A 56,587-nucleotide genomic window follows, 5' to 3' on the forward strand; every position below is an offset into this window, starting at 1 on the left:
TGCAACTTGAATTTGAAAATGTAAATAAAAAAGGTTTAACTAATCAAGAGGCTAAAAAGAGGCTACAGAGGTTTGGTTATAATGAAATTGTATTGAGTAAAAAGACTTCAAAACTTAAGATATTTTTATCTCAATTTAATGATTTTATAGTATGGGTATTAATAGCAGCAACAGTTATTTCAGGATTAATGGGTGAAAAGGCTGATGCAATAACAATTATTGCAATTATATTATTAGATGCAGTATTGGGTTTTATTCAGGAATATAGAACAGAAAAATCATTAGAGGCGTTAAAAAAATTATCTGCACCTACTGCCAAGGTTATAAGAGATGATAAAGTGATTGTTATAAATGCGAATGAAGTAGTAATTGGAGATATAATAATAGTTGAATCGGGGGATAGAATACCTGCAGATTCATTAATATTAGAAAGTGAGTCTTTAAAAAGTGATGAAGCAATTTTAACTGGTGAATCTATATCTGTTGAAAAGAAGAGTTATAATAATAAAACTGCTACAAGGGATAACTATCTATATATGGGGTGTACAGTAACTAATGGAAAGGCCGTAGCTAAGGTTGTTGCAACAGGTATGAACACTGAAATGGGGAAAATTGCAAATATGCTCCAGAGCATTGAAGATGTACGTACTCCACTGCAGGAAAGGTTAGATAAATTAGGTCAATATTTAGTATATGCTTGCTTAATTGTATGCGGTGTTGTAACAGTTGCGGGTGTTTTACGTGGGGAAAACATTTATGATATGTTTTTAATTGGAGTAAGTTTAGCAGTTGCAGCAATACCAGAGGGATTGCCTGCAATAGTTACAGTATCATTAGCACTTGGTGTTCAAAGAATGGTTAGAAAAAATGCATTAGTAAAAAGATTACCTGCTGTTGAGACGCTTGGTTGCACTAATGTTATTTGCTCAGATAAAACGGGAACACTAACTCAAAACAAGATGACAGTAAAAAGATTGTTTTGCTTAACAAAGAAATTGATATAACAGGGGATGGGTATGATTTTAAGGGAGAATTTATAATAAATGGTAGCAAAAAGAATGTAGATTCTATAATGGATAACAGCCTACATAAACTATTAGATGCTTGTGTATTATGTAATAACTCTGATTATAATATTGACAGGAAAAGAATACATTTCTTTGGAGATCCGACAGAAATTGCATTATTGGTTTTAGCAGAAAAGGCAAATAGAAGTAAAGATAAACTGAATAAAAATTTTAAGAGAATAAAGGAAATACCGTTTGATTCTGATAGAAAGATGATGTCTGTAGTTGTTTCAGATGGAAAAAACAAAATTATGTATACTAAAGGAGCAGTTGAAAGTGTAATTAACTCTTGTAGGTTTATCGAAATAGACAACAAAATTATTCCTTTGGATGTTAATTTCAAAAGAAAAATAGTTGAATTAAATGAAAATATGGCTAAAAATGCATTAAGAGTTATAGCCTTTGCATATAAAAAGGAGGATATAAATTATCAAGAAAATAATTTAATCTTTATAGGACTTGTGGGGATGATTGATCCTCCACGAAGAGAAGTTATATATTCTGTTCAAGAGTGTAGGGCGGCAGGAATAAAACCAGTTATGATAACTGGAGATCATAAATTGACAGCTCAGGCAATTGCTAAGGAGATAAAAATTATAAACTCAAACGAATTAGTTATAACAGGAGAGGAATTAGATAAATTAACCGATGAGAAGCTTGTACAAAATATTGATAAAATAGCTGTATTTGCAAGGGTAAGACCAGAACACAAGTACAGGATAGTCAAGGCCTATAAAAGCAAGGGATACATTGTTGCTATGACTGGTGATGGTGTTAATGATGCACCAGCTATAAAAGAAGCAGATATAGGTATAGCAATGGGAATACAAGGAACTGATGTAACAAAGGAAGCAGCTGCAATGATTTTAATGGACGATAACTTTTCAACTATTGTTGAAGCAGTAAGAGAAGGAAGAGTAATTTATGATAATATTAGAAAATTTATAAGATATCTTTTATCCTGCAACATAGGAGAAATATTGACTATGTTTTTAGCTACTATATTAAAATTGCCAGTACCTCTTGTACCAATTCAAATTTTGTTAGTAAATTTAGCTACTGATGGGCTTCCTGCTATGGCCCTTAGTCTTGAACAAGCAGAAAATGATGTGATGACAAGAAGACCAAGAAATAGAAAAGAGAGTATTTTTCTGATGGATTATTATTTAAAATATTAAATAGAGGTGCTTTAATCGGCATTTGTACCATACTATCCTTTGTTTATACACTTGTTAAATATAATTCAGATTTAGTTTTAGCTCGAACTGTTGCTTTAAGTACACTAATTATGTCCCAGCTTTTCCACGTTTTTGAGTGTAGGAGTGAAAGGCAATCTATATTTAACATAGGTATATTTACAAACATATATCTTGTTTGGGCAGTATTAACTTCGTTTATTATGTTGCTAATAGTAATTTATATACCTATGTTTCAAGTTATATTTAAAACTAAAGCACTTAATCTATGGCATTGGGTTATTGTTATTATCTGTTCTGGTTTAATTTCAATAATTTCAAGTACTATAAATTATAAAAGGCGATAAAATTCCGTAGGTATTTATAAGGTTGTGATAAGATTAGCCCCTTGAAGGATTTCTTTGCATTAGCTTATTGTTGAAATCCTTCAAGGGGTATTTTAAGAATATACCTTCTTTTAGTTTGTTAATAATCTAAAGAGGGTAAAGGTTAATTTTTATAAGTCTAATTTGTTTATTATATCCTTCATTATATTTGCAGAGTCTTTTAACTTTATTTTTTCTTGTTCAGATAAAGGTAATTCTAAAATTTCTTCTATGCCATTTTTACCTACTATTGTTGGTACACTTAATGCCACCTCTGAAATTCCATATTTGTTTTCTAAATAAGAAGATACAGTAAGTATACTCTTTTCATCTCTTGCTATACATTCTACTATTCTTTTTACTGCTACTGCAACTGCATAGTAGGTAGCTCCTTTTTATTTATTATAGTATAGGCAGAATTTTTAACTTCATTTAAAATATCCTCCTTAAATTGACCATTGCAGGGATGGTTGCATATACTGCAGAAATAATCAATTGGTGTACCAGCTATATTTGTTAAGCTCCAGGCTGCTATTTCAGAATCGCCGTGTTCTCCTATTATGTAACCGTGTATGTTTCTTGGATCAATTCCGTAATGTCTACTTAAAAGATATTTGTATCTTGAGCTATCAAGAACAGTACCAGAACCAATTACTTTGTTTTGGTAATCCAGAAATTTTTAGAGTAACATAGGTTAAAATATCAACAGGATTGGTTACAATTAAATAAATAGCATCTTTATTATAACTAACAAGCTTAGGTATCATATCCTTAAAAATAGCAACATTTTTCTTAACTAAATCAAGTCGAGTTTCTCCTGGTTTTTGGTTTGCTCCAGCAGTAATTATTATAATATCAGAATCCTTAACATCACTAAAATCACCTGAATATACTTCAACAGGCGACATCAATGGAACGCTATGGCTGATATCAAGTGCATCTCCAAAGGCTTTGTCTTTATTAATATCGATTATAACTATTTCCTCACTAAGGCCACTCATAGCAAGAGTAAAGGCAGTAGTTGAACCAACAAAACCAGAACCTATTATAGAAATTTTTTCATATTAATCACCTCAATAATAATAATTGTTATAAGAAAATATTAATATTATTAATAATGGCTGTCAATTGAAATTTTTAAAAATAAAAAGCATATGGTTGTCCACATGCTTTATTTTATAAATTGTCTTTGTTGTACTCTTTGTATTTTTTGATCTATTGGAATTAAATCAACTTTTGTTGTAAGATTTCTTACATTAAGTATTTGAATTACTTCTGAAGCTTCTTTACCCTTCTTTGGTTTTAATCCTTGAATAATTACACTATGACCTTGTCTAATATCAATAAAGGAAGGCATCTTAAACCATTTTTTGCTTTATATCTACATTTTATTACTGCTTTGCTTCTTTCAGGTTTTATAACGAGATCAACTGTAAGAATGTTAAATATCCATAGTATTGTCTTTGTGGTAGTTTTTATGCTTAGAACGTGACCACTGAATTGGGTAAGCCTGTCACCATACTTTTTATAGTATGTTTCAGCATATTTTTTGCAAGTGTCTCTCTAAAACTCATAATGACTCCCTTTTCTATAAAAATTTATTATTGCAATTATCTATTATATCATATTTTATTTTTCCCAAATAGATGAAATTAATAAATTTATTTGTTTGAATTAAATGATTTTTGTATTATAATAATAACAGAATGATTAAATAATTGCAATAGGTGTCAAGAAGTATTGATAATACAGAATTAAACTGTTATAGTATAGTTTGGAGATTGTTAAATATTTGATTAGATGGGTGATAGATTTGAAAAGAGCAAAAATAAATGTAAATGGCATAGTTCAGGGCGTTGGATTCAGACCTTTTATCCATAAATTGATTACAGAATATGATTTAAAAGGTTGGGTTAAGAATACATCAAATGGAGTTGAAATTGAAATTGAGGGAAAAAATCAAAATATTAAAAATTTTATTGAAGATATAGATAAAAAGAAACCAAAACTATCCCTTATAGAAAGTTTAGAATATGATTTGTTTGATGATTTGAAAGGATACAAGGATTTTACAATAATAAAAAGTACTGATAATGCGGCAAAATTTACCTTAATTTCTCCAGATGTAGCAACCTGTGAAGATTGCCTAAGAGAATTAAAGGATAAAAATGACAGGCGTTATGGATTCCCTTTTATAAATTGTACAAATTGTGGTCCAAGATTTACAATTATAAAGGATGTACCCTATGATAGAGAAAAACAACTATGCACCAATTTAAAATGTGTGATAGCTGTCAAGAGGAATACCAAGATATAGAGGATAGGAGATATCACGCACAACCTAATTGTTGCTATGATTGTGGTCCAACATTGTACTATGTAGATTCACATAACAAAACTATAACAGACAATGTTATAGATTATGTTAAAAGAGAGTTAAAATTAGGGAAAATTCTTGCAATTAAAGGAATAGGCGGATTTCATTTAGCCTGTGACGCTAAAAATAAAGAGGCGGTTGAGAGGCTAAGAATTAGAAAAAACAGGGAAGAAAAACCCTTTGCAATAATGTGTAAGGATTTAAATACAGCATATAATATATGCAACATTTCTGCGGATGAAGAAAAATATTTAACCAGCTTTAGAAGACCAATTGTTCTATTAGAGAAGAAAAATAATAAATTTGATTATATATCAATAGATAACAATTATTTAGGCGTGATGCTTCCCTATACACCAGTTCACTATCTTTTGTTTGATGATGAATTGGATGTACTTGTAATGACAAGTGCAAATATTAAGGATTGTCCTATAATAAAGGACAATGAAGAGGCAATAAAAGGTTTAATGGAAATTGCAGATGGCTTTTTACTAAATAATCGAGATATACATATAAGATGTGATGATTCACTCATATATGTATTTGAGGGAAGTGAATATTTTATACGACGTTCAAGGGGATATACCCCCTTCCCTATAAAGGTGAATTTTGAATTTGAAGATCTATTATCCTGTGGAGCAGAACAAAAGGCATCCTTCTGTTTATTAAAACAAAACTATGTTTTTTAAGCCAACATATTGGAGATTTAAAAAACATAGAGACCTATGAACACTATTCTCAGCAGATTAAGCATTTTAGAAGGTTGTTTAATATTAATCCTAAAAAGTTGTTTGCGACTATCATCCAGATTATATGTCTACAGAATATGCTTTTAGTTTTGCTAAAGAGCATAATTGCGATATATATATGGTACAACATCATCACGCACATATGGCGGCCTGTATGGCAGATAATAATTTAAATTGCAATGTGATTGCGTTAACGTGGGATGGAACAGGATTAGGCCTTGATAATACATTGTGGGGTGGAGAGATCTTATATGGAAATTATAAAGAATTTGAAAGATGGGGAACAATAAAGAACATAAATCTTGCAGGAGGAGATACTGCAACTAAAGAGATTTATCGAATTGGTTATGATTTAATCTATCAATCAACTGGAAATTTTGATAGTTTTACTATTAATAATAAAAATAGCAACATTATAAAAAGATGTTGGAGAATAATATTAATACCTATAAGACCTCAAGTATAGGGAGATTGTTTGATGGCGTCTCTGCTATTTTAGGATTAAAGTCAATAGTTTCCTATGAAGGGCAAGGTGCAATTTTGATTGAAAAATATGCAGATGTTAATGAAGAGAGTAGTTATAACTATAAATTAGTTAATAATAATTTAATAGAATTTGACTGGACACCTATGATAAATGAGATACTAAATGATTTAGAGAATGGAGAAGACAAGGCAAAGATATGTGCAAAATTTATGAATACTTTAATTTGTTTTGCAAGTACAGTTACTGAACAAATAAGACAAGAGACAGGTTGTAATGTTGTTGTTTTATCTGGTGGAGTATTCCAAAATATGTATTTGCTAAATAAGATGAAAACTAAATTAAATAAAATGGGATTTAGTGTGTATACACATAAAAGAGTTTCAACTAATGATGAAGGTATTTCATTAGGACAAACAGCAGTTGTGGCAAACGGAGGAGGGATAAAATGTGTTTAGCTGTTCCTTTAAAGGTTGTAAGTATAGAAGGTAATACAGCACAAGCTGAAATCGAGGGTGTTAAAAGAACTATTAGGATAGATTTTATTAAAGATGTCAATGTAGGTGATTATGTTATTGTTCACGCAGGTTTTGCAATAGAAAAATTAAAGGAAGAGGATGCAATAGAAAATTTGCGTTTAATTAAGGAGGTAACAGATGCGCTTAAATGAGTTTAAAAAACCTCGCGATATTGATGCTGTAATAAATTATTTAAAAAAATAGATAAAAACATAAAAATTATGGAGGTATGTGGTACACATACAATGGCTATAGCGAAGTCAGGTATTAAAAGCATTCTACCACCTAATATAAAGTTAATATCTGGTCCTGGCTGCCCTGTATGCGTAACACCATCGGAGGAAATTGATTCTATATTAGAACTTTGTAAGCATAATAGAGATCTAATAATAACAACTTATGGAGATATGATAAAGGTACCAGGTACAAATGCTTATGAAAGCTTAGAAAAACTAAAAGCACAAGGACACGATATTAGGATAGTTTATTCAGCATTAGATGCTTTAGATATAGCTAAGGAAAACAAAGAAAAAGATGTAGTTTTTGGGGATAGGTTTTGAAACTACTACACCAGGTACTATTTTAGCCTTAGAGGAGGCAATAAATCAAAATATAGACAATTTTTATATTTACTCTATGCATAAACTGGTTGAACCAGCCTTAAGAGCACTACTTGAACAGCCGGATTTTGATATAGATGGTTTTTTATGTCCAGGTCACGTAGGTGCTGTAATTGGTGAAGAAGGATTTGAATTTTTGGTTAAGGATTATAATAAACCATCTGTAATATGTGGCTTTGAAGCAGGAGACATATTGATAGGTATATACAAGATCGTAAATCAACTTTTAAATAATAGAGCAGAGTTAGAAAATGAATATAAAAGAGTTGTAAAAAAGAAGGAAATAAGATAATATCTGAAAAGGTAAGTACTTATTTTTGTGTAACCGACAATATATGGAGAGGCATAGGGCTAATAAAAGACAGTGGATTAAAATTAAAAGATGAGTTTAAAGTCTACGATGCAACTCAAAAATTTAATATAATATTAAAACAGACAACAAAGGCTAATGCTTGTAAATGCGGTGACGTAATAAAAGGTAAAATAGAACCAACTAATTGTCCGCTTTTTGCAAATGTATGCACTCCAGAAAATCCAGTAGGACCTTGTATGGTATCAAGTGAGGGTGCCTGTGCAGCTTACTACAAATATTTATAGATATGAGCATAATTAAATAAAAAATAAAACAACAAAAGTTAAATTATTACAATTTTTATTAAGCGTAGCTTAACTATCAAAAACGGAACTTAAATTGAAATGAAAGAAACAAAAAAGGGTAGACTATCCCCTTGGTGAAATTGATGCTTAAAAATTTTGATATAACTTAGTTTAAGCTGTCCTTTTAATCCCGATAGGGATTTGTATTTATCAACACAGCCAGATTTTATAGCAGCAATTGCAATAGTTAAAAGACAAATATGTCCGATTGTATTTAGATTAGCAACAGAGTTAATATTTTTAACATAAGCTTGCTCAGTATTTAGATTCTTCCATCTAGAATTGTATCTTTCAGACTCAGTTCTAAGACTGTATATTTTCTTGAAAAATATAGAATCACGATTTATGGAAGATCTATAATCAGTGCCAATACTTATGTATTTTACACAACCTCTGTTTTTCTTACCGTTAAAGAATTTTTCGTGGTTACATGGACATAAAGAATCATCTTTAGAAGTTCTAAAAGGACAGCAAAACTTTTGTTTAATATAGGAATCAAAATATTGTTTGCCATCTTTATGCATTGCTAATCCAGCATCGCATATTACATTACCTGTGGATGTTAAGTCTTTAGGCTTTCTTCCACGTTTATTTAATGCAATGAAAGCATGACCTTTAAGGGTATTACGAATAAAGTCATGATTTTGCTTTGAATCATAGCCTTTATCAGCAATAATATAACTACCTTTGAGTGGGAACCACTCATTTGTATCAGATAGGATTTCTGTAAAGTTAGAAATTTCATTGACATCAGCGGTTGTAGTAAATTCAGCAATGGGAAGACCAGAGATAGCATCACAAATAACATGATTTTTGTATCCCCAGTAGAATTCATATTTTTTCTTTGAATTATTGGGTTTATCTTCTGAAACTTGAACATTCATAGAGTTATTAGCAGTATGAACACCTAATTTACAATCTTTATCAGAAGAAGGCGGGTTATTTTTAGAAAACTTGTTATTTGCGAAGCATTTAGGATTATTAAATTTAGTGTTAGCTTTAACAGGCGTTGCATCAACTGATATAAAGTTGTTGTCAATAAATCCTAGTTCTTTAAGAATATTAACTTGATTTTTCATAGATTTCCTTAAGATAAGAGTTAGATAAATTTTTAATAAATCTCTGAAAAACTGAGTATGAAGGCAAAGGCTTAAGAATATTAAAACCACAAAGCTGAGCAATGATTAGATTATTTTCTAGAAAATCTTTTAGGTCAGTAATTTTGCTGAACTTCTCACATTTCATAACAATAAAGGCTCTAAAAGAGCATGGCGAGAATAGCCATTAGGACCATATTTAGAAGGAATCCTATCGGGTAATATAGATAAATCAAGGTTATCAAAGATTTTGGTATAAAAATTGATAAGTTTTTGAGAAGTAAAAAGTTCAATTATATTAAATATTTCTTGACGTTGGTACATAGAGATTTCCTCCTTATTGTTTTTGTATTATGTGTGGTTATATAGTATAATTCGACAAAAAGAGAGGAAATCCTATGACATAAATTTGAGTGATAAAAAATTTGGCTCTATCGGGCTAGTAAAATCAAGGTCTTTGAGTTATGCTCAAGGCTACAAATATTTAGTATTTTGAGGTGATTAAATGGATGAAATAATTACTTTATCATATGGAAGTGGAGGTAAAAAAACTTCAAATTTAATTGAACAAATTATACTTCCTGCACTATCCTGTGATGAATTAAATAAGTTATCAGATGGAGCAGAATTAGAACTTTCATCAAATAAAGTTGTTTTTTCTACAGATAGCTTTGTAGTAAGTCCTTATTTTTCCCAGGAGGAGATATAGGAAAGCTTGCAGTATGTGGAACTGTAAATGATTTGGCTGTAAGTGGTGCAAAGCCAGAGTATTTAAGTTTAAGTTTAATTTTAGAAGAAGGTTTTAGAATAGAAGACCTAAAAAGATTATTAATTCAATAGAGAAAACTGCAAAGGAATGTAATGTTAAAATTGTAACTGGAGATACTAAAGTTGTTGAAAGAGGAAAAGGCGATGGAATATATATAAATACATCAGGTATAGGGGTATTAAGGTACAATTTTTGGGAAAAGATAAAATATCAGAAGGCGATGTAGTGCTAATAACTGGTTGCATAGGTGACCACGGAGCTGCAATTATGGCGTCGCGAAATAACTTAGTAGATGAGTTTAATGTCAAATCCGACTGTGCTCCAATTTATGAATTAGCAGAATGTATATTACAATATGGTGATAAAGTAAAGATAATGCGTGACCCTACAAGAGGTGGAGTAGCAACAACATTAAATGAATTTGTTGAGAATACAGAATTTTCAATAGAAATACAAGAAGAAAAAATACCGTTAAACATTGAAACAAATAATTTATGCGAAATCTTAGGAATAGATCCACTTTATTCTGCAAATGAAGGTAAGATTTTAGCAATAGTAGATAGTAGTGTTGCAGAAAATATTGTTAACGAATTAAGAAAATTAGAATTAGGCAGAGATTCTGCTATAATAGGAAGGGTTACAAAAACTTTCCATCTAAAGTTTTTTACATACAAATCTTGGAGGAAAAAGAGTTCTTTCAAAATTGACAGGAGCTCAATTGCCAAGAATATGCTAATGATACATAGGAGGTGCGTTTATGCAGGAATTTAAGTCATTTGAAATCAAAAAGAGGACATTGTTCCTATAGCCAAAAAATGAAAGAAAATGGCAACAGGTTAGTTATGATTCACGGTTTTGTTGATAAGGAAGGTAAACACGTTGTCAATTACAAATATGAAGTAGGTAACTGTATTGAATCATATACAGTTAAAGGTGAGGATACTTTACCTTCAATATCAGACATTTATGATGTTTCAGCTTCTTGGCCAGAGGAAGAGCTTTATGAATTAATGGGTGTTAATTTTGAAGGATTAAATATGAGGGGAAGATTATTCTTACCTGATACAATGTTAGAGGGACAAGGACATATTTTAGTAACTCCATTGGATGAATTAAGAAAGAAGACACTTAAGGAGGGAGAATAATGGGTTATACTATACCAATAGGACCATATCATCCATCATTAGAAGAACCAATCCACGCAAAGCTTTACACTGAAGGAGAAGTAATAAAGGACGCTGAAGTATTTATTGGTTATAACCATAGAGGTATTGAAAAGCTTGCTACAGAGAGAAATTTTATTCAAACATTAACATTAGTTGAAAGAGTTTGTGGTATTTGTTCACATTCACATCCATTTACTTATGCAATGGCAATAGAAAATATTGCACAGATGGAAGTTCCTAAAAGAGGTCAATATATAAGAGTAATTATGGCAGAATTAGAAAGATTACACTCACACTATCTATGGATAGGACTTGCGTGCCATCTAATTGGTTATGACTCACTATTTATGTATGTATGGGACGCAAGAGAAAGAATAATGGATATACTTGAAGAAATTTCAGGAAATAGAGTTAACTATGGAATGGTTATAATAGGTGGTTCAAGAAGAGATATAGATGATGAAAAAGAAAGAAAATATTAAATATGTTAGATGATTTAATTGAACCACACAATAGAATAAAGGATATATTTCTAAATGACAAAACAGCAGCACTTAGAACAAAGGGAGTAGGGGTATTGCCTAAGGATGTTGCAGAAAGAATGGGAACAATAGGACCTCACGCAAGAGCGTCAGGTGTGAACGTAGATGTTAGAAAAGATGCACCATACTCCTGCTATGATGAATTTGATTTTAATGTTCCTGTTCTAAATGAAGGGGATGTTTGGGCAAGAGTAGTTGTTAGAGTTTTAGAAATTGAAGAAAGTATAAAGATAATTAAACAAGCACTTGAAAATCTTCCAGAAGGACCAATTAACTTAGGTAATAAACTACCTAAGGTACCAGCTGGAGAGTTTACTGCAAGACACGAAGCACCAAGAGGTCAAGTAGTTTATTATGTTGTTACTGATGGAGGACAAACAAACTATAGAATTAGTATACACGTTCCAACCTTTAAAACTGCTCCTACAGTACCTTATATGTTAAAAAATAATACTATAGCTGATGCTGGGTTAATTATAGCTTCAATAGATCCTTGTTTCTCTTGCTTGGATAGGTAGTGATAAAATGCACGAACTGGCAATTACAGAAGGAATTATTAAAATTGTTGAGAAGGAAGCAAAAATCATAATTTTAAAAGGTAAATGCAATCAAAATAGTAGTTGGGGAATTATCGGGAGTTTTCCCCAACTGATTCAGGATTATTTTGATATTGCAAGCAAAGGAACAATTGCTGATGGAGCAGAACTTGTAATAAGAAGAGTTGAAGCTAAATTAAAGTGTAATGAATGTGGAAGTGAAGGAAAAGTTGAAAATCATAGGCTAAGATGTAAGAGTTGTGGAAGTTTAAATGTTACAATAACTTCTGGAAAAGAATTTTATGTAGATAGCTTGGAGGTAGATTAACTTGGAAATTAAGGTGGTAAAACAGATTCTTGAATGGAATGAAGATTGCAGTAACGAAATTAAAAATACATTTGAGGATAAGAATATATTTATGATAAATGTAATGGGTTCTCCTGGAGCAGGAAAAACCAGTTTAATTGTAAACTTAATAAATGAACTTAGAAAAGATTATAAAATAGCAGTGATTGAGGGAGATATTGCTGGCCAAATAGATGCAGAAAAAATAAAACAGATGGATATTCCAGTTGTACAATTAAATACCGATGGTGCTTGTCATATTGAAGCTATGTCAATAAAACATATATTAGGATATTTTAATTTAGATGAAGTAGATGTAATTATCGTAGAAAATATAGGTAATTTGGTTTGCCCAGCAGAATTTAATATTGGAGAGGATATAAGAATAGCTATTTTAAGTATTCCTGAGGGAGACGACAAAGTAGAAAAATATCCTCTGATGTTTTCAACCTCTGAAATATTAGTTTTAAATAAATATGATATGAAGGAACATTTTGATTTTGATGATAAAAAGTTGAATCTATAGCAAAGGAAATGAATCCTGATATAACTGTTTTTAGAGTTTCAAATAAAACAAAAGCAGGTTTAAATGAGTTAGTTGATACATTGAAAAATGTAATCAATAAAAAATTAAAAAGTAAGGGGGCTTTAATTGAAACCTACAAAGCTTAGTTCAGTTCTTTCAACCTTTATATTTTGTTATCTGTTCTGGATACTGTTTACTTGGACATTTACATCACAAGAACTAATAGCAGGAGCAGTTGTAAGTCTTCTTGTAGCAGTATTAACAGCAAGATTTTTTATTCACGAAAATGCTTTTTACCTATTTAATCCAGTTAAATTTATTAATTTAGTGCTTTATATTTTTATATTTCTAAAGGAACTTTGGAAAGCAAATGTTGATGTTGCAAGAAGATCACTAAATCCAAACTTACCTGTAAACCCTGGAATAGTAAAGGTACCAGTAAGTTTAGAATCTGAATATGGAATGTCAATGCTTGCAAATTCGATAACACTAACTCCTGGGACAATCACAATGGATATTACTGAAGAAAACGGAAAGCACTATTATTATATTCATTGGATTGATGTATCAGAAAAAGATAGAGAAAAGGCTGGAGAAGCTATTAAGGGTACTTTAGAAAGCTGGATAAGGAGGATTTGGAAGTGAATAGTTTAATATTTGTTTCAATCATCTATATTATGTTAGCATTAGCTCTTTGCTACAGACTATTTAAGGGGCCAAGTGCTGTAGATAGAGTAGTGGCTGCAGACAGTATAGATTTATTAACTGTAGTTGCTCTTGTTCTATTCGCTGTATACAGTAAACGAGCTATCTATTTAGATATAGCTTTAACTCTTGCAATTCTTGGTTTTATAGGTACATTACTAATTTCAAAGTATCTGGAGGGAAAACTATGATATATGTAGCTTATCTATTTATGTTTTTAGGATGCTTTTTGCCTTTGCAGGTACTATTGGTGTTTTAAGAATGCCTGATGCATACTGCAGAATGCAATCAAGTACAAATATTGCAACATTAGGTACCTTAGGGGCACTTGTTGGAGGATTTATTTTAGCACTAACGTTAGGAAATACAGTTATGGCTTTAAAAATAATATTTATTGCTGTTTTTATAATAATTACAAATCCAGTGGCTGGACATGCTATTTGTAAAGCTGCATACAAATCAGGTGTTAAAGCTGAAAAATTGATATGTGATGATTATGGGAGGGATTTTCCTAATGAATAATATTGTTTTATTAAATGTTTTAATTTTAATAGGCATACTTGTTTCAGCTATTTTAACTGTTTATTTTGACGATCTATTATCATCTATTGTTGCATTAGGTGCTGTAGGCTCATTTGTTGCATTGGAATTTATATTGTTGCACGCACCTGATGTGGCTATTGCGGAGGCTGCAGTAGGTGTTGTATTACAACCGGTAATCTTTATTGTAGCCCTTAGAAAAGTAAGGGGGTTAGAAAATGAAGAAGTTTTTAGCTTATTTTTCTTTAACAGTATTTTTAATAATTGGTTGTTATACAGCTTTTGAAATGTCTAAATTATCACCAACCTTTGATGGAGAAAAAGTAAATGTTGTTGAATTATATAATGATCCAAAAATTATGATTTTAATGATGCAGACGGAGTTGCAAATCTAATGGTTAAGCAAACAATTGAAAAAACACACGCTTTAAATGCTGTAACAGCAATTGTTTTTGACTTCAGAGGTTACGATACTCTTGGTGAATCATTTGTATTATTTACTGCCATTTCGGGCACTGTTGTTATTTTAAGAAATGCTATGAAAGGAAGGGCAGATTAATATGAAGAAAAACAACATAAAAGTTAAAGATTATATTATTAAATCTGCTGCAGACTTTTTACACCAATAGGATTAGTTTTAGGTCTTTATATAATCTTACACGGACATTTAAGCCCAGGTGGTGGATTCCAAGGCGGTGTAATAGTTGCTTCAGCAGTTGTTTTAATCTATTTAGGATATGGATATGAAATTTCAACAAAGACATTTAATCAAAATTTATTAAAGAAGAGTGAAGCAATAGGTGCATTGATGTATTCCTTTTTGCATTGCTTGGTATATTTTATGCTACTAACTTCTGCAGAAATGTATTTTTTAATGTAGGAAATCCGGGAGATCTATTTAGTTCAGGTACAATATTTTTAATGAATGCAGCAGTTGGTTATAAAGTTCTAACAGGTGTAGGATTTTTAATATTATTAATGTTCGGTCTTTTAGCAAACAAAGATGCATAGATAGGGGTGATTAAATGTTATTACTGAATTATATAACTTGTATAATTCTTATAGTATTAGGTTTATATACAATTGTTACTAAAAAGAATTTTATGAAGATAGTTATAGGAATGGGATTGCTGGATTATGGTATAAATCTTTTGCTTATAAGTGTTGGATTTAAGGCAGGGGGAACAGCTCCTATATTTACTATAAATGAGCTTGATAGGAGTTCCTTCTTTGTTGATCCTGTACCACAGGCTTTAACACTTACATCAATAGTTATAGGTGCCTGTGTAACAGCACTTGCTCTGGCACTTGTAATTATGATTAACAAACATTATGGTACTCTTGATACCGATAAGGTAAGGAGGTTAAAAGGATGACACAACATTTACCTATTTTATCTATAATTACTTTATTTATAGGAGCTTTTATTGTTGCTTTGATAAAAGAAAAAAATGAAATGCTTAGAAATTCAATAGTATTAATAGTAACATTTTTATCCTTTATTTTTACATTGATGATGTATGGTCCAATTATTGGTAAAGGTGAAATAATTACTTATTGGATGGGTAACTGGAGTCCTATTAAAGATTGGGCTATAGGAATAGGATTAGAGGTTGACCAATTAAGTTTATTCTTTGGTTTATTTATATCCCTATCAATTGTGATTTCAGCACTTTATTCCTTTAGATATATTGAAAAGGAAACTGGAAAAGATAAATATTATGTTTTGTTCTTAATGATGTCAGCAAGTGTAATGGGCTTTATATTTACTGGAGACCTTTTTAATATGTATGTAATGATAGAAATTATGACCTTTGCATCAGTTGCATTAACTGCATTTAGAAATGATAGACCAGAAGCAGTTGAAGCAGGTTTTAAATATATTGCGATTGGTTCAATTGGTTCATCTTTAATACTTTTAGCTACTGTAATTATTTATGCACAGTTCCATACTTTAAATTTAGCTCAGCTTGCAGGTGAGTTATATAATAAATATACTCCAATAACTTTATTTGCACTTGCATTGATGATAGTAGGTTATGCTGTTAAGGTATTTGCTGTTCCTACACATTTTGTAGCCCCAGATGCTTATATGGTGGCTCCTTCATCAATATCAATGTTATTCTCAGGAATAGTAAATAAAGCAGCTGTTTATGGTATTTTAAGAATAATTTATGTAGTATATCAAAGTATGAATTTACCTTCAATGCAATTTTTACTAATTTTCTGGGGAACAGTAACAATGTTTATTGGTGTAACTATGGCTCTTGCACAACACGATTTCAAGAGACTCTTAGCATTCCATAGTATTTCACAAATAGGTTATGTAATAACAGGTATTGGATTAACAACAGCTCTTGGTATAACAGGTGGATTATACCATGCACTTAACCATACATTATTTAAGGGATTATTATTCCTTTGTGCAGGGGCAGTATTTTATGCAACTGGAACTACAGATTTAGATAAACTTGGTGGACTTGCAAAAAGAATGCCTCAAACAGCACTAATATTTTTAATAGGTGCCTTTTCAATAAGTGGTATACCACCTTTTAATGGTTTTGTGTCAAAATGGATAATTTACCAAGCATCCTATGAAGCAGGTTATGCTCCTGTTACTATAATTGCTTTAATTGTTAGTGTTATGACATTAGCTTCTTTTATAAAGGTGGCACAATCAGCATTCTTTGGACAATTACCAAAGGAATTTAAAAATGTAGAAGAAGTACCACTTTCAATGAGAATCCCAATGTGGATTATGGCAGTTTTATGTATTATAGGCGGTATAGTACCTTCAGCAGTGACAAAATATTTAATTACACCAGCTGCAAATGCTGTTATGAATTCAGCAAAATATGTAGAAGTAATGATGGGAAAGGATTTTGCAGCAAAATTTTATAAAAATATAGGTACTGCACCAATTATCGATTATAAATTAGCTGGATATTGGCAACCAATAGCTTGGTTGATACTATTTGGAATTCTATTACTTGCATTTACTATGGTTGCAGTCCTTGGAGGATTTAATCCAAAGAAATTTAGCTATGCAGATGAAGAAGATGCAAAATACGATGTATTCTATAGTGGAGAATCAGCTGAGTTTTCACACGTAGGTGGAAGTGATTTGTTCTGGGGCTTAAAATATCAATTTAGACACTACTTTGATTTTATGCATAGAATTCATAGTGGATTGGTTAATGACTATGCCCTCTCTGTTGTAATAACTGCAGCAGTTATATTACTATATGTTTTCACTTTTGTTAGATAAGGAGGGACTGTAAGGTGGAATTACTAAAAAGAGTTCTATATATTTTACTTTATCCAGGTTTAATTTATTGTGTTATAGGAGGACTAATTTTAGCAGGAATAGATAGAAAGCTTCTTGCAAGAATGCAAAAAGAATAGGACCTCCAATATTACAGCCTTTTTATGATTTCTTTAAATTACTTGGAAAAGAAACAATAGTACCAAGAAATGCCGCAAAAAGCATTTTTAGCTGCACCAGTAATAGGTTTAATTAGTTTAATTACAGTTTCGCTATTTATTCCAGTTTTTAAGTTTAGTCCATTTAGCACATATGCTGATTTAATAGTTGTAATATACTTGTTAACAATACCTGCAGTAGCATTAATCGTTGGTGGTTCGGCATCAGGTTCACCTTATGCAGGAGTTGGAATCTCAAGAGAAATGGTTGCTATAATATCCTATGAATTACCAATGGTTGTATCTTTACTTGCAGTTGCTAAAAAGTAGGTTTAGCTTTAAATAATGGTGTAATGACATTTTCACTATCACAAATAGTTGAATATCAAGCTCAATATGGTCCGCTATTTACCAAGTTGAGTATAATACCAGCATTTATTGCAATGCTTCTTGTAATACCTTGTAAGGTTGGAAGTTTACCCTTTGATATAGCAGAGGCAGAAATAGAAATTTGTGAAGGACCTCTTGTTGAATATAGTGGAGCACCACTTGCGATTTTTAAATTAAACCACGCAATTAAAATGCTTGTTATGACTTCACTATTTGTTACACTTTTCTTAAGTGGATCAGGAACAGGAATATTAGCTGTTGATGCGATAATACAATTTGTCTTAATGTTTATTGTAATGTTCTTCTCTATAACACTCTTAAAGGCTATAACAGCAAGATTAAGAGTAGAACAAACTTTAAAATTTTATTGGACTTACCCTACAGCCCTTGCAATATTAAGTTTAATACTTGTTTATTTTGGGTTGTAATTTAGGAGGTGTTTAAATGTTTGAAAAGCTAATTGAAAAGGGATTAGAAAAATCTGCTTGGTTATATCATTTAAATACAGGATCTTGTAATGGATGTGATATTGAACTTGTTTCAGTAATAACTCCAAGATATGATGCTGAAAGATTTGGTTTTAAAATTGCAGGTTCTCCAAGACACGCAGATATAATTGTAGTTTCAGGGCCTATAACATCACAATCCAAAGACAGACTTATAAGAACTTTAGCACAGGTACCAGATCCAAAGGTTGTGGTATCATTAGGTTCTTGCCCAAGGTCCTGTAATGTATTCAGTGGAAGTTACTGTGTTGAAGGACCATTAGATAAATACGCACCAATTGATGTATCAATTGCTGGTTGTCCTCCAAAACCAGAAGCTATAATGGCGGGATTAGTAAGAGCTGTTGAGATATTAAAAGAAAAAAGGAGGGCAATGAAATGAAATTTCCTTATTTAAAAGAAGCAGTAAAATCTTTGTTTTCAAAGCCTTCAACTGAAAATTTTCCAAAGGAAGTAAAAGAAGCACCTGAAGGTTATAGAGGTAAAATTGCCTTTTATCCAGAAAAATGTGTAAACTGCGGTATGTGTATTAGAGTTTGTGCACCAGGTGCAATAACAAGAACTATTGAAAAGGTTGAAGAAGGCGATAAGATTACTTTCCAATTCTATATGGGACAATGTACCTTCTGTCAGCTTTGTCAAGATTTCTGTGCAAGAAAGGCTATTGAATTAACTAAAGATTATCTAATGATAGCTGAAGATGAAGAGGAATTAATGGTTAGAGGTACTTTTATTAAAAAGCACCACCTAAACCACCTGTACCACCTGCAAAGCCAGCTACTGCTCCTATAAACAATAATGAGACTAAAAAGAAGAGGCAAAGGCAGAATAGTTTTTAGAGCTGTTGACGCATTTATGTCAACAGCTCTTTACATAGATGTGAATAAAAATGATTAATATAAAGTATTTGAAAATTTCATTATTTTAAGTTAAAATATATATTGCAACTTTGAAAGGAGGAATAGTATGATTACAAAAGAATATGTAGCATCAATTATTGATCACACTATACTAAAGGTTGAAACAACACCAGAGGATGTAAAGAAGGTTTGTAAAGAAGCTAAGGAAAACAATTTTGCATCAGTTTGTATTAATCCTTGTTATGTCAAATTGGCAGCAGATGAACTAAAGGGAACAAATGTTAAGGTTTGTACAGTTATTGGTTTCCCTTTAGGAGCTAATTCATATGATGTAAAGGCCTATGAGACAAAAAAGCCATTGAAGATGGTGCACAAGAAGTTGATATGGTTATTAATATTGGAATGTTAAAGGCAAAAGAATATGACTATGTAAAAAGGATATAGAAGCTGTTGTTAATGCAGCAAAGGGTAAAGCTTTGGTAAAAGTTATAATTGAAACTTGTCTTTTAACTGATGAAGAAAAAGAAATTGCTTGCAAGTTATCCATTGAAGCAGGAGCGGATTTTGTTAAAACATCTACTGGTTTTAGCAAATGGGGAGCTAAAGAAGAGGATGTAAGATTGATGAGAAGAGTTGTTGGTAGTGAAAAGGGTGTAAAGGCTTCAGGCGGAGTACATAGTTTTGAAGATGCAGTTAAAATGATAGAAGCTGGGGCAAATAGAATAGGTGCAAGTTCTTCTTTGAAAATAATTGGAAAATCAAATGAAGAAAAGGCTTATTAATAATTAGACATAGTGTCTTTTAGAAAACTTGAACTTTTAAAAGTCCTCTAATAAAAATTAGAGGACTTTTAATTTTGGCTCTTTGTCAATAGTTGGGGCGGGCATTAGATTAGAATGCCTGTCCTTTCTTATTTGATAATGATTTTAGCAAGATAGATAGGATGAGGGGAGTTTACCCTTAAAAAATTGCACGACAAAAAGACCAACGATAGTTGGATTTCCTAAAATACAATATTTAACAGATTATTTATTACAACAATGAAGAATTCTATTCCTGAATCTATCAAAATTTCTATAGCCGAAGGCTATTCTTTTAATAACTTTGATTTTATTATTAAATCCTTCTATACAAGCATTTGTATAAGGAATATCAAAAGAATTACAAATCTCATTAAAATATCTGATATAGGTATTTGCACATCTTTTCAATTCATTGATACCACTATTTTGTGCAAGTTTAATCCAATCTTTTAAGAGGACACGAGCTTCGTTAGAAGAAGGTGAAGCATCAATAATACTCAATAACTTTTCCTTTAAAGTGTGGGCAATTGCTAATTCACTATTATAAGAAAACATAACTTGTAAAGCTAACTTTGAATCTGTATCAAGTAAGCCATATCTTTTTAAAATAAGCTTTTTACTTCTTTTAAAGTATTTTCTTAATTTAATTGATAGTTCTCTTTGGATACGTTTTCTTACCGCTTCTACTGCCCATATGACTTGTCTAATATAGTGAAATTTATCTATAACAATTACAGCATTTTTGAAATAAGTTTTAGCTAAATCAATATAGGGTTGCCACATATCACAAATAAAGTGTGTAACGCTATCGCGATTTTTAATTTTTCTAAAATAATCTATAAGAATATGCTCTTTTCTATCTTTAATAATGTCTAGTATTTTATGATTAACAGGATCGACTATTGCACAATGATATTTAGAACCACCAGAGTTACCTTTAAATTCATCTATAGATATTATTTTAGGTAAATTAGTAGGAGAAGAGTAAGATACATTATCAAAAATACGTTTTATAGTATCGATAGATAGATTAGTTTTTCTAGCAACTGATGTCATACTATATTCATTAGATAATTCATAAATTACAAACATAGCTAATCTATTAGTTATTCTATGATAACGAGGTAAAAATTCTATATGTTCATAAAATTTTTTGCCGCAGGCATTACAACGATATCTACGTTTTTTAAGAATGATAAAAGTATGTTTAAAGAATAAGGGTATGTCTTTAATACGCTGAATTCTATAATCGTGAACTCTTGTAACTTTGGAATTACAATTAGGGCAAGTACAAATTTTTTCTTAGTTTCTAAGTATATCTCAATGTACGTGTCATTATGAATAATCTTTTTATAATAACATCTTTAAAACCTAATAAATTTTTGATAGAATTATTAGTGTGCACTTGATGGATGCCTCCTTTCAGGTAAGGTTTTTGTTTGGTTATTTTAATTTTACCAGGTGTCTAATCAGGTGCACATATTTTTTGTAAAAAATATGCTGGGTCTACGCCCCAACATTTATTATAGAACCTTAATTTTTTATCCTTAAAATAACAACTACAGAATATTATATATTAAGTAAGGAGGTGAACATATGTCACCAGCAAAAAATTGTCCAGAGAAGATATTATAGTAAAGGTTAATCTACCAAAATTTAAAAATACATCAGAAATAAAACCACAGTACACCTTGATAGATCAAGAGAGAGCTATAGATGCAATTAACTTTGCACTTGATATGGAACAGTTTGGATATAATATATATGTTTGTGGATATGAAGGAATCGGAAAAAGAAGTTATTTAATTGATATGTTAAGAAAAAGAGCTGAGAAAGAAAAAACACCTTCTGATTGGGTTTACGTTTATAATTTTGAAGATATGTATAAGCCTATAGCAATAGAATTAAAGCCAGGAACTGCGAATTTATTTAAAAATGATTTAAATGAGTTTATTGATGAGATAAGCGAAGAAATAACGGAAATTTTTAATAGCGAGGAATATGAAAAACGAAGAAATGATGTTGTTGATTACTATGAAAAGATGATTATAGATTTAGCTGAAGAATTAAATGAAAAGTCAAAAGATAAAAACTGATTTTTAAGTATACAAATGATGGATTTGCATTTATTCCAATAAACAGTAATAACAAAGAGATGACTGAACAGGAATATATCGATTTACCTGAAGAAGAAAAAGATACCATCAATAAAAATGTTAATGAACTAAGAAATTTAGCATATGAAGTTCTAAGAAAAACAAAGCTTATTAAAAGGAAATGAACCAAAAATTAAAAGATTTAGATTTTAGTTTTTTACTATGTATATAGAAGATAAAATGAGTTCTTTAGCAGATAAATATAGTTATAATGATAAGTTGATAAAATATCTTTATTCAATAAAAAATGATATTACAGAAAACTTAGACGTTTTTATTGATATTGATAATATGGATAAGGAATTTTTGGAGGCATTTTTATCAAGGTATGATGTCAATGTTCTTGTTAACCATACAGAAGATGGGGCTCCTGTTATTATAGAAGAAACACCAGAATACCAAAAACTCATAGGATTAATTGAATATGAAAACAAATCAGGTAACTTAGTGACTGATTTCACAATGATACAGCCAGGGAGTCTTCACTTTGCTAATGGAGGATATTTGGTTATAGATGTACGAAAATTGCTTGAAAGCTTTTGGGGATATGAAGCTTTAAAAGAACTTTAATGTTGAATAAAATTGTAATTGAAAATTTTAAAAACCAACTGGATATTATACCAATAGTAAATTTAAAGCCAGAAGCTATTCCAATTAAAACAAAGGTCATCTTGATAGGCAGTCCTGAAATATATTATATTTTATATAATTATGATGAAGATTTTAAAAAATTATTTAAGATAAAAGCTGAATTTGAAAATAAAGTTAAAGATAATAAAGAAAATATAGATTCCTTCCTAAAACTTATAAAATATATAATTGAGGAAAAGAAATTTAAAGATGTTACCTTTGATGGAATAGAGGAACTTATTTATTACTCAAAAAGATTTCTGAAAATAAAAACTATTTAACAGCAAATATCTCAACTATCATAGAAATTCTTGAGCAGGCAAATCACATAGCAAAAGTAAATAAGAAAAAATTTATAGAAAGAGATGACATAAAGGTTGCTTTAAAAATGAAGGAGAAGAGAAATTCCTTGATTAAAGATGAATTTTTAGAATTATATTCTAAAAATAAATATATAGTAGAAGTTAAAGGCTATAAAGTTGGACAGATTAATGCATTATCAGTAGTAGATTATGGGGATTATGAAATTGGAAGAGTTAATAGAGTTACTGTAAATACCTTCTGTGGGACAGGTAATATAATTAATATTGATAGAGAGGTAGGATTAAGTGGTAATATTTTTAATAAGGCAACAATGATTTTAACAGGGTATATAGGCGAACGTTTTGGTCAAAATAGTAGTTTATCCTTTAATGCAAGTATTTGCTTTGAGCAGATGTATGGTGAAATAGATGGCGATAGTGCAACTTTAGCTGAAACTGTAGCGTTACTCTCAAGTTTAGGTGAAATACCTATAAATCAGGGTATTGCAATTACAGGGTCAGTAAATCAAAAGGGATAGTTCAAGCAGTTGGTGGAGTTAATACAAAAATAAGAGGATATTTCGATATATGCAAGCTGTATGGTTTAGATGGGACGCAGGGAGTTATTATACCAGAATCAAATTTAGAGGATTTAGTTTTAGATGATGATATTGTAGAAGCAGTTAATAAAAAGAATTTAGTATCTATACTGTTAATAGCGTAGAAGATTGCTTCGATATAATATTAGAACCGAGTTTTAAAAAGGGTAGGAAAAGCAAAAATTTTGATTATATAGAGGAAAAGATTTTAAAAAGAATTGAAAAATTAAAGGGAGTAAAGGATAAAAATAAAAAGAATAGGCTGCCAATGCAGCCTATTATACATTGAAGCGGAAAACTATTACATCTCCATCTTGTACAATATATTCTTTGCCTTCGAGCCTAATAAGTCCCTTTTCACGAGCTGCTGTTTCAGAACCGCTCTCTATTAGGTCATCATAGGATATTACTTCTGCACGTATAAAACCACGTTCAATATCAGAATGTATTTTTCCTGCAGCCTGTGGAGCTTTAGTACCCTTTCTAATAGTCCACGCTCTAACTTCCTTTGGGCCAGCTGTTAAAAAGCTTATTAATCCAAGTAAGTTATAGCTGGCTCTTATTAATTTATTTAATCCAGGTTCTTCAAGACCATAATCACTTAAAAATTCTTGTTTTTCATCATCGGATAGCATTGAAATTTCTTCTTCAAGCTTTGCACAAAGTGGAATTACTTGAGAATTTTCTGCCTTTGCATAATCTAATACCTTATTCAATAATTTATTATTTTCATAACCATTTATTATATCATCTTCAGAAAGATTTGCTACATATAAAACAGGTTTTGATGTAAGAAGGAAATATTGCTTTAAAAATTCCTTTTCCTCTTCTGTCATTTCAATTGTTCTAGCTGGTTTCATTTGTTCTAAATGTGATTTTAGTCTCTCCATAAAATTGAGTTCTTCTTGTGCTTTTTGTCCCCTGATCTTGCAGTTTTTCTTGTCTTTTCTATTCTTCTATCTAAAACTTCCATATCAGAAAATATTAATTCTAAGTTTATTGTTTCTATATCTCTAATTGGATCAACAGATCCTTCTACGTGAACAATATTTGTATCTTCAAAACATCTTACTACGTGAACAATGGCTTCTACTTCTCTTATATGTGATAGAAATTTATTTCCAAGTCCTTCACCTTTGCTTGCACCTCTTACCAATCCTGCAATGTCATAAAATTCAACTATTGCAGGGGTAACTTTTCAGGGTTATACATTTTAGCAAGTACATCAAGTCTTTTATCAGGCACAGCAACAACTCCAACATTTGGTTCAATTGTACAGAAGGGATAATTAGCTGATTCAGCACCAGCTTGAGTTATTGCATTGAATAGTGTACTTTTGCCTACATTAGGTAGTCCTACAATACCAAGCTTCATATATATCTTCCTTTCTCTATTTTCTATAAGCTACACAAATTAAATTTTAGCAAAAAGGATTAGATTTATCAAGAGGTAAAATAAAAGGCTGCAAATGCAGCCTTTGGTGCCGAAGGCGGGGTCGAACCCGCACGGGTGTTACCCCACCGGATTTTGAGTCCGGCGCGTCTGCCAATTCCACCACTTCGGCAAGGTCAATTTGATATTAACATAATTATATAATTTTGTCAATAGAACATTTATAAAAAGTAAAGGCAGATTTACTTACTGCCTTTTTAATTCTATTTGGCTTTGGTTTTGGTCGACCAACAACAGGTTTTTGCTTTTCTATTTTTGCTAAACGAATTAATTCAAAATAGGTTAAAAATAAAACAACGAATAGAGTAGTTTGAAGAAGTTGTAGTGTGAGCGATTTCACATAGTATACTTTAAAAATAAAAGGGAAAAACAATGTCAATGTAATAAATACAAAAAGTAACCATTTTTTATTCTTAAAAAGTTAATTAGATAGGGTTTAGATACATTAAAGATAGACAGCGAAATAATAGTTAAAACAATAATTAGAAAAATTTGATATAAAATTTGCATTTAAATACCTCCTTTTCAATTTATATTATATCAGTATTTTAAAATATTTCTATATCTAATAAACAATTGAAGAATATTTAATATAATGTTATTATATTAAAAAAGAAAATGGGGTGTGAATATAGATTATGAAGAATAAACTTTTAATAATAGACGCTAACAGCTTAATGAATAGAGTTTTTATGCACTACCTCCGATGAATAATCAAGAGGGTAAGAAAACTAATGCAGTCTATGGTATGTCAGTAATACTTTTAAAAATTATAAAAGAATTACAACCCAATTATATTGCAGCAGCCTTCGATAAAAAGGCACCTACCTTTAGACATATTGAATATCAAGAATATAAAGCAGGTCGAAAGAAAATGCCGGATGAACTTTCACAGCAATTTCCTATAGCAAAGGAATTACTTAGAGCCTTTAACGTTGGAATATACGAGATAGAAGGATATGAAGCAGATGATATTATTGGTACAATGAGTAAGAAATTTGAAGAAGAGGGGTTTGAAATATATATACTAACGGGGGATAGAGATTCATTACAATTAGTAACTAATTTAACTAAGGTATTAATTACAAAAAAGGAATTACAGATGTTGAAACCTATGATATAGAGGCTATTAAAGAAAAATATGGCTTTGAACCAAATAAAATAATAGATTTAAAGGGATTAATGGGAGACGCTTGGATAATATACCTGGGGTTCCAGGTATAGGAGAGAAAACAGCATTAAAATTATTAAATGAGTTTGGAAGTATAGAAAATATATATGAAAATATAGATAAAATAACAGCTAAAAAAGTCAAGGATAATCTAATAAATTATAAAGATCAGGCATTTTTAAGCAAAAGTTGGCTACCATTAATAAAGATGTTCCTATTAGTTTTAATCTTAATGAAATGGACATAGAAAAGTGTGATTATAAAAAAGTAATGGAAATATTCCAAGAATTAGATTTTAAAAGTTTATTTAATAAAATACCAAAAAGAAATGAACAAAAATATAATGAACAGGAAACAGTTAAACTTAATTTTAGTATAGATAATTTAAAATCATACTTAAAAGATAAAAATGAAATATTTTTTACTACAATAAAGAAGAAGATTTATTAATTTTTGAAAATGGATACGCATTAAAAGGGATAGATTTTGTGGAGATAAAAAATATATTTGAAGATGGAAATATATACAAAAACACATATGATGCAAAAGCACTTTATAATAGACTAAGAACTATTAATATAAATTTAAAGGGGTTAAGAAATGATTTAGGAATAATAATGTATCTATTAAATCCTTCAAATGATTTTTCTTCAAACAACAAAGTAATAGCTGATTTGCTAAATATAAACGAGAGTGAACTAAAAAGGAACATATTCCAATATTTGTTGGTATGATGGAACAAATATTAGAAGATAAGCTTAAATTGATAAAGGAGTATTCTTTAGAAAAACTATTGTATGAAGTAGAAATTCCGCTGATAGAAGTGTTAGCATCTATGGAACACTGTGGCTTTAAAATAAATAGAGAGGTATTACAAGAAATTGGATTTAAGTTATCAGAAGAAATAGATAAACTAACAACAGAAATATACGATTTAGCAGGGGAAGAGTTTAATATTAATTCACCTAAACAATTAGGAGTTATTTTGTTTGAAAAATTAAATCTACCTGTTATTAAAAAACAAAAACAGGTTATTCAACTAATGCTGATGTTCTTGAAGAACTAAGGGATAAACACGAAATAATAACGAAAATTATAGTATATAGGCAGCTTGTAAAGTTAAAGACAACATATATAGATGGACTTATGAGTGCAGTACAGTCTGATGGAAAGATTCATTCTAATTTTAATCAAATGATAACTGCTACAGGAAGAATATCAAGTACTGAACCAAATCTTCAAAATATACCAATAAAATTAGAGCAGGGACGAGAAATAAGGCGTGCTTTTGAGCCAGAAAACAGTGATTTTTACATATTAACAGCAGACTATTCTCAAATAGAATTAAGAGTACTTGCACATATTTCAGGTGATAGAAATTTAATTGAAGCCTTTGTAAATGGTGAGGACATACATAAGAGAACTGCATCGGAGGTTTTTAATGTTCCAATTAATGAAGTTACATCTATTCAAAGAAGTAGAGCAAAGGCAATTAATTTTGGCATAGTTTATGGATTAAGTGATTTTGGATTATCACAGGATTTAAAGATTTCAAGAAAGGAAGCAAAGGAATATATTGAAAACTATTTTGCAAGATATACAGGTGTAAGAAAATATCTTGATGATGCTATTAAGCAAGCTAAAGAGAATGGATATGTGAAGACTATATTCAATAGAATAAGATTTATTCCAGAAATAAATTCTTCAAATAGAAATATAAGAATGCTTGGAGAAAGGTTAGCAATGAATACACCGATACAAGGATCTGCAGCGGATATAATTAAAATAGCAATGGTAAACGTATATAAAAAGTTAAATGAATTAGGACTAAAATCAAGAATAATTCTTCAAGTTCACGATGAATTAGTTTTAGAAGTTCATAAGGATGAAATAGAAGAGGTAAAAAGATAGTTAGATTTGAGATGGAAAATTGCGTACAATTGAAGGTACCTTTAATTGTCGATATAAAATGGGCAAATAATTGGTATGAAGCTAAGTAGGTGATGATATGAAAATAATTGGTTTAACAGGAGGGATAGCCTCAGGTAAATCAACAGTATCTAATTATTTGAAATTAAAGGGAATAGATGTCATAGATGCAGATTTAATATCAAGGGAGATATATAAAGTTGGAGAAAAAGCATATACTCTTGTAGTTAAAGAGTTTGGCAAAGAGATATTAGAGGATGACTTAACTATTAATAGAAAAAGGCTTGGTAATATTGTATTTAATAATTTAGATAAACTACAAAGGCTGAATGAAATTACACATCCAATAATACTAAGTGAAATAAAAAGAAGAGTTGATAATTGTTTAAAAATAAAAAAGGTTTATGTATAATTGACGCAGCTCTTTTGTTTGAAAGCAATTGGGATAAGATATGTGATATTAAATGGTTAGTTTATGTTGATAGGACTACGCAAGTAAAAAGACTGATTGAAAGAGACAAAATAAATGAAGTAGATGCAATAAAAAGAATAAATGCACAAATGCCTCTTGAACAAAAAATAAAGCTTGCGGATTTTATTATTAACAATTCCAAAGACCTAAGATATACATATGAACAAGTAGACATATTATTAAATATAGCACTAAATGGAGGAAATAATGAATAAAGTCTTGAGAATTTTATGCTTAATTTTAATTATATTTGTAGCTGTAAATCATAAATTAATATTAAAAAAGATATATCCATTAAAGTATAACGATTTGGTTTACAAGTATTCAAAACAATATGATGTTGATGCAATGTTAGTTTTTGCTGTTATAAAAGCAGAAAGTAATTTTAAGGAAAATGCTGTTTCAAAAAAGGAGCTATTGGTTTGATGCAAATTACTCCAAAAACAGGTGAGTATATTGCAGATTTAATTAAAGATAAAAATTTTAAAAAACAAAAATTATTTGAACCAGAGATGAATATTAAATATGGTTGTTTTTATCTTAAAAGAATGATTGATCAGTATAATGGGAATATAGAACTTGCACTTATGGCATATAATGCAGGTTCTACTAATGTAAATAGATGGATAGAAATATTGGGTAGGGATTTTGAAGTCGATTTGGTTCCCTTTAATGAAACAAAAATTATGTAAAAAAATAAAAAATACTATAAATTATATCAATATATTTATACGGATATTGACAATTAGATATTATAGTGCTAATATTATTTATGTAAGCGGAGATGGCGGAATCGGCAGACGCGCACGTTTGAGGGCGTGTGGGTATCCCGTGCGGGTTCAAGTCCCGCTCTCCGCACCATTTTTGATTATAAGGCCTATTATTAGGCCTTTTATTTTTAAAAAGGCTCTTTGTCAATAGTTGGGGCGGGCATTAGATTAGAATGCCTGTCCTTTCTTATTTGATAATGATTTTAGCAAGATAGATAGGATGAGGGAGTTTACCCTTAAAAAATTGCACGACAAAAAGACCAACGATAGTTGGATTTCCTAAAATACAATATTTAACAGATTATTTATTACAACAATGAAGAATTCTATTCCTGAATCTATCAAAATTTCTATAGCCGAAGGCTATTCTTTTAATAACTTTGATTTTATTATTAAATCCTTCTATACAAGCATTTGTATAAGGAATATCAAAAGAATTACAAATCTCATTAAAATATCTGATATAGGTATTTGCACATCTTTTCAATTCATTGATACCACTATTTTGTGCAAGTTTAATCCAATCTTTTAAGAGGACACGAGCTTCGTTAGAAGAAGGTGAAGCATCAATAATACTCAATAACTTTTCCTTTAAAGTGTGGGCAATTGCTAATTCACTATTATAAGAAAACATAACTTGTAAAGCTAACTTTGAATCTGTATCAAGTAAGCCATATCTTTTTAAAATAAGCTTTTTACTTCTTTTAAAGTATTTTCTTAATTTAATTGATAGTTCTCTTTGGATACGTTTTCTTACCGCTTCTACTGCCCATATGACTTGTCTAATATAGTGAAATTTATCTATAACAATTACAGCATTTTTGAAATAAGTTTTAGCTAAATCAATATAGGGTTGCCACATATCACAAATAAAGTGTGTAACGCTATCGCGATTTTTAATTTTTCTAAAATAATCTATAAGAATATGCTCTTTTCTATCTTTAATAATGTCTAGTATTTTATGATTAACAGGATCGACTATTGCACAATGATATTTAGAACCACCAGAGTTACCTTTAAATTCATCTATAGATATTATTTTAGGTAAATTAGTAGGAGAAGAGTAAGATACATTATCAAAAATACGTTTTATAGTATCGATAGATAGATTAGTTTTTCTAGCAACTGATGTCATACTATATTCATTAGATAATTCATAAATTACAAACATAGCTAATCTATTAGTTATTCTATGATAACGAGGTAAAAATTCTATATGTTCATAAAATTTTTGCCGCAGGCATTACAACGATATCTACGTTTTTTAAGAATGATAAAAGTATGTTTAAAGAATAAGGGTATGTCTTTAATACGCTGAATTCTATAATCGTGAACTCTTGTAACTTTGGAATTACAATTAGGGCAAGTACAAATTTTTTCTTAGTTTCTAAGTATATCTCAATGTACGTGTCATTATGAATAATCTTTTTATAATAACATCTTTAAAACCTAATAAATTTTTGATAGAATTATTAGTGTGCACTTGATGGATGCCTCCTTTCAGGTAAGGTTTTTGTTTGGTTATTTTAATTTTACCAGGTGTCTAATCAGGTGCACATATTTTTTGTAAAAAATATGCTGGGTCTACGCCCCAACATTTATTATAGAACCTTTAAAAAAACTGTATAAACTTAGCATATGAAATATTTCGTTATAGTAATTAAATTATATTTATTAAAAGTTAGAAGGAATTTCGATATTTTTAGAGAATAAATTATATATAAAATTTTTTAGGTGATATTATGATACCAATAAGAATAAAAAAGATGAGTTAACAATAAAATCAATAAAAAAGGAGGATTTAGGTGATATTTATGATTTAATTAAAGAATTGAATTATAAGCAAAATTTATATAGAGATAACAATTTAAACTTTGATTATATTAAAAGAAGGTATATAGAAACACTTGCAAATTCTATGGAATATTTCTGTGGTATATATATAAATGATGAGCTTATAGGTTTTTTAAAGGGGAGGTTAGAGGTAAAGGATGATTTGGAATCCTTATTAATGGCACTTTATATAAAAGAAAATTATACAAAGGATAAACAAGGTAATAATATATTGAAAAATTTTGAAGATTATTTACACAGTGTATATAATGTTAAGGTATTTAATGTGATTGTTAATGATAAGTGTGAATGCGACAAGTTTTGGGAAGAAAATGGCTATAATTTTAATAGAAAATTAAATTATCAAGATGAGGTATATAATTCATATATATATACAAAAAGAAGGGGAGGATAATATGGATTATAATACTAACTGGTATTATGATAAAAAAATTGAGAGAACAAAGAAGGCTTTAGAAAAAATAACTATGAGGTATATGTGGTAAATAATGTAGAGGAAATGAAGGAAAAGATTTTGGAGTTGATTCAGGATAAGAGTAAAGTGTCTTTTGGTGGATCAATGACATTAGTAAATTCAGGTATATTAGATGACTTAAGGAAGAAGGACATTGTGCTGTTAGATAGATATAAAGAAGGATTAACAGGTGATGAAATAGGCAACTTATATAGAGAGACTTTTTGCTGATTATTACATTACAAGCAGTAATGCAATTACTGAGAATGGAGAGTTGGTTAATTTAGATGGTACAGGAAATAGAGTGGCTGCTATGATATTTGGTCCTAAAAAGGTGATAGTTGTCGCAGGAAAGAATAAAATTGTTAAGGATTTAGATGAGGCATATAATAGAGTTAGAAATTACGCATCTCCAATTAATGCAAAAAGGTTAAACAGAAGAACCCCTTGTTGTGAAACTGGTTATTGCTTAGATTGCAACTCGAGTGATAGGATTTGTAATCATTATGTAGTTACATACAGGCAAAATGTAAAGGGTAGGGGAATGGTAATAATTGTTAAAGAAGATTTGGGGTATTAATGTTGAAGTTTTAACTTTTTATAGTATAATATTTCTGATGTTAAAATCAAAATTGCCGAATCTCTTAGGAGTACGGAGGAACCACTAAGTGGGGTGAAGCTTTTAAAGAGCAGGGATACCTTCTCCCTAACCCGTCAGCTAACTCCGGAGGCGTAGAAGGGATGGTGTATTTAAATGTTAAATAAGAAAATGATATCTTTAACATTAGCTTTAACGCTAATGTTGATATCAACTCCAAATCTTGATGTACAAGCTGCAAAGACATCAAGCAAAACCAAAAGAATAGTTGTACAAAAGAAAACAAATAAGAAGGTTAGTGTAACGAAAAAGAAAAAGACAGTAAAGAGAACAACGTCAAGAGGCAAAATATATTCACGTGGCTCTGGTTCAGTGATAGCTACAGGGAATATTGACGAGGTAGCAGATATAGCTAAAACACTACTTGGAGTAAGATATGTATATGGTGGTACAACAATAAGTGGCTTAGATTGTTCTGGCTTTGTACAATATGTTTATAAAAAATTGGTGTAAATATTCCAAGAACAGCAAGTCAACAGGCAAGAGTAGGATTAGCTATATCAAAGGAGAATCTTAGAAAAGGCGACCTTGTATTTTTGAGACTGTAAGTCCGGGTATATCCCACGTAGGTATCTATTTAGGAGATGGAAATTTTATACACGCTTCATCAACAGCGAAGAAGGTAGTTATATCGTCTTTAGATTCAGGATATTATAATACAAGATATAGAGGAGCTGTTAGAATTATAAAATAAAGCCTATTAAGGGCTTTATTTTTTATAAAAATTTTTAATTTAAAATTATTAATAATTTTAGAACTACTTAAATATAATTTAAATGAAATAAAGGAGGGGATAAAATGAGATACACCAGATTGGAATTGAAGAAGAATGGTTTTTCAAACTTTGAATTAGGGATAATATATTTTGTTTTAGTAATACCTTTGGTTTCTATATTGGTTGGGTGGTGTCTGACTCAATTTATAATATTACCCAAATTAAATATTAAAAGTGATAGTGTTGATATGATTTCAATTAAAAGAGAAAACAAAATTTATCTATTACAAATAGGAGTTTTTACTAATGAAACTAATGCAAAGTCTATGGTAGATAATTTAAATAGAATAGACGTGTATGGACACTACTATAAAGATAATGATACCTATAGAGTTATTACAGATGTATCAGTGGATTTAAATATTATAAAAAATAAAAAAGAAGAGCTCGATAAAAAAGGTATTAGCTCAATAATTAAAGAATTTGATATACAAAATAAAATTGATGAAAAGGAATATTATGATATGAATAATCTTATTATTGCACAAATACAACTAAAAGATGGACAAGTTTCACAAGAACAATTTAATAAAATGTTAAAGGAGTTTTACGATAAGTACAAAGATGACAAGAAGATAAGAGAGGTATGTGATTTGTTAATAAATTATCAAGAGGCAATAAAAAATAATAAACAGGATAAAGTTATTTATTATATAGTAAAAAGTATAAATTTTTTCAATATAGATCAAGTTAAATATTAAATTTTTATTAATGAACAGATAGGTATTGTAGTTACTATTTTTAAATGATAAACTTATTTGTGATGTGATTAAATTTATTGTTTTTGGCAACATTTTAAAGGGGAAATATATGGGTAAAACAAAGGAAAAATTATTTAAGTTTATGGTAATTCTTCTTTGTGTTTTAGCAGGAGAAGCTATATATAAAGGTTTCTCTCAAATTAAAGGGCTAAGTTTTTTAACCGCTGAATTGATTATAGGAACTCAAAAGCCTATAAATTTAGATTTAATATTTTTTAATATAGTTATAGGATTTAATTTAAAATTAAATTTATTTTCAATAATAGGATTAATTTTAGGTATAATTTTAATAAAAAGAATTAGGTGATACAAATGAAAATAATTTTAGCATCATCTTCTCCAAGAAGAATTGAAATTTTAAAAAACCTAAACTTACAATTTGAAGTAATTCCATCTGATTTTAAAGAAGAAATAAATTTAAATAATCCTATTGAACTTGTTAAAAATTTTGCTTATAATAAGGCCTTAGATGTTAAAGATAAAATTAAGGAAGAAGCTTTGATTATTGCAGCTGATACAGTTGTCTATAAAGATGGAAAGGTTCTTGGAAAACCATCAGATGAAGAAGATGCCTATAATATGCTTAAGTTATTAAGTGGAAGTGAACACCAGGTTTATACTGGCGTTTGTGTTTTTTATAATAACGACTACATAGTTGATTATTCCTGTACAAATGTATATTTTAAAGAATTGAGTGATTATGAAATTAAGAAGTATATTTCAACTACTGAACCTTTTGGAAAAGCTGGTGCATACGCTATTCAGGGATTCGGGAGTTTGTTTGTAGAAAAAATAGAGGGATGTTATTTTAATGTAGTTGGCTTACCTATAAATAAATTATATGATATAATAAATAGGATGGGGATAAATTTATTTTAAGGAGAAGGATGGTATGAACTGTTATTCTATTAAAATCAAAGATATCCCCTTAAATGAAAGACCAAGAGAAAGACTTTTAAAGTATGGTGAAGAAGTTTTATCAAACCAAGAGCTTTTGGCAATAATATTACGTACTGGAACAAAATCAGAAAGTGCTCTTGATTTAGCAAAACGCTTAGTTTCAAATTACGGTGGTATTACCTCTATTGCAAAAAGTTCTGTATATGAACTTAGTAAGATTAAAGGAATTGGACTTGCTAAAGCTTGTGAAATTAAAGCTTGTGTTGAAATAGGTAGAAGAATAAATTCATTTAAAGATAGTCATAGAGTCAAAATAACTTCTCCTGAAGATGTTGCACTACTTATCGTTGACGAGATGAGGTTTCTAACAAAGGAACATTTTAGGGTTATATTTTTAAACACAAAAATTATGTTATTCAAATAAAGGATATATCAATAGGTAGCTTAAATTCATCTATAGTGCATCCAAGAGAAGTTTTTAGAAGCAATAAAATTAAGCTCTGCTTCAATCATACTGTGTCATAATCACCCTTCAGGTGATACAACGCCAAGTCAAGAAGACATAAATATAACAAAACGGTTGGTTGAAGCAGGTAAGATAATTGGAATTGAAGTTTTAGATCACATTATAGTAGGAGATATGAATTATTTAAGCTTTAAAGAAAAAATATAATATGACATCACGAAAGGAGTAGGAAATATGGGATTATTTAGTATTTCAAAGGATATGGGAATTGATTTAGGAACTGCAAATACTTTAATATATTTAAAGGGAAAAGGCATAATTCTTAGGGAACCATCAGTGGTTGCTATTAGAAATGACAATACAAAGCAGGTCTTAGCTGTTGGAGATGAAGCTAAGGAAATGATAGGAAGAACTCCTGGTAATATAGTTGCAATAAGACCTCTTAAAGATGGAGTTATAGCTGATTTTGATGTTACTCAAACAATGTTAAATAAATTTATTAGAAAAGTAACAAATAATAGTTCTTTTGTTAAACCAAGAATAGTTGTTTGCTTTCCATCAGGTGTAACAGAAGTTGAAAGAGAGCTATAGAAGAAGCAACTAAACACGCCGGTGCAAGGGAAGTTTATTTAATGGAGGAGCCTATGGCAGCTGCAATAGGTGCAGGGCTACCAGTTAGTGAACCAACAGGAAGTATGGTTGTAGATATTGGTGGTGGAACTACTGAGGTAGCAGTAATTTCACTTGGTGGTATTGTAACAAGCAAGTCATTAAGAATAGCAGGCGATGAATTAGATCAATCAATTGTACAATATATTAAGAAAGAATACAATTTAATGATTGGTGAAAGAACTGCAGAGCAAATTAAAATGGAAATTGGATCAGCCTTCCCGGATGAAGAAGAAACAACAATGGATATAAAGGGACGTGATTTGATTTCTGGTTTACCAAAGGTAATAACAATCTCTTCAGAAGAAATTAGAGAGGCAATAAAGGAACCTGTTGCAGCAATTATAGATTCAATTAAATCAACACTTGAAAAGACACCACCAGAACTTGCAGCAGATATTATGGATAAGGGTATTATGCTGACTGGTGGAGGAGCACTGTTAAAGGGATTAGATAAATTAATAAATAAGGAAACACATATGCCTGTTCATATTGCCGAAAATCCACTTGACTGTGTTGCAATAGGTGCAGGTAAAGCTTTAGACAATATTGATAAATTAGGATTGAATAAAGGCTTTGGTTTCCCACAAAAATAGGTGATATAGAAAGAGGGAGCTAAATGGATTTTTAAAGAACAGGTTATTAACTATAATACTTGTTCTTTGCCTTGTATTAACAGTATTTATTGGAGTTACAGCAAATAATAAAAGTAATGAGGGGGCTATGCAAGGGGTTATAAATTCAGCTATAGCCCCTATACAAAAACAGATTTATAATGCGGGGCAAAGGATATATAATATTTTTCGTTTGTATCTTCGATTTCAACATTAAGAAAGGAAAATATTGAGTTAAAATCAAAGTTAGAGGACTTAAGATTAAAGATAGTTGATTATGAAAAAATAAAGTCAGAAAATCTTGAACTTAATAAGCTTTTGCAGTATAAAAATGATGAAAATTTTAAATATATATCTGCAAATGTTATCGGTAAGGTTGGTGACAATTGGTTTAATATTATAATATTAGATGTAGGGATTAATGATGGCGTTAAAAGGGTTGCTATGTTAGAGCAGCAGATGGATTAGTAGGTAAAATTATCGAAGTAAATAATACAACTTCTAAAGTGATGACTATTTTAGATGAGAATTCAAAATTGCCTGTTATAATTAATGAAACAGCAGAAGAAGGACTCTTAATTGAGAATAACAATAGCACTTTGTGCAAAGTGGCTTATTTACCAAGTGAAACCAAGGCTGTCGAAGGAAATATTGTTATAACAAGTAATATAACAAGTAATCCAGATGTTTTAGTACCAAGTGGTATTATTGTTGGATTTATAGAAAAAATTGAGTATGAAAAGATTAATTTATCTAAAACAGCCTATATAAGACCTGCTGTTGATTTTACCAAAATTAAAAAGGTACAAGTTTTAGTTAAATAAAGGGGAAAGAGTTGTGAAACGAGGTATAACTTTTATACTATTAGGTTTATTATGCTTAATTTTACAAAATACTATATTTATGAATTTTAGTATATTAGGAGTTAAAGTAGATTTATTATTAGTTTATATAGTTAGTATTTCAATGTTTCTTGATAAGATGGAGTTAATATTTGTTGTAATACCAATAGGCATTTTAAAAGATGCCTTTTTTCCTTATGTATTTGGAATTAATACATTGACCTATTTGATAGTATCTTACTTTGTAAACCTAATTGAAGGTAAAATATATAAAGATACAATTATAATACCAGTATTATTTATAGGTTTGGCTACTATTATAAAATTTTTAATTTTCATTTGTTTTATGTATCCAACAGGAATGCTAAGCTTTAGTTTTGGAAATATAATAATTTTATTTGTTAAAGAGCTGGTTTTAAATGTTTTAATGATTTTATTTGTTTATAACAGAATAAGACGTATAGTTACCTCAGAAAAGTTAAAAAAGGATTGGAAGTTTTAAGTAGGTGATTGAATGAAAAAAATAGAATTAAACAATTTACAATAGTATTAATTTTGATGTTTTTAACTTTAGCATTAAGGCTGGCTTTTTGCAAATAATTAATGGAGATTATTATAGTCAACAGGCTGAAGCGGTTTTTAGTAGAGTTTATAGTGAAAGACCACAAAGAGGAGAAATTTTAACACGAGAGGGAATTAAATTAGCTACAAATATTCAAAGCTTTAATATAGTTTATACTGATAATAGAAATGTTGTATCAGATAGAGATATCCCAAGAATACTATTAAAAACAATTAGAGTTTTTAAGAATGAAACTACAGATTACGAAAAATTGATTTTAGACGCAATTCCCATAAAGGTTGAAAATGAAAAGGTAGATTTTAATTTTATGGTATATATATCTGAGGAGGATGAAGAGTTAAGAGATATAACAAGTGAAGAAGAAAAAATAAAGAAAATAGAGGAGAAAAGACAAAAATTATTAAAAACTAAGGAGGAGAGGTTTAAAAAAGACTATAACATTCCTTTGGATTTTGATGCAAAAAAACGTTATATGAACTACTTGTGAAGTTTAAAATTGCAAACAAAGTAGGAGATAGCTACACACTTATAGATAATATGACATTGCAGGAAGCAAGAGATGTATTAGCCCTAAGAATTCTAATAGATAAAAATAAGTTTTTCAAGTATAAACCTGTAGTAATAGCTAAAAATGTTTCAAGAAAAACTGCTTTTTATATTGCAATGAAATCTGAGGAGCTTCCTAATGTTACTTTTAATGAGGAACCTCTAAGATATTATCCAAATGGAGATTTTGCTTCTCATATAATAGGGCATTTAACAAGAGTGGGTGAAAATAATTCTGAGAAATTTAAAAGTCTTGGTTACGATATCAACAATGAATGGATTGGAGCAATAGGGCTTGAAGCTAAATTTGAAAATATAACTACTAATGAATATGGTGCATCGCTAAGAGGTGAGCCTAAAGAAAAATATATTACTGTAGATAAGTTTGGTAATCAGTTAAAATTGATTGGAGAAGTAGAAGGCATTCCTGGTGATTCAATTGTTACAACTATAAATTATAATTTGCAGAAGGTAGCAGAAGAATCACTTGATAGATTACTTAAAAATTTGCAGGAAGGTAAAGTTGATGGTACAAAAAGACCCTATGCCAATAGAGGTGCAGTAGTAGTTGTTGATGTAAAAACGGGAGAAGTACTTGCATTGGTAAGTAAGCCAAGTTTTGACCCTAACCTATTTGCAGAGTTTGGAACTATTAAGGATGAAGAAACAAGATTACGAATTCTTGCTCCACAAACTTTCTTAACTGAATCACAGAAGTATTATTATGAAGTAAAAAATTAGATATTGTTCCTAATCCAACATTTAACTATGCAACTCAATCGTTGGTTCCTCCAGGATCAACCTTTAAGTTACTAACATCAATTGCTGCACTGGAGGAAGGAATAATTACACCAAATACAATAATAGTAGACAGAGGTATGTACAGAGAATTACCAGGCTTTAGTGGGAATTGCTGGATATGGAATGAGAAACATACAACTCACGGTCCAGTAAACGTAGCAAAGGCATTACAGGTTTCCTGTAACTATTTTTATTACGCAGTTGCACAAAAATGGGATGGGATAAATTTGATAAATGGGTTAGAAAATACAATTTCATAAGAGAAGGCGATAATACTGCAACAGGGATTGAGATATTAGAACGATTTGGCCAAGCAAGTAGTGTTGAAAAAGAAAAGTATTATATATTGGAAAATATATAAATAAAATCAGAAATAGATTAAATATAAAAGAAGATGATAAAATTTTAGCTTATATAAGAGAAATGTTTTTAAATGAGAACTTAGATGATACAAGATTAGCAGGACTTAGTGAAAATCAAAAAAATATATTAATAGTGTATATAAAGAATTTTTATCAGAATCTAAAAATTTAGGTGCACTTTTAAGTGCATCTATAGGTCAGGGTGAAAATACATTTACTCCATTACAGCTGGCACAATTTTATATGACTGTTGTAAATGGTGGAAACAGATATAGGTTGCACTTAGTTAAAGAAATATTAAATCCTGATGGATCTTCTAAATACAAAGTAGAACCTGAAGTTTTAGATAGAGTGGAAATAAAACCCGAGACATACAAGGCAGTAATGCAGGGTTTGGAAAAAGTTAATCAAGAAGGTTCTGCAGCAAGTGTTTTTAGAAATTATCCTATTCCGACTGGTGGAAAGACTGGTACAGTACAAATCGCTAATTCATTAAATTCTGATGAAGCAAAAAAATTAGTGCAGAGGGAATAGTTGCAAATGGAGTATATGTTGGGGTTGCTCCAATAAATGATCCACAAATAGTTGTAGTAACATTAGTTTTTAATGCAGGACACGGATATTCCTGTGCTGGTGTTGTTAAGGATATTTATGATGAATATTTTGGACTTAATAAAGTGCAACAAAATAATGAAACAACAACACAACAGTCTAATTTAAATCAATAGCTAATAGTTAATAAAGGGGAGACATAAAAAATGTCTCCCCTACAATTTTTAGACAAATTTCCTTATCAAAAATGTATTTTTCAAAATTAATTTGTATGTTAAAATATTAATGTGTAATAATTTTTTAGAAGGAATATTAAATTTTATATAGAATAATATAATTAAGTGACCTTGGAGGTAAAAATGGGTAGCATTGTGATAAAGGGAACAAAAGAAGGTCTAATATTATATTTAAACAGCAATAATAAAGAAGTTTTAGAAGAAGAGATAATAAAAAACTTGACAATGCTAAGGAGTTTTTAAGGGAAGTAGTTTAAAATTGGTAGACAAGCTAAATTTATTAGATGATGATTTTCTAAAATATATGCAAGAACTACTTAAAGAAAAATATAGTATAAATGCATATTATGAAAACATAAAGGTAAAGGAAGAAACTGAAAAGATTTTTTCAGGTATATATGAAGGGAAAACAAAATTCATAAGAAATACAGTAAGATCAGGTCAAAGAATTTATTGTCAAGGTAATGTAGTTGTTATTGGAGATGTTAACTCAGGTGCAGAGATAATTGCAAATGGCAATATTGTTATTTTAGGTGCCTTAAGAGGGGTTGTACACGCTGGTGCTAATGGGAATAGAAAAGCAATTGTAGCAGCATATATGTTACAGCCATCTCTATTAAAAATTGCAGATATAACATCGAGAGCACCAGATGAAAAAATAAAGCCTAAAGTGCCTGAAGTAGCTAAGGTAAAGGATAATTTTATTGTTATAGAACCATATAAATTTATATGATGATGGAGGGATTAAATAATGGGAGTGGCTATAGTAGTAACATCAGGAAAAGGTGGCGTTGGTAAAACAACAACAACAGCTAATATTGGGACAGCACTTGCAATGCTTGGCAATAAAGTTGTTGTAGTTGATGCAGATACTGGTTTAAGAAATTTGGATTTGCATTTAGGATTAGAAAATAGAATTGTTTATAACTTAGTAGATGTAGTAGAGGGTGTTTGTAGATTGAAACAAGCACTTATTAAAGACAAAAGATATGATAATTTATTTTTGTTGCCTACAGCACAAACAAAGGATAAAACTGCTGTTACACCAGAGCAAATGCAAAAGCTAATTGATGATTTAAAAAGGAGTTTGATTATATTATAATAGACTGTCCTGCAGGAATTGAGCATGGATTTGAAAATGCAGTTGCTGGTGCAGATAGAGCAATAGTTGTTACAACTCCAGAAGTATCAGCTGTTAGAGATGCAGATAGAATAATTGGAAAGCTTGAGGCTAAGGGTTTAGAGGATCATCAGCTTATAATAAATAGAATAAAGTATGAAATGACTAAGAAGGGTGAAATGTTAAATATTGATGATATGACAGACATATTGGCAATTAAGTTGCTTGGAATAATACCAGAGGATGAAAAAATAGTAATTTCTACAAATAGAGGTGAACCAGCAGTTACAGACGAAAATTCTAAGGCAGGTAAAGCATATAGAAATGTTGCAAGAAGAATAATGGGAGAAGAAGTTCCATTCTTAGATTTAGATGAAGAACCAACTGGTCTTTTTGCATCAATCAAGAAGATATTCTTTAAGAAGTAAGGGGTGTTGCTATGGATTTATTTAAGTTTTTAGTAAAGAAACTCCTTCAAAGGATGTAGCGAAGGAAAGACTTAAGTTAATACTTATACACGATAGAGCAAATGTTTCACCACAGTTTTTGGAAATGGTGAAGGGAGATATTATTAGAGTAATTTCAGACTATGCTGAAATTGATGAAACAGGTTTAGAGATAAAGCTTACAAGAGCAGGTGAACAGGGAACTTCATCTCCAGCACTTGTTGCAAATATACCCATAAAGAAAATGAAGGACTTTGGAAGATAAGATGTTTTCTTATCTTCTTTTTGTTTTATAATATAGTAGTTAAGGAGGTGTAGTATGATTAATATAAATAAAAAATTATTTAGATATTTTGATTGGAGTATATTTATTAGTATGATTGTTATATGCTTTTGGGTATTTCAACTATCTTTTTGCTAATAATGCTTTAGAAACAGGAAACTTTCGAAATACAATCGCACAGACTATAATTTTTTTCATATCACTTTTTGTATTTGCTTTTGTTATATTAATAGATTACACTACAATTGGTTCCTACTATAAAATAATTTATGTTGTAACAAATTTAATGATAGTAGCAGTTTTGTTGTTTGGTAGGGAGGTAAATGGAGCTAAGGCGTGGCTTGGTGTTGGACCTTTTGGTATACAGCCATCTGAGTTTGCAAAGCTTTCAATAATAATTGGTCTATCTAAAATTTTAGAGGAAGTTGAGAATGTTAATAAATTTGATGTATTAAAAAAGTTGCAATTTTTGTATTAATACCAATGGGTTTGATACAGTTGCAGCCTGACTTAGGAACTAATATGATAATTGCAGTTATAGTTCTTGGAATATTGTTTGTAGCTGGATTAGATTTGAAGTTTATTTATATTCCTCTGTCTATTCTTGCTGTGCTATTGCCTATAGCTTGGAATTTAAATATTATAAAGACATACCAAAAACATAGAATACTTGTTTTTTAAATCCCGAGTTAGATAGATTAGGGGCTGGGTATAACGCATCTATGGCAAAGCTTGCTATTGCATCAGGTAAGTTTTTCCCAAAGTCATCATTTGCAGATATTATTCACGGCAACACTCAACTATCTTCAGGGAAATTTATACCTGAAGCACATACTGATTTTATATTTGCAGTTTTTGCAGAGAATTGGGGATTTTTAGGTTCAGTTATTCTTTTAATTCTTTATCTTAATATTTTATATAAAGCTATTAAAATATCAAAGGTTGCAAAGGACAAGTTTGGGCAATATATTGTTATCGGAATAGTTACTATGATAGCTTTTCAAATATTTCAAAATATTGGTATGGATATAGGCTTGATGCCAATAACTGGTATACCACTTCCTTTTATGAGCTATGGAGGAACTTCCCTTTTAACTAATGTTATTGCAATAGGGCTTATATTAAACGTTAGTATGAGAAGAAAAAAATTAATTTTTAAAGTGCATGCTTTTGCATGCATTTTTTATTTACTAAAAATAAATATATAGTAGATTAAAAGGAGGTGTTTATAATGAATCAATATTATAACAATAGGTTTGGATATAAAAGAAAGAATAATAAGTATCTGGAGGGATTTACCAAAAGATTAGCAGTAGTAGCTGTAATTTTTATTTCTATGTTTACTGTAAAAATAACATATATATATAATGGTAATACAGCCTTATTCAAATTAGAAAAATTCTATAGAAAAGATTATACTTTAAGTATAAAAAATATTGCTACTAAAAATAATTTTATAAACGTTTTTTCTAATAAATTTAGTATTAATGAAAAGAAATCTTTTAAACTTGAGTTTATGCCGATAGAGGGTCAGATTAGTAAATCCTTTGGAGAATATATAGATGCGAATACTAAAAAAGCTTTTTAATAACGGAGTAGACATTGAAATAAAAGATACTGACAATATACTTTGTGTATTTGATGGGGTTATAGAAAAGGTTGAAAATACAAAAGAAAATGGTATAGTAGTGACAGTAAAGCATATAGACAATTACAAAACTATTTATTACAACCTAATTGAAATAAATAAAGAAGTTGGAGAAGAGATTAAAAAAGGTGAGATTATTGGAAAGGTAGATAAAGAAAAAAATAAATCCTTTCATTTCGAATTAATGTATTCGGATAGCTATGTTGATCCTATAAAGTATTTGAGCACTAAATAGAGGTTGAAGATGGCTTATGTTAGAATTATGTTTTTTATTTTTTATTTTACTTTGTACACGAAATAGCCCATATTCTATGTTCAGTTTTATTTGGATATGAGATTGAAAGTATTAAGTTTAAGTGGATAGGATTTAATATAAATTTTAAAGAGGAAATAATAAATCCTTTTTATGATATATTTATATCCTTAGTTGGCCCTTTAACAAATCTTGCTTTTGCAATATTATTTTATTATATTATTTTAACACCAGATTTGTTTAGAATTAATATTGTATTATTTGTATTCAACATAATTCCCTTCAATTATTCAGATGGTGGCAGAATACTAAGAATGCTATTAAAATATTATTTGGGTTTTTATAAATCTTATATAATTGTAGATGTTTGCAGCTTAATATTTGCGTTTTTCTTACTTTTAATTTCAATTTTTAATATAAACAAGATAAATTATATTTTTATATTTTTGTTGGAATTGTAATTATTATTAATTCAATAATTGACTATAATAATATTGTAATTAATATATTAAAGGATATATATGCTAAAAATAGATTTGTTAAATGTAGAAAAATAATAAAAGTTAAATTAAAGGGCGTTCAAGGTTCAAATAAAGTTCTTGATATTATTAAAACTTTTTGTTTTAATAATTATTATGTAATATATGTATTTGAAAATTCAAGGGTTATAGGTAAAGTTACGGAATATGATATAATCAATTCCTTTTTAAGTTATGGTAATATAACTTTTGAAGAAATAATAAAAAACTAGGAGGAGTTTTTGATGATACAACTAAATGAAGAAATATTATTAAAAGTACAAAAGCCAGCACGTTATGTTGGAAATGAAGTAAATGCAGTGATTAAAGATAAAGTAGGTAAGATAAGATTTGCATTTTGCTTTCCTGATGTTTATGAAGTTGGTATGTCACATCTTGGATTAAAGATTTTATATCATCTACTAAATGAAAGAGAAGACTGCTATTGTGAAAGAACCTTTGCTCCTTGGCCAGATATGGAAAGACTAATGAGGGAGAATAACATACCTCTATTTTCATTAGAGACAAAGGACCCACTTATTGAATTTGATTTTGTTGGTTTTACATTACAATATGAAATGAGTTATACAAATATTATTAATATGTTAAATTTAGCTAATATTCCTTTGTATTCAAAGGATAGAAATAATCATCCTTTTGTTGTTTTTGGAGGTCCATGTGCATATAATCCAGAACCTTTAGCAGACATTGCGGATTTTTTATACTTGGTGAGGGAGAAGAAGTATTAAATGAAGTTTTAGATTTATATTCAGAATGGAAAAAACAAATGGTAAAAGACAAGAATTCCTTGAAAAGGTAAGTGAAATAGAGGGAATATATGTTCCATCATTATATGATATAGATTACAATAATGATGGAACTATAAAAAGAATGCTTCCTAAAAAGAGGGGTATAAAACTAAGATTAGAAAGAGAATAGTAAGAAACTTAAATAGTTCATACTATCCAGAAAAAATGATTGTTCCTCTTACAGAAGTTGTACACGATAGAATTATGCTTGAAACTTTTAGGGGATGCACAAGAGGATGTAGATTTTGTCAAGCTGGTATGATTTATAGACCTATAAGAGAAAAAAGACAGATAGGTTGATGGAATTAGCAGATAAACTTATTAAAGCAACAGGTTATGATGAAATTTCTTTAACGTCGTTAAGTATTTGTGACTATTCTGACATTCAAAATTTAGTAAATAAGCTAATAGAAAAATACAAAGAGAGTAATGTTGGTATATCATTGCCATCATTAAGAATAGATTCATTTTCTGTTAACTTAATAAATGAAATACAAAAGGTAAGAAAAACTGGATTAACCTTTGCACCCGAAGCTGGGACACAAAAATGAGGGATGTAATAAATAAGGGTGTTACTGAGGATGATTTAATAAAATCAGTAAGAAGTGCCTTTGAATTAGGCTGGAACAATATAAAATTATATTTTATGATAGGTCTTCCCTTTGAAGAGGATGAAGATGTTGAGGGTATTGCAGATTTAGCTTATAAAGTGGTAGATGAGTACTTTAAAGTTCCAAAAGACAAACGCCAAAAGGGATTAAATGTGACTGTAAGTACTTCCTCTTTTGTACCAAAGCCCTTTACACCATTCCAATGGTTTGGCCAAAATACAATGGACGAACTTTACAGAAAGCAAAGGTTACTAAAGGAAAAAATAAAAAGCCGATTTATAACATATAATTGGCACGAAACACCGATTAGTTTTTTAGAGGGTGTATTTTCAAGAGGAGATAGAAGATTAACAAATGTTCTTATTAAAGCTTGGGAGTTAGGATGCAAGTTTGATGGATGGCAAGAATTTTTTAATTATGAAAAATGGATGAAGGCCTTTGAAGAATGTGGTGTAGATCCACATTTTTACGCAACAAGAGAAAGAAGTTTAGATGAAGTGTTGCCTTGGGACTTTATTGACGTTGGAGTAAGTAAGGAGTACTTAATAAGTGAATATAAAAAGGCAGAAAAAGGAATATTAACACCAGATTGCAGACAAGGTTGTACAGGTTGCGGTATTACTAAACTTTTGAAAGGTGGTAAATGTTTTAATGAATAGATACGTATTTAAGCTAAAGAAGATCGGAAATACAAAATATATTTCTCATCTTGATACAATGAGAACTCTTCATAGAGCTATTAGAAGAGCAGGATTGCCTTTGACTTATTCAAAGGGGTTTAATCCTCATCCAAGTATTTCATTTGCTTCTCCTCTTTCGGTTGGAGTTGAAAGTTTGGCTGAATATATAGATATTGAATTTGATTCTATTTTAAAAGCAAAGGAAATAATAGAAAAACTTAATGTTAATTTACCAATTGGTATGGAGGTTTTGAAGGTTATACCAATAAATAAAAAATGCCTACTTGTATGGCAGCTACCTATGCATCAAAATATGAAATAAAAATAAATTATACAGATAAAGAAAAAATAGAAGAAGCTATAAACTATATTTTAAACTCTAAAGAAATACTTAAAATTAAAAAAACAAAGTCTGGAGAAAAGACAGTAAATATTAGAGATATGATTTTTGATTTAAATACAAAAGATATTCAGGAGAACTATATAATATTAGAGTGTGTAGTTTTAACTTCAAATTCAGGAAGTCTTAGTCCTGATGTAATTGTAGATATATTGAAGGAATCAGATAGTGTTGGAGTAGCTGTAATTAAAAGAACTGAAATGTATACAAAAATAAACGATAAATTAATACCTCTTGATGAATTCTTTGGCAGGATGTGATTAGATGAGGCTACTTATAGATGATAATTATATACAAAACAGAGCTTTATTGTTGGAAGAAAATAATGTGTATAAGGTATATATTGAAAATAAAAATGATGAGGATATTTGTGATAATATATATGTTGGTAAAATAAAAGGCATTTCACAAAAGATGAAGGTAGCATTTGTAGATATAGGTGAAAAAAGGAGGCTATATTGCCTCTTTTTCTAATAAATATAGTTTAAATGAAAATATTATTGTTCAAGTAAGCAGAGAAGCAAGAGAGAATAAAGGTCCAAGAGTTAAAGATAAAATACAATTAAAGGGAAGATACATTATTCTAAACATAAATAATAAAGAAATAACTATATCAAATAAAAATAAAAATTTTAATTTAGAAATGATTAATACATTTGATGGTAAATATGGGTATATTGTAAGAACTAATACTAAAGTAGAGGATATAAAATACATAGAGGAAGAATATTTTAAATTATCAAAAATAGCAGATGAAATGTTATATAAATATAAATATATAAAACCTCCTTTTTAATACATAAAAATAGTCGGTTGCAGAATTCTGCAACCATTGATTTTACTATTTTTTAGCCATAAGGCTTTTATATTTTCCTCCACTGTGGCATTATTAAATTATAACAACCTTTAAAACTATCCACAGAGGAGGAGAATAGCATGTTTTGTATTAGCAAAATTAAGCAACTTAACTTTTTGAGCAAGTATCTGAATTTAAAAATATGGTTACTAAACAACCCGTAGGGTTTATTAAATTGCTTGCTGATAATTTTGATATTAATACATTTATCCCTAATTCTTTTAAAGAACATTACTATTCAGATTTAGGAAGAAATCGTGAATATGAGCTTTCTTCTATATTATCATCTTTGCTAATTATGCAAATATTTCATATACCTACAACTGCGTTGTTAAATCTATTTCTTGTATTTTCTACTGAAATTAGAGAATTTTGTGGTTTCTATAAATCTATACCTGATGAATCTTTTTCAGTAGATTTAAAACTACTTTTGAAAGTGATATCGCAGATTTATTTAATTCTATGGTTCCTAAAGTTATTGATATATGTGAAGATATTAATAATCTTCTTCCTGCTGATTCCCCATATAAAAATTTAAACTCAATTTTGATATATGATACATCTGGATTAAAGCCTCGTGTAAAAGAAAATAATCCTAAAACACTTGCAAGTGAAATAAATAAGCAAAAAGCATATTCAAAAATTATTAATGACAAGAACTTTAATCCCTATGCTGCCGCATATAAAAACATGCCTAAGTATTCTCAAGCTAACCCAAATATACGACTTGATTTCGTAAATGGACATTTTGGTTACTTCTATAAATTTGGATTATTAACTAATGGTTGGGGTATACCTTTAAGCATAAAATTCTTCGAAGAAGACTTTTATAAATCTGTAGAAAAAGAATTCTCTACTCCTGAAGAACAAAAATATTTTTATGATAATGCTTCATTGAAACCAGTAATTGTACCATTTTTGAATAACTTAAAAAATATTCAAATTTTAAATTTAAAACTTTTTTAGGTGATTCAGAATTTGATAGTTATGATAACTTTGGATTATTTAAACATTTAGAATTTGAAAAAGTTCTTATCCCACTTAATCCTCGTAGCCAATCCAATACAAAAATTGGAGAACTTGAATATAATACCGAAGGTATTCCTATATGCTCTTTAACACAAGAACCTTTTAAATTTGATGGTTCTTGTAAAGGCAAAAATAGAAGTTTAAGATATAAGTTTACTTGCCCTAAATCACATCGTGATAAAAATGGTAAACCTTATCATACATGTGAAAATCCATGTACTGATAGCAAAAGTGGTCGTATGACCTATGTTTATCCTGATAAAAATTTTAGACTTTATCCTGGTATTATAAGGAACTCTGTGGAATGGGAAAAACTTATTCAATACGTTGTTGTATTGAGAGAGAAATAGCATCTTTAAAATCAAACCCTTGTATACAGCAACCTAAAACTGTTAATACCTATACAATGCGTGCTGACTTATATTTGACTGCTATATCTAAACTTATAAATGTAATATTGGCTTACGCCATAAATAAACCTGAATATTTAAGAAGTATATCAAAACTTCTTAAAATACCTGCTTAATCCACATATCCACAATCCAAAATTTGTATTTATGCTTCGCATGCCTTTTTATCAAAGGTTTTTGGCATGTTCTTTTTTTGTGATTTTTTAGTAAAATCCAAAAAGTTATCCACAATTTTAATTTTTACATTCTGCAATCATCTATAATACATAAAAATAATGGATTTTATGAAAATTTAATTGATGAAACATTAGAAACAGACATTGAAAAAATTATTGTGAATAAAGAAGATACAAAAAACAATTAGTTAATATAGATATATTTAAACAAAAAGAGATTATAGTCGATAGTAACATACCCTATAAAATAGATGAAATAATAAAAAATAATACTGCAAAAACAATAAAATTAGATAATGGTGGTAGCATAGTTGTAGATTTTACAGAAGCATTTACTATTATCGATGTAAATTCATCACTTTCTACAAATATCAATAGTGCTTATGAAATAAATAAAGATGCCTGCAATGTTGTTATTGATTTTATAATGAAATATAATTTAAATGGAAATATATTAATTGACTTTATTGATTTAGATTATAAAAGGAAAAAAGATTTAGAAGAATATATGTATAAAATTATTGAAGATAACAACATAGATATACAAGTCTTAGGGTTGACTAAATTAGGTATAATGGAAATTTCACGAAAAAGATTTAATAAGAATTTTTTGAGAAGTATTATGATTTGGGGTTGAAATCAAAAATGTTCATACAATTTTAAGAGAAATAGAGTTATTAGTAAAAAACAAAATTCGGGTGAGTATTTAATACTAATTAATAATCAAATATACAAAAAAACGAAACATTAATTAGAGAAAGTCTAAAGAAAATTGAAGAAATGTATAAAACTAAAATAAAGTTAGTTGTAGGTGAAATAAATGATTATAAGATAATTGAGGAAGGTATAGAAAAATATCTATTTACTTTAAAAAGTAATATATGGGAAGTAGAAGAAGATGATGAGAGGGTAATGATTAAGATTAAAAAATAAAAAGTGTTGACACAAAAGTAATTTATATGATAAACTACCTTTTGTAGACCGCTCGAGACGGGCTTTAAACCTGAAGGTGCCTTGTTTCTACGGCGAGACTGGTTAGAGGAGGTGTAAAAATGTACGCAGTAATAGCAACAGGTGGAAAGCAATACAGAGTACAAGAAGGTGACCTACTTTTCGTAGAAAAGCTAAATGCTGATGTTGATTCAACAGTTGAAATCAACGAAGTACTTGCTGTTTCAAAGGATGGTAAGCTAACAGTTGGTGCACCTACTGTTGAAGGAGCAAAGGTTATAGCAAGAGTAGTTAAGCACGGAAAGGCTAAGAAGGTAATAGTATTTAAGTTTAAGGCTAAGAAGGATTACAGAAGAAAGCAAGGTCATCGTCAACCTTATACTCAAATTAAGATTGAAAAAATCGAAGCTTAATGCATATAGAGCTTTCTTATAAGGAGGTGTAATCAATGGCTCATAAGAAAGGTGTCGGTAGCTCCAAGAACGGTAGAGATAGTGAATCCAAAAGACTTGGTGTCAAGAGAGCAGATGGACAATTTGTTCTTGCAGGAAATATACTTGTAAGACAAAGAGGTACAAAGATACATCCAGGTGAAAATGTAGGTAGAGGAAAAGATGACACTCTATTTGCATTAGTAAATGGTGTAGTTAGATTTGAAAGATTCGGTAAAGATAGAAAGAAAGTAAGCGTATATCCAGCTGAAATAGCACAATAATAAATGCACCCATAAGGGTGCATTTTTGTTGCATTTTATTTAATCGTAGTGTATTATTTTAGTGTTAATACACAATTAAGTAGGTGATTATGATGGATGATAAGATAAATATTCAGTGGTACTTAAACCAAATTCGTAAACAGAGACACGACTTTATGAACTATTTACAGGTTATATATGGGTATTTACAAATAAATAAACCAAATGAAGCTTTAAATTATATAAAAAAGCTAAATACAAAAATGTATATGTTAAGTCAACTTTATAATCTTGAAAATAGTTATTTATCCTTGATAATTCACGATATAATTACCACAGTAGAAAAATGTGGATTAGATTGGCAGTTGAAAAATATAAAAAGTTACATAACAGAAGAAGAATTAAGCAAAAATATTAACAAGTACATAGAAGGTTTAGAAGACTTTAAACAAACTTTATATAATGTATTAATAAAACAATTTAAAAATCAGGAGATTTTTATATCAACAAAGGAAAATATAGATGGTTTACAAATATTATTACATAATGATGGAGATATAAATTATGAAGAGATAGACTTTAATTATATTTCAAAAATATATCAATACATACAGACAACAATATAAAAATAGTTAAGATTGACATACAATAAAGGTGGTGAATAAAATGTTTGTTGATGTAGCAAAAATTTATGTAAAAGCTGGTGATGGTGGACACGGATGTGTTTCTTTTAGAAGAGAAAAATATGTACCCTTTGGTGGACCAGATGGAGGAGATGGCGGACGTGGTGGAGATGTAATTTTAAAGGTTGATGTAAATATGCGTACGCTATTGGATTTTAAGTATCAAAAAAATACGAAGCTCAGCGAGGAGAAAATGGGGGTACAAATAATAAATTTGGTAAGGATGGAGAAGATTTAATTATTAAAGTTCCAGCAGGAACAGTGATTAAGGATGCTGAAACAGAAAAAGTTATTGTTGATTTGGTGGAAGAAGGACAAGAATTTATAGTATGTAGAGGAGGACGAGGAGGTAGAGGAAATACAAGGTTTGCAACTCCAACAAGACAGGCTCCTAATTTTGCAGAACCAGGTATGCCTGGCGAAGAAAAATGGATAACACTTGAGTTAAAGCTGTTGGCAGATGTTGGTTTAATTGGATTTCCTAATGTAGGTAAATCAACTATTTTATCTATGGTTACAGGTGCTAAACCTAAGATAGCAAATTATCATTTTACAACACTTAAACCTAATTTAGGTGTTGTAGAGATGCAAGGAGTAAAAAGCTTTGTTTTAGCTGATATTCCGGGTTTAATAGAAGGAGCCCACGAAGGTGTTGGACTTGGAATAGATTTTTAAGACACGTAGAAAGAACTAAAGTACTTATACACGTAATAGATGCATCAGGTATTGAAGGTAGAGACCCAATAGATGATTTTTATAAAATAAATGAAGAATTAAAACTTTATAGTGAAAAATTATCTAAAAAACCTCAAGTAGTTGCAGCAAATAAATGTGATATTCCAGGAAGCGAAGAGAATGTTAAGAGATTAAGAGAGGAATTAAGTAAACAGGGAATAGAGGTTTTTGAAATATCTGCAGCAACAAATAAAGGATTAAAGGAAGTAATGCTATATGTAAGCAATATGTTGGATAATATAGTTGAAGAAAAAGAAGAATATGATGTATATGTTCCGGAAGAAAAGAGGTTTACTTATAGTATAAGAATTGACGAAGAAGGAACCTATGTAATAGAAGGTTCTTTTGTTGATAGATTATTATTAACTGTAAATATTTACGATAGTGAGTCATTAAAATATTTCCATAAGGTATTGGAAAAAGAGGAATTATTGATGAGTTAAGAAAAATGGGTATAAAAGATGGAGATCTTGTAAGAATGAATGACTTTGAATTTGAATTCATAGAATAGGAGGATAAATATGATAACAAGTAAACAAAGAAGCTATTTAAGAGGTTTAGCAAATAATATAGATTCGATAGTTCAAATAGGTAAAGAAGGTATAGATGAAAGGGTACTTAGTCAAATTGATGAAGCATTAGAAGCAAGGGAAATTATAAAACTTAACGTTTTAAAAAATTCATTAATAACTGCAAGGGAAGCCTGTGATATTGTATGCGAAGCATTAAATGCAGAACCAGTACAGGTTATAGGAAATAGATTTGTTATATATAGACAATCAAAAATAAGCCAAAGATTGAACTGCCAACGAAAAAATAATTTATAATTTAAAATAAAGGTGCCATAGTGATATTATCAATATATGGCACTTTCCTTTTAGTCAAAAATTTGGTATAATAAACACTTTTAATTTTTATTACATTTTTGTATAATAAAAAGTGATTTTTATTGGGAGATGATATTTATGTTAACAGTTGGTATTATGGGTGGTACTTTTAATCCGATACATAATGGTCATTTAATAATTGCAAATGAAGTACTTAGTCAAAAAAATTAGATAAAATTATATTTATACCAGTTGGAAATCCACCTCATAAGGAAAAAAAGATTTAGCAAGTCCCTATGATAGATTAAATATGGTTAAGTTAGCGATTGAAACAAATAAAAAATTTGAGGTAATGGATATAGAAATTAAAAGAACAGGTATAACATATTCTATTGATACTTTAAAAAAGTTAAATGAAGTACATAAAGATTACAAATACTTATTTATAATAGGCTATGATACGCTAAAGGAACTACATACTTGGAAAAATATAGAGGATATTCATAGGTATTGTAGTTTTGTTGTAGTCAATAGAAATTCAGATAAAGATGATATAGTTAGGTTGATAAACTACTATAATAAAGTCTTTAGCTTAGATATTGAACTTGTGAATATACCCAATATAGAGATATCTTCTTCTGATATAAGGTATAGAATTAAAAATAACAAATCAATAAAATATTATGTTCCTGATGTGGTAGAAAAATATATAATTTCAAATAATCTTTACAGAAATAATTTAGACAAGCAAGAAATTAATAATTTTATTAAACAAAATTTAGATGAAAAAAGGTACATACACTCAATCAATGTTTCAAATATAGCTGTAAAATTGGCTAAAGTATATAACATTAATGAAGAAAAGGCTGAAATAGCAGCACTATTACACGACAATGCTAAAAACTTAAGTTCAGAAGATATTTTTAAATATATTAAAGATTATAAAATACAATTAAATGAAATTGACTTAAAATCACCTCAAATTTTACATTCTTTTGTTGGAGCATATATAGCAAAACAAATTTAGTATTGATAATGATGTTTTCAATGCAATATACTACCATACTGTAGGAAGAAAAGATATGTCAATGCTTGAAAAAATTATATTTATAGCTGACATTATAGAAGAAGAAAGGAATTTTGAAGGAGTAGATGAAATTAGAAAACTGGCCTTTGAAAATATAGACTTAGCCATTATAAAATCCTGTGAATCAACAATTAAATACCTTATAACAAAGGGTTTATTAATACATCCAAATACAATAGAATTAAGAAATAGTTTGTTGAATATGGGGATTAATATGAAACGTTTTTTAAAGGCAATTATAATACTTATTTTAATAATATCAATACCTTTAGTCATTTTAAAGCTGAATAAACCAAAATCCACCAATATATTACTTATTGGAGTTGATGCGGGAGATTATGAACATAAAGAAGCCCCAAAACGTTCAGATACGATAATGCTTGTACATCTTGAACCTAAGGATAAAAAAATATACATATATTCTATTCCAAGGGATACGAGGGTTAAGTTTAATGGTGAATATAGAAAAATTAACTCTATACACGCAATTGGAGGAATAAATTCATTAAAAGAACAGATAGAAACTATGTTAAAAATAAAAATAGATCATTATATAAAAGTTGATTATAATTCATTTAGAGAATTAGTAGATGCAATAGGAGGTATAGATGTTATTATACCCTTTGATATGAATTATGACGCAAGGGATATTAAGATACACTTTAAAAAAGGAGAAAAGGTACATCTTGATGGTCTTAAGGCAGAACAATTTGTAAGATGGAGAAAAATAATGATGGAAGTGGATATGCCTTAGGGGATATAGGTAGGATATCAACACAACAAGAGTTTTTAATTAAAGTTGCTGAAAAATTAAAATCACCAATAGTTTTAATTAAGTTCCCAAAGATTTTAGGAGTTATAACAAAAAACGTAAGTACAGATTTTAATAAATTTGATATGATAAAGTATGCCAGTTCATATATAGGTTTAAATAAAAATAACATAGAAGTAAAAGTTATGTCAGGAGAACCTAAATATATAAATTCTGTTTCGTATTATATACCAAATTACAGGGATGACTCTGATTTTTAGCAAATTTTAGTGCAAAGTTAACAAATAAAAAAACTGATTATAATATAAAAATATTAAACTCAACAAATAAAAATGGTCTTGCAGCAAAATATAAAGATATTTTAAGGGAAAACAAATATGAAGTATCAGAAATTGGTAATTACAATAAAAAATTAAGAGAAACAATTATATATACTAAGGATAACGAAGTAGCTGAAGAAATTAAGGAGATTATAGTGTGTGGTATTGTTAAAAAGATTTAAATCAACAGGAAGATGTTATTGTCATATTAGGGCTTGATAGTGTAAAATAATTATGTCTTTTTCATCAAAAGACCATATAAATATAATAAGATATATTTATTAAAAGTTAGGAGGAATGTTTTTGATGGGAACATCAAAAATGGCCTATTTTATTGGAAAAACAGCATCGGATAAAAAGGCCAGAGATATAAAAATTTTAAATGTAAAGGGACTTTCTGAAATAGCAGATTATTTTGTAATATGTAGTGGCACATCTACGATACAAGTTAAAGCAATAGCAGATGAGATAGAAGAAAAAATG

General features: G+C 29.4%; 68 protein-coding genes, 2 tRNA genes, 24 pseudogenes and 1 riboswitch (2 of these 95 running past the window's edge). Of the genes and pseudogenes, 83 read left to right on the forward strand and 11 right to left on the reverse strand.

Annotated elements, in window-relative coordinates; translation table 11 throughout:
* Positions 1 to 2,610: pseudogene (locus tag PL321_RS15205) on the forward strand (calcium-translocating P-type ATPase, SERCA-type) (it extends 1 nt beyond the left edge of the window).
* Between the two features lie 149 nt (positions 2,611 to 2,759).
* Here the strand turns inward: PL321_RS15205 and PL321_RS15210 are convergent.
* Together PL321_RS15210 and PL321_RS15215 are read right to left on the reverse strand one after the other, a co-directional pair.
* Positions 2,760 to 3,683 (reverse strand): annotated as a pseudogene (locus PL321_RS15210) (L-lactate dehydrogenase).
* Positions 3,684 to 3,799: 116 nt separating this feature from the next.
* Positions 3,800 to 4,202 (reverse strand): annotated as a pseudogene (locus tag PL321_RS15215) (hypothetical protein).
* 239 nt (positions 4,203 to 4,441) lie between these two features.
* Between PL321_RS15215 and PL321_RS15220 the strand changes: the two are divergent.
* The 7 genes and pseudogenes from PL321_RS15220 (at position 4,442) to hypD (ending at position 7,973) form a co-directional block, all read left to right on the forward strand.
* On the forward strand, positions 4,442 to 4,945 hold the full coding sequence (locus PL321_RS15220) for an acylphosphatase (protein ID WP_273962572.1): 504 nt from the start codon (positions 4,442 to 4,444) through the stop codon (positions 4,943 to 4,945).
* Complete coding sequence (locus tag PL321_RS15225) at positions 4,894 to 5,694, forward strand: Sua5/YciO/YrdC/YwlC family protein (protein WP_273962573.1); 801 nt, start codon at positions 4,894 to 4,896, stop codon at positions 5,692 to 5,694. The genes PL321_RS15220 and PL321_RS15225 overlap by 52 nt, the downstream gene beginning before the upstream one ends.
* Positions 5,695 to 5,720: 26 nt before the next feature.
* Positions 5,721 to 5,848, forward strand: a pseudogene (locus PL321_RS21705) (hypothetical protein); the annotation flags it as partial.
* 60 nt (positions 5,849 to 5,908) lie between these two features.
* Entirely contained in the window at positions 5,909 to 6,220 is a 312-nt protein-coding gene (locus PL321_RS21710; RefSeq protein WP_443110804.1) for a Kae1-like domain-containing protein, read from the forward strand.
* 5 nt (positions 6,221 to 6,225) lie between these two features.
* Positions 6,226 to 6,696: a Kae1-like domain-containing protein gene (locus tag PL321_RS15235; RefSeq protein ID WP_273962574.1), complete on the forward strand. Its 471-nt coding sequence runs from the start codon at positions 6,226 to 6,228 to the stop codon at positions 6,694 to 6,696.
* Positions 6,687 to 6,908 carry a HypC/HybG/HupF family hydrogenase formation chaperone gene (locus tag PL321_RS15240; RefSeq protein WP_273962575.1) on the forward strand — a complete coding sequence of 74 codons (222 nt, stop codon included), beginning with the start codon at positions 6,687 to 6,689 and terminating at the stop codon, positions 6,906 to 6,908. The genes PL321_RS15235 and PL321_RS15240 overlap by 10 nt, the downstream gene beginning before the upstream one ends.
* Before the next feature lie 93 nt (positions 6,909 to 7,001).
* Positions 7,002 to 7,973 (forward strand): annotated as a pseudogene (gene hypD, locus PL321_RS15245) (hydrogenase formation protein HypD).
* 89 nt (positions 7,974 to 8,062) lie between these two features.
* Here the strand turns inward: hypD and PL321_RS15250 are convergent.
* The 3 genes from PL321_RS15250 to PL321_RS15260 are packed head-to-tail and all read right to left on the reverse strand — an operon-like array spanning position 8,063 to position 9,454.
* Entirely contained in the window at positions 8,063 to 9,112 is a 1,050-nt protein-coding gene (locus PL321_RS15250) for a transposase (RefSeq protein WP_273962576.1), read from the reverse strand.
* Positions 9,096 to 9,278: a transposase gene (locus tag PL321_RS15255; protein ID WP_273962577.1), complete on the reverse strand. Its 183-nt coding sequence runs from the start codon at positions 9,276 to 9,278 to the stop codon at positions 9,096 to 9,098. Before PL321_RS15255 ends, PL321_RS15250 begins: the two co-directional genes overlap by 17 nt.
* On the reverse strand, positions 9,275 to 9,454 hold the full coding sequence (locus tag PL321_RS15260; RefSeq protein WP_273962200.1) for a hypothetical protein: 180 nt from the start codon (positions 9,452 to 9,454) through the stop codon (positions 9,275 to 9,277). Before PL321_RS15260 ends, PL321_RS15255 begins: the two co-directional genes overlap by 4 nt.
* 181 nt (positions 9,455 to 9,635) lie before the next feature.
* On the opposite strand from PL321_RS15260, the gene PL321_RS15265 reads away from it, so the two are divergent.
* The 23 genes and pseudogenes from PL321_RS15265 (at position 9,636) to deoC (ending at position 20,221) form a co-directional block, all read left to right on the forward strand.
* The gene (locus PL321_RS15265) at positions 9,636 to 9,839 is read left to right on the forward strand and encodes a hypothetical protein (RefSeq protein WP_273962578.1); all 204 of its coding nucleotides are present in this window, start codon (positions 9,636 to 9,638) and stop codon (positions 9,837 to 9,839) included.
* A pseudogene (locus PL321_RS20355) lies at positions 9,836 to 10,125 on the forward strand (AIR synthase related protein). Before PL321_RS15265 ends, PL321_RS20355 begins: the two are co-directional and overlap by 4 nt.
* On the forward strand, positions 10,092 to 10,670 hold the full coding sequence (locus PL321_RS15275; RefSeq protein ID WP_273962580.1) for an AIR synthase-related protein: 579 nt from the start codon (positions 10,092 to 10,094) through the stop codon (positions 10,668 to 10,670). Before PL321_RS20355 ends, PL321_RS15275 begins: the two are co-directional and overlap by 34 nt.
* A gap of 71 nt (positions 10,671 to 10,741) precedes the next feature.
* A complete protein-coding gene (locus PL321_RS15280; RefSeq protein ID WP_273962581.1) occupies positions 10,742 to 11,044 on the forward strand; it encodes an NADH-quinone oxidoreductase subunit C in 303 nt (100 codons plus the stop codon).
* Positions 11,044 to 12,125 (forward strand): annotated as a pseudogene (locus tag PL321_RS15285) (hydrogenase large subunit). Before PL321_RS15280 ends, PL321_RS15285 begins: the two are co-directional and overlap by 1 nt.
* Before the next feature lie 7 nt (positions 12,126 to 12,132).
* Positions 12,133 to 12,471, forward strand: a complete 339-nt coding sequence (locus tag PL321_RS15290) for a hydrogenase maturation nickel metallochaperone HypA/HybF (protein ID WP_273962582.1) — start codon at positions 12,133 to 12,135, stop codon at positions 12,469 to 12,471.
* A gap of 1 nt (position 12,472) precedes the next feature.
* Positions 12,473 to 13,015 (forward strand): hydrogenase nickel incorporation protein HypB, encoded by a 543-nt coding sequence (gene hypB / locus PL321_RS15295; protein WP_273962583.1) that lies wholly within the window; start codon positions 12,473 to 12,475, stop codon positions 13,013 to 13,015.
* A gap of 8 nt (positions 13,016 to 13,023) precedes the next feature.
* Positions 13,024 to 13,161, forward strand: a complete 138-nt coding sequence (locus PL321_RS15300; RefSeq protein ID WP_273962584.1) for a hypothetical protein — start codon at positions 13,024 to 13,026, stop codon at positions 13,159 to 13,161.
* Positions 13,142 to 13,660: a Na+/H+ antiporter subunit E gene (locus PL321_RS15305; protein WP_273962585.1), complete on the forward strand. Its 519-nt coding sequence runs from the start codon at positions 13,142 to 13,144 to the stop codon at positions 13,658 to 13,660. The genes PL321_RS15300 and PL321_RS15305 overlap by 20 nt, the downstream gene beginning before the upstream one ends.
* Positions 13,657 to 13,911, forward strand: a complete 255-nt coding sequence (locus PL321_RS15310; protein WP_273962586.1) for a monovalent cation/H+ antiporter complex subunit F — start codon at positions 13,657 to 13,659, stop codon at positions 13,909 to 13,911. Before PL321_RS15305 ends, PL321_RS15310 begins: the two co-directional genes overlap by 4 nt.
* 31 nt (positions 13,912 to 13,942) lie before the next feature.
* A complete protein-coding gene (gene mnhG / locus PL321_RS15315) occupies positions 13,943 to 14,242 on the forward strand; it encodes a monovalent cation/H(+) antiporter subunit G (RefSeq protein ID WP_273962587.1) in 300 nt (99 codons plus the stop codon).
* A complete protein-coding gene (locus PL321_RS15320; protein ID WP_273962588.1) occupies positions 14,235 to 14,546 on the forward strand; it encodes a DUF4040 domain-containing protein in 312 nt (103 codons plus the stop codon). Before mnhG ends, PL321_RS15320 begins: the two co-directional genes overlap by 8 nt.
* Positions 14,547 to 14,654: 108 nt before the next feature.
* Positions 14,655 to 14,819: a hypothetical protein gene (locus PL321_RS15325; protein ID WP_273962589.1), complete on the forward strand. Its 165-nt coding sequence runs from the start codon at positions 14,655 to 14,657 to the stop codon at positions 14,817 to 14,819.
* Positions 14,820 to 14,912: 93 nt separating this feature from the next.
* On the forward strand, positions 14,913 to 15,140 hold the full coding sequence (locus PL321_RS21715) for an MnhB domain-containing protein (RefSeq protein WP_443110805.1): 228 nt from the start codon (positions 14,913 to 14,915) through the stop codon (positions 15,138 to 15,140).
* A complete protein-coding gene (locus tag PL321_RS15330; RefSeq protein WP_273962591.1) occupies positions 15,086 to 15,271 on the forward strand; it encodes a hypothetical protein in 186 nt (61 codons plus the stop codon). Before PL321_RS21715 ends, PL321_RS15330 begins: the two co-directional genes overlap by 55 nt.
* 14 nt (positions 15,272 to 15,285) lie before the next feature.
* Complete coding sequence (locus PL321_RS15335; protein ID WP_273962592.1) at positions 15,286 to 15,636, forward strand: sodium:proton antiporter; 351 nt, start codon at positions 15,286 to 15,288, stop codon at positions 15,634 to 15,636.
* Positions 15,633 to 17,528, forward strand: coding sequence for a proton-conducting transporter transmembrane domain-containing protein (locus PL321_RS15340; protein WP_273962593.1), 1,896 nt, complete (start codon positions 15,633 to 15,635; stop codon positions 17,526 to 17,528). The genes PL321_RS15335 and PL321_RS15340 overlap by 4 nt, the downstream gene beginning before the upstream one ends.
* 14 nt (positions 17,529 to 17,542) lie before the next feature.
* The gene (locus PL321_RS15345; protein WP_273962594.1) at positions 17,543 to 17,665 is read left to right on the forward strand and encodes a hypothetical protein; all 123 of its coding nucleotides are present in this window, start codon (positions 17,543 to 17,545) and stop codon (positions 17,663 to 17,665) included.
* Positions 17,666 to 17,673: 8 nt separating this feature from the next.
* A pseudogene (locus tag PL321_RS15350) lies at positions 17,674 to 18,013 on the forward strand (NADH-quinone oxidoreductase subunit H).
* A 23-nt stretch (positions 18,014 to 18,036) separates the two neighbouring features.
* Positions 18,037 to 18,501 (forward strand): NADH-quinone oxidoreductase subunit H, encoded by a 465-nt coding sequence (locus PL321_RS15355; protein WP_273962595.1) that lies wholly within the window; start codon positions 18,037 to 18,039, stop codon positions 18,499 to 18,501.
* 16 nt (positions 18,502 to 18,517) lie between these two features.
* Positions 18,518 to 18,961: an NADH-quinone oxidoreductase subunit B family protein gene (locus tag PL321_RS15360; RefSeq protein ID WP_273962596.1), complete on the forward strand. Its 444-nt coding sequence runs from the start codon at positions 18,518 to 18,520 to the stop codon at positions 18,959 to 18,961.
* The gene (locus PL321_RS15365; RefSeq protein ID WP_273962597.1) at positions 18,958 to 19,371 is read left to right on the forward strand and encodes a 4Fe-4S dicluster domain-containing protein; all 414 of its coding nucleotides are present in this window, start codon (positions 18,958 to 18,960) and stop codon (positions 19,369 to 19,371) included. Before PL321_RS15360 ends, PL321_RS15365 begins: the two co-directional genes overlap by 4 nt.
* 174 nt (positions 19,372 to 19,545) lie before the next feature.
* Positions 19,546 to 20,221: pseudogene (gene deoC / locus PL321_RS15370) on the forward strand (deoxyribose-phosphate aldolase).
* Between the two features lie 243 nt (positions 20,222 to 20,464).
* Here deoC and PL321_RS15375 read toward each other — a convergent pair.
* The gene (locus PL321_RS15375; RefSeq protein ID WP_273964333.1) at positions 20,465 to 21,538 is read right to left on the reverse strand and encodes an ISL3 family transposase; all 1,074 of its coding nucleotides are present in this window, start codon (positions 21,536 to 21,538) and stop codon (positions 20,465 to 20,467) included.
* 317 nt (positions 21,539 to 21,855) lie between these two features.
* On the opposite strand from PL321_RS15375, the gene PL321_RS15380 reads away from it, so the two are divergent.
* From PL321_RS15380 to PL321_RS15395, 4 genes and pseudogenes are all read left to right on the forward strand, one after another.
* Entirely contained in the window at positions 21,856 to 22,338 is a 483-nt protein-coding gene (locus tag PL321_RS15380; RefSeq protein WP_273962598.1) for a Lon-like protease helical domain-containing protein, read from the forward strand.
* Between the two features lie 59 nt (positions 22,339 to 22,397).
* The gene (locus tag PL321_RS15385) at positions 22,398 to 22,523 is read left to right on the forward strand and encodes a hypothetical protein (protein ID WP_337960863.1); all 126 of its coding nucleotides are present in this window, start codon (positions 22,398 to 22,400) and stop codon (positions 22,521 to 22,523) included.
* A gap of 166 nt (positions 22,524 to 22,689) precedes the next feature.
* A pseudogene (locus PL321_RS15390) lies at positions 22,690 to 23,309 on the forward strand (AAA family ATPase).
* Between the two features lie 107 nt (positions 23,310 to 23,416).
* Entirely contained in the window at positions 23,417 to 23,869 is a 453-nt protein-coding gene (locus PL321_RS15395) for a hypothetical protein (protein ID WP_273962599.1), read from the forward strand.
* A gap of 338 nt (positions 23,870 to 24,207) precedes the next feature.
* Here PL321_RS15395 and ychF read toward each other — a convergent pair.
* From ychF to PL321_RS15410, 3 genes and pseudogenes are all read right to left on the reverse strand, one after another.
* Positions 24,208 to 25,303, reverse strand: a pseudogene (gene ychF / locus PL321_RS15400) (redox-regulated ATPase YchF).
* Positions 25,304 to 25,407: 104 nt separating this feature from the next.
* Positions 25,408 to 25,493: transfer RNA gene (locus tag PL321_RS15405), tRNA-Leu, on the reverse strand.
* A 24-nt stretch (positions 25,494 to 25,517) separates the two neighbouring features.
* Positions 25,518 to 25,721 carry a hypothetical protein gene (locus PL321_RS15410; RefSeq protein ID WP_273962600.1) on the reverse strand — a complete coding sequence of 68 codons (204 nt, stop codon included), beginning with the start codon at positions 25,719 to 25,721 and terminating at the stop codon, positions 25,518 to 25,520.
* A 298-nt stretch (positions 25,722 to 26,019) separates the two neighbouring features.
* On the opposite strand from PL321_RS15410, the pseudogene polA reads away from it, so the two are divergent.
* From polA to PL321_RS15455, 5 genes and pseudogenes are all read left to right on the forward strand, one after another.
* Positions 26,020 to 28,552 (forward strand): annotated as a pseudogene (polA, locus tag PL321_RS20360) (DNA polymerase I).
* Between the two features lie 8 nt (positions 28,553 to 28,560).
* A complete protein-coding gene (coaE, locus tag PL321_RS15440) occupies positions 28,561 to 28,893 on the forward strand; it encodes a dephospho-CoA kinase (protein WP_273962605.1) in 333 nt (110 codons plus the stop codon).
* 14 nt (positions 28,894 to 28,907) lie between these two features.
* Entirely contained in the window at positions 28,908 to 29,168 is a 261-nt protein-coding gene (locus tag PL321_RS15445) for a dephospho-CoA kinase (RefSeq protein ID WP_273962606.1), read from the forward strand.
* Between the two features lie 133 nt (positions 29,169 to 29,301).
* Positions 29,302 to 29,645, forward strand: a pseudogene (locus PL321_RS15450) (lytic transglycosylase domain-containing protein).
* Positions 29,646 to 29,731: 86 nt separating this feature from the next.
* Positions 29,732 to 29,814: transfer RNA gene (locus PL321_RS15455), tRNA-OTHER, on the forward strand.
* A 210-nt stretch (positions 29,815 to 30,024) separates the two neighbouring features.
* Here the strand turns inward: PL321_RS15455 and PL321_RS15460 are convergent.
* Both PL321_RS15460 and PL321_RS21720 read right to left on the reverse strand, forming a co-directional pair.
* Complete coding sequence (locus PL321_RS15460) at positions 30,025 to 30,963, reverse strand: ISL3 family transposase (protein ID WP_337961026.1); 939 nt, start codon at positions 30,961 to 30,963, stop codon at positions 30,025 to 30,027.
* The gene (locus PL321_RS21720; protein WP_443110716.1) at positions 30,936 to 31,097 is read right to left on the reverse strand and encodes a transposase family protein; all 162 of its coding nucleotides are present in this window, start codon (positions 31,095 to 31,097) and stop codon (positions 30,936 to 30,938) included. The genes PL321_RS15460 and PL321_RS21720 overlap by 28 nt, the downstream gene beginning before the upstream one ends.
* A 412-nt stretch (positions 31,098 to 31,509) precedes the next feature.
* Between PL321_RS21720 and PL321_RS15470 the strand changes: the two genes are divergently transcribed.
* From PL321_RS15470 to rsfS, 43 genes and pseudogenes are all read left to right on the forward strand, one after another.
* On the forward strand, positions 31,510 to 31,971 hold the full coding sequence (locus PL321_RS15470; RefSeq protein WP_273964616.1) for a GNAT family N-acetyltransferase: 462 nt from the start codon (positions 31,510 to 31,512) through the stop codon (positions 31,969 to 31,971).
* A gap of 1 nt (position 31,972) precedes the next feature.
* Positions 31,973 to 32,611, forward strand: a pseudogene (locus tag PL321_RS15475) (lactate utilization protein).
* Positions 32,612 to 32,654: 43 nt separating this feature from the next.
* Positions 32,655 to 32,779: riboswitch (cyclic di-AMP (ydaO/yuaA leader) on the forward strand.
* A gap of 51 nt (positions 32,780 to 32,830) precedes the next feature.
* Positions 32,831 to 33,383: pseudogene (locus PL321_RS20365) on the forward strand (C40 family peptidase).
* A 104-nt stretch (positions 33,384 to 33,487) separates the two neighbouring features.
* Positions 33,488 to 34,165, forward strand: a complete 678-nt coding sequence (locus tag PL321_RS15490; protein ID WP_273962608.1) for an SPOR domain-containing protein — start codon at positions 33,488 to 33,490, stop codon at positions 34,163 to 34,165.
* A gap of 109 nt (positions 34,166 to 34,274) precedes the next feature.
* Entirely contained in the window at positions 34,275 to 34,532 is a 258-nt protein-coding gene (locus PL321_RS15495) for a DUF4321 domain-containing protein (RefSeq protein WP_273962609.1), read from the forward strand.
* A gap of 5 nt (positions 34,533 to 34,537) precedes the next feature.
* Positions 34,538 to 35,104: a nucleoside triphosphate pyrophosphatase gene (locus PL321_RS15500; RefSeq protein WP_273962610.1), complete on the forward strand. Its 567-nt coding sequence runs from the start codon at positions 34,538 to 34,540 to the stop codon at positions 35,102 to 35,104.
* 13 nt (positions 35,105 to 35,117) lie between these two features.
* Positions 35,118 to 35,798: pseudogene (gene radC, locus PL321_RS15505) on the forward strand (RadC family protein).
* A gap of 27 nt (positions 35,799 to 35,825) precedes the next feature.
* A pseudogene (locus PL321_RS15510) lies at positions 35,826 to 36,856 on the forward strand (rod shape-determining protein).
* A 336-nt stretch (positions 36,857 to 37,192) separates the two neighbouring features.
* Entirely contained in the window at positions 37,193 to 37,342 is a 150-nt protein-coding gene (locus tag PL321_RS15515; protein ID WP_273962611.1) for a hypothetical protein, read from the forward strand.
* A gap of 11 nt (positions 37,343 to 37,353) precedes the next feature.
* Complete coding sequence (locus tag PL321_RS15520) at positions 37,354 to 37,698, forward strand: rod shape-determining protein MreC (protein WP_337961192.1); 345 nt, start codon at positions 37,354 to 37,356, stop codon at positions 37,696 to 37,698.
* Between the two features lie 13 nt (positions 37,699 to 37,711).
* Positions 37,712 to 38,218 carry a rod shape-determining protein MreD gene (mreD, locus tag PL321_RS15525; protein ID WP_273962613.1) on the forward strand — a complete coding sequence of 169 codons (507 nt, stop codon included), beginning with the start codon at positions 37,712 to 37,714 and terminating at the stop codon, positions 38,216 to 38,218.
* An 88-nt stretch (positions 38,219 to 38,306) separates the two neighbouring features.
* Positions 38,307 to 38,786, forward strand: coding sequence for a hypothetical protein (locus PL321_RS15530; RefSeq protein ID WP_273962614.1), 480 nt, complete (start codon positions 38,307 to 38,309; stop codon positions 38,784 to 38,786).
* Positions 38,783 to 39,586 (forward strand): penicillin-binding transpeptidase domain-containing protein, encoded by an 804-nt coding sequence (locus tag PL321_RS15535; RefSeq protein WP_273962615.1) that lies wholly within the window; start codon positions 38,783 to 38,785, stop codon positions 39,584 to 39,586. Before PL321_RS15530 ends, PL321_RS15535 begins: the two co-directional genes overlap by 4 nt.
* Positions 39,587 to 39,627: 41 nt before the next feature.
* Positions 39,628 to 39,906 (forward strand): penicillin-binding transpeptidase domain-containing protein, encoded by a 279-nt coding sequence (locus PL321_RS15540; protein WP_443110668.1) that lies wholly within the window; start codon positions 39,628 to 39,630, stop codon positions 39,904 to 39,906.
* A 294-nt stretch (positions 39,907 to 40,200) separates the two neighbouring features.
* Positions 40,201 to 40,542, forward strand: coding sequence for a penicillin-binding transpeptidase domain-containing protein (locus PL321_RS15545; protein WP_337961193.1), 342 nt, complete (start codon positions 40,201 to 40,203; stop codon positions 40,540 to 40,542).
* Between the two features lie 513 nt (positions 40,543 to 41,055).
* Complete coding sequence (minC, locus tag PL321_RS15550) at positions 41,056 to 41,529, forward strand: septum site-determining protein MinC (RefSeq protein ID WP_273962616.1); 474 nt, start codon at positions 41,056 to 41,058, stop codon at positions 41,527 to 41,529.
* A gap of 18 nt (positions 41,530 to 41,547) precedes the next feature.
* Positions 41,548 to 42,344 (forward strand): annotated as a pseudogene (gene minD / locus PL321_RS15555) (septum site-determining protein MinD).
* Between the two features lie 25 nt (positions 42,345 to 42,369).
* Positions 42,370 to 42,627: pseudogene (gene minE / locus PL321_RS15560) on the forward strand (cell division topological specificity factor MinE); the annotation flags it as partial.
* Between the two features lie 115 nt (positions 42,628 to 42,742).
* On the forward strand, positions 42,743 to 43,123 hold the full coding sequence (locus PL321_RS15565) for an FtsW/RodA/SpoVE family cell cycle protein (RefSeq protein ID WP_273962617.1): 381 nt from the start codon (positions 42,743 to 42,745) through the stop codon (positions 43,121 to 43,123).
* A 5-nt stretch (positions 43,124 to 43,128) separates the two neighbouring features.
* Positions 43,129 to 43,853: pseudogene (locus tag PL321_RS15570) on the forward strand (FtsW/RodA/SpoVE family cell cycle protein).
* 23 nt (positions 43,854 to 43,876) lie between these two features.
* Positions 43,877 to 44,233 carry a hypothetical protein gene (locus PL321_RS15575; protein WP_273962618.1) on the forward strand — a complete coding sequence of 119 codons (357 nt, stop codon included), beginning with the start codon at positions 43,877 to 43,879 and terminating at the stop codon, positions 44,231 to 44,233.
* A complete protein-coding gene (locus PL321_RS15580) occupies positions 44,208 to 44,528 on the forward strand; it encodes a murein hydrolase activator EnvC family protein (RefSeq protein WP_273962619.1) in 321 nt (106 codons plus the stop codon). Before PL321_RS15575 ends, PL321_RS15580 begins: the two co-directional genes overlap by 26 nt.
* 781 nt (positions 44,529 to 45,309) lie before the next feature.
* Positions 45,310 to 47,143: pseudogene (locus tag PL321_RS15585) on the forward strand (TIGR03960 family B12-binding radical SAM protein).
* Complete coding sequence (locus tag PL321_RS15590; protein WP_273962620.1) at positions 47,136 to 47,486, forward strand: TIGR03936 family radical SAM-associated protein; 351 nt, start codon at positions 47,136 to 47,138, stop codon at positions 47,484 to 47,486. Before PL321_RS15585 ends, PL321_RS15590 begins: the two are co-directional and overlap by 8 nt.
* Positions 47,453 to 47,824 (forward strand): DUF2344 domain-containing protein, encoded by a 372-nt coding sequence (locus PL321_RS15595; protein WP_273962621.1) that lies wholly within the window; start codon positions 47,453 to 47,455, stop codon positions 47,822 to 47,824. Before PL321_RS15590 ends, PL321_RS15595 begins: the two co-directional genes overlap by 34 nt.
* Before the next feature lie 4 nt (positions 47,825 to 47,828).
* Complete coding sequence (locus PL321_RS15600) at positions 47,829 to 48,038, forward strand: hypothetical protein (RefSeq protein ID WP_273962622.1); 210 nt, start codon at positions 47,829 to 47,831, stop codon at positions 48,036 to 48,038.
* Positions 48,004 to 48,360: a hypothetical protein gene (locus tag PL321_RS15605; RefSeq protein WP_273962623.1), complete on the forward strand. Its 357-nt coding sequence runs from the start codon at positions 48,004 to 48,006 to the stop codon at positions 48,358 to 48,360. The genes PL321_RS15600 and PL321_RS15605 overlap by 35 nt, the downstream gene beginning before the upstream one ends.
* Positions 48,361 to 48,882: 522 nt before the next feature.
* Positions 48,883 to 49,386 (forward strand): hypothetical protein, encoded by a 504-nt coding sequence (locus PL321_RS15610; RefSeq protein ID WP_273962624.1) that lies wholly within the window; start codon positions 48,883 to 48,885, stop codon positions 49,384 to 49,386.
* 367 nt (positions 49,387 to 49,753) lie between these two features.
* Positions 49,754 to 49,975, forward strand: a complete 222-nt coding sequence (locus PL321_RS15615; protein ID WP_273962625.1) for a hypothetical protein — start codon at positions 49,754 to 49,756, stop codon at positions 49,973 to 49,975.
* 307 nt (positions 49,976 to 50,282) lie between these two features.
* The gene (locus PL321_RS15620) at positions 50,283 to 50,672 is read left to right on the forward strand and encodes a ribonuclease E/G (protein ID WP_337961194.1); all 390 of its coding nucleotides are present in this window, start codon (positions 50,283 to 50,285) and stop codon (positions 50,670 to 50,672) included.
* A 143-nt stretch (positions 50,673 to 50,815) separates the two neighbouring features.
* Positions 50,816 to 50,968, forward strand: coding sequence for a hypothetical protein (locus PL321_RS15625; RefSeq protein ID WP_273962626.1), 153 nt, complete (start codon positions 50,816 to 50,818; stop codon positions 50,966 to 50,968).
* 119 nt (positions 50,969 to 51,087) lie between these two features.
* Complete coding sequence (gene rplU / locus PL321_RS15630) at positions 51,088 to 51,399, forward strand: 50S ribosomal protein L21 (RefSeq protein ID WP_273962627.1); 312 nt, start codon at positions 51,088 to 51,090, stop codon at positions 51,397 to 51,399.
* 35 nt (positions 51,400 to 51,434) lie between these two features.
* Positions 51,435 to 51,701 (forward strand): 50S ribosomal protein L27, encoded by a 267-nt coding sequence (rpmA, locus tag PL321_RS15635; RefSeq protein ID WP_273962628.1) that lies wholly within the window; start codon positions 51,435 to 51,437, stop codon positions 51,699 to 51,701.
* Between the two features lie 89 nt (positions 51,702 to 51,790).
* Positions 51,791 to 52,306, forward strand: a complete 516-nt coding sequence (locus tag PL321_RS15640) for a Spo0B domain-containing protein (protein WP_273962629.1) — start codon at positions 51,791 to 51,793, stop codon at positions 52,304 to 52,306.
* A gap of 40 nt (positions 52,307 to 52,346) precedes the next feature.
* Positions 52,347 to 53,609, forward strand: a pseudogene (gene obgE, locus PL321_RS15645) (GTPase ObgE).
* A gap of 10 nt (positions 53,610 to 53,619) precedes the next feature.
* A pseudogene (yhbY, locus tag PL321_RS15650) lies at positions 53,620 to 53,918 on the forward strand (ribosome assembly RNA-binding protein YhbY).
* Positions 53,919 to 54,081: 163 nt separating this feature from the next.
* Entirely contained in the window at positions 54,082 to 54,156 is a 75-nt protein-coding gene (locus PL321_RS21725) for a hypothetical protein (protein WP_443110806.1), read from the forward strand.
* Between the two features lie 58 nt (positions 54,157 to 54,214).
* Positions 54,215 to 54,643: pseudogene (gene nadD / locus PL321_RS15655) on the forward strand (nicotinate (nicotinamide) nucleotide adenylyltransferase); the annotation flags it as partial.
* Complete coding sequence (gene yqeK / locus PL321_RS15660; RefSeq protein ID WP_273964621.1) at positions 54,620 to 54,952, forward strand: bis(5'-nucleosyl)-tetraphosphatase (symmetrical) YqeK; 333 nt, start codon at positions 54,620 to 54,622, stop codon at positions 54,950 to 54,952. The pseudogene nadD and the gene yqeK, both read left to right, overlap by 24 nt.
* Positions 54,953 to 55,007: 55 nt before the next feature.
* Complete coding sequence (locus PL321_RS15665; protein ID WP_273962631.1) at positions 55,008 to 55,766, forward strand: LCP family glycopolymer transferase; 759 nt, start codon at positions 55,008 to 55,010, stop codon at positions 55,764 to 55,766.
* Complete coding sequence (locus PL321_RS15670; protein WP_273962632.1) at positions 55,730 to 56,044, forward strand: LCP family protein; 315 nt, start codon at positions 55,730 to 55,732, stop codon at positions 56,042 to 56,044. The genes PL321_RS15665 and PL321_RS15670 overlap by 37 nt, the downstream gene beginning before the upstream one ends.
* 50 nt (positions 56,045 to 56,094) lie before the next feature.
* Entirely contained in the window at positions 56,095 to 56,286 is a 192-nt protein-coding gene (locus PL321_RS21730) for a LytR C-terminal domain-containing protein (RefSeq protein ID WP_443110807.1), read from the forward strand.
* Between the two features lie 124 nt (positions 56,287 to 56,410).
* Positions 56,411 to 56,587, forward strand: partial view of a ribosome silencing factor gene (gene rsfS / locus PL321_RS15675; protein ID WP_273964622.1) — the 5' portion only. 162 nt of this gene lie beyond the right edge of the window; only the first 177 of its 339 coding nucleotides appear in the window; the start codon lies at positions 56,411 to 56,413; the stop codon falls past the right edge of the window.

The organism is Caloramator sp. mosi_1 (assembly GCF_028622835.1).
Classification (GTDB): Bacteria; Bacillota; Clostridia; order Clostridiales; family Caloramatoraceae; genus Thermobrachium.

Excerpts from the sequence above, each read along its gene's own strand:
- PL321_RS15265 (WP_273962578.1), top strand. The coding sequence starts at position 9,636 with ATGGATGAAATAATTACTTTATCATATGGAAGTGGAGGTAAAAAAACT.
- PL321_RS15595 (WP_273962621.1), top strand. The coding sequence starts at position 47,453 with ATGGCAGCTACCTATGCATCAAAATATGAAATAAAAATAAATTATACA.
- PL321_RS15575 (WP_273962618.1), top strand. The coding sequence starts at position 43,877 with ATGAATCAATATTATAACAATAGGTTTGGATATAAAAGAAAGAATAAT.
- PL321_RS15665 (WP_273962631.1), top strand. The coding sequence starts at position 55,008 with ATGTCAATGCTTGAAAAAATTATATTTATAGCTGACATTATAGAAGAA.
- PL321_RS15490 (WP_273962608.1), top strand. The coding sequence starts at position 33,488 with ATGAGATACACCAGATTGGAATTGAAGAAGAATGGTTTTTCAAACTTT.
- PL321_RS15355 (WP_273962595.1), top strand. The coding sequence starts at position 18,037 with ATGACATTTTCACTATCACAAATAGTTGAATATCAAGCTCAATATGGT.
- PL321_RS15340 (WP_273962593.1), top strand. The coding sequence starts at position 15,633 with ATGACACAACATTTACCTATTTTATCTATAATTACTTTATTTATAGGA.
- PL321_RS15625 (WP_273962626.1), top strand. The coding sequence starts at position 50,816 with ATGTATAAAACTAAAATAAAGTTAGTTGTAGGTGAAATAAATGATTAT.
- PL321_RS15640 (WP_273962629.1), top strand. The coding sequence starts at position 51,791 with ATGATGGATGATAAGATAAATATTCAGTGGTACTTAAACCAAATTCGT.
- mnhG (WP_273962587.1), top strand. The coding sequence starts at position 13,943 with ATGCTTTTTGCCTTTGCAGGTACTATTGGTGTTTTAAGAATGCCTGAT.
- PL321_RS15615 (WP_273962625.1), top strand. The coding sequence starts at position 49,754 with ATGGGAAAAACTTATTCAATACGTTGTTGTATTGAGAGAGAAATAGCA.
- PL321_RS15290 (WP_273962582.1), top strand. The coding sequence starts at position 12,133 with ATGCACGAACTGGCAATTACAGAAGGAATTATTAAAATTGTTGAGAAG.
- PL321_RS15500 (WP_273962610.1), top strand. The coding sequence starts at position 34,538 with ATGAAAATAATTTTAGCATCATCTTCTCCAAGAAGAATTGAAATTTTA.
- PL321_RS15325 (WP_273962589.1), top strand. The coding sequence starts at position 14,655 with ATGGTTAAGCAAACAATTGAAAAAACACACGCTTTAAATGCTGTAACA.
- PL321_RS15335 (WP_273962592.1), top strand. The coding sequence starts at position 15,286 with ATGTTATTACTGAATTATATAACTTGTATAATTCTTATAGTATTAGGT.
- PL321_RS15580 (WP_273962619.1), top strand. The coding sequence starts at position 44,208 with ATGCGAATACTAAAAAAGCTTTTTAATAACGGAGTAGACATTGAAATA.
- rpmA (WP_273962628.1), top strand. The coding sequence starts at position 51,435 with ATGGCTCATAAGAAAGGTGTCGGTAGCTCCAAGAACGGTAGAGATAGT.
- PL321_RS15395 (WP_273962599.1), top strand. The coding sequence starts at position 23,417 with ATGAAGGAGAAGAGAAATTCCTTGATTAAAGATGAATTTTTAGAATTA.
- PL321_RS15280 (WP_273962581.1), top strand. The coding sequence starts at position 10,742 with ATGATTCACGGTTTTGTTGATAAGGAAGGTAAACACGTTGTCAATTAC.
- PL321_RS15250 (WP_273962576.1), bottom strand. The coding sequence starts at position 9,112 with ATGAAAAATCAAGTTAATATTCTTAAAGAACTAGGATTTATTGACAAC.
- PL321_RS15300 (WP_273962584.1), top strand. The coding sequence starts at position 13,024 with ATGAATCCTGATATAACTGTTTTTAGAGTTTCAAATAAAACAAAAGCA.
- PL321_RS15225 (WP_273962573.1), top strand. The coding sequence starts at position 4,894 with ATGCACCAATTTAAAATGTGTGATAGCTGTCAAGAGGAATACCAAGAT.
- PL321_RS15385 (WP_337960863.1), top strand. The coding sequence starts at position 22,398 with ATGACTGAACAGGAATATATCGATTTACCTGAAGAAGAAAAAGATACC.
- PL321_RS15495 (WP_273962609.1), top strand. The coding sequence starts at position 34,275 with ATGGGTAAAACAAAGGAAAAATTATTTAAGTTTATGGTAATTCTTCTT.
- PL321_RS15600 (WP_273962622.1), top strand. The coding sequence starts at position 47,829 with ATGAGGCTACTTATAGATGATAATTATATACAAAACAGAGCTTTATTG.
- PL321_RS15670 (WP_273962632.1), top strand. The coding sequence starts at position 55,730 with ATGGAGAAAAATAATGATGGAAGTGGATATGCCTTAGGGGATATAGGT.
- PL321_RS15260 (WP_273962200.1), bottom strand. The coding sequence starts at position 9,454 with ATGTACCAACGTCAAGAAATATTTAATATAATTGAACTTTTTACTTCT.
- PL321_RS15320 (WP_273962588.1), top strand. The coding sequence starts at position 14,235 with ATGAATAATATTGTTTTATTAAATGTTTTAATTTTAATAGGCATACTT.
- rplU (WP_273962627.1), top strand. The coding sequence starts at position 51,088 with ATGTACGCAGTAATAGCAACAGGTGGAAAGCAATACAGAGTACAAGAA.
- PL321_RS15365 (WP_273962597.1), top strand. The coding sequence starts at position 18,958 with ATGAAATTTCCTTATTTAAAAGAAGCAGTAAAATCTTTGTTTTCAAAG.
- coaE (WP_273962605.1), top strand. The coding sequence starts at position 28,561 with ATGAAAATAATTGGTTTAACAGGAGGGATAGCCTCAGGTAAATCAACA.
- PL321_RS15240 (WP_273962575.1), top strand. The coding sequence starts at position 6,687 with ATGTGTTTAGCTGTTCCTTTAAAGGTTGTAAGTATAGAAGGTAATACA.
- PL321_RS15255 (WP_273962577.1), bottom strand. The coding sequence starts at position 9,278 with ATGAAATGTGAGAAGTTCAGCAAAATTACTGACCTAAAAGATTTTCTA.
- PL321_RS15610 (WP_273962624.1), top strand. The coding sequence starts at position 48,883 with ATGGTTCCTAAAGTTATTGATATATGTGAAGATATTAATAATCTTCTT.
- PL321_RS15360 (WP_273962596.1), top strand. The coding sequence starts at position 18,518 with ATGTTTGAAAAGCTAATTGAAAAGGGATTAGAAAAATCTGCTTGGTTA.
- PL321_RS21710 (WP_443110804.1), top strand. The coding sequence starts at position 5,909 with ATGGCAGATAATAATTTAAATTGCAATGTGATTGCGTTAACGTGGGAT.
- PL321_RS15590 (WP_273962620.1), top strand. The coding sequence starts at position 47,136 with ATGAATAGATACGTATTTAAGCTAAAGAAGATCGGAAATACAAAATAT.